The organism is Conexibacter sp. CPCC 206217 (assembly GCF_030646165.1).
Classification (GTDB): Bacteria; Actinomycetota; Thermoleophilia; order Solirubrobacterales; family Solirubrobacteraceae; genus Conexibacter.
This window is the reverse complement of sequence record NZ_JAUTDO010000002.1, coordinates 168,658-225,374: the sequence shown is the minus strand read 5'-3', so window position 1 is coordinate 225,374 and position 56,717 is coordinate 168,658. Positions and strand designations below refer to the sequence as shown.

Genomic DNA, 56,717 nt, shown 5'->3' with positions numbered 1-56,717 from the left:
CGCGCTCGCCGCGCGCGGTGCGCTCGATGACCATCGGGACGAGGGGCATGTGCGGATCGGACCTCCTTGGTGGCGCGGCGGGTTTCAGTGCTGCGGTGCGGCGTCGTCCACTCTGGCAGATCGGCCGCTCACGCGATCTGCAGCACCGCGGCGCCCTCGAACGCGCCTGCCCGCAGATCGGCGAGCGCTTGCTCGGCTGCGTCGAGCGGGTAGCTCGTGACCTGCGTTCTGAGCGGCACGCGCGGGGCGAGCGCGAGGAACGCCTCGCCGTCCTGGCGCGTCAGGTTCGCGACCGATCTGAGCGTCCGCTCGCCCCACAGGTCCGCGTAGGGGAAGGAGGGGATGTCGCTCATGTGGATGCCGGCGCAGATCACGCTGCCGCCGCGCGCGACCGCGCGCAGCGCGAGCGGCACGAGCGCGCCGACGGGGGCGAAGATCAGCGCCGCGTCCAGCTCCTCGGGCGGCCGCTGCGTGCTGGTCCCGGCCCAGGTCGCGCCGAGCCCGCGCGCGAACCGCTGCCCGGCGCGATCGCCCTCGCGCGTGAACGCGAACACCTCCCGCCCCTCGTGCACGGCAACCTGGCAGATCAGGTGCGCGGCCGAGCCGAAGCCGTAGAGGCCGAGCCGCTGCGCGTCGCCGGTCATCTGCAGCGCGCGGTAGCCGATCAGGCCGGCGCAGAGGAGCGGGGCGAGCTGCTCGTCGGAGAGGGGACCCGGCAGCGGAAAGCAGAAGCGCGCGTCGGCGACGGTCAGCTCGGCGTAGCCGCCGTCGCGGTCGCAGCCGGTGAACTGGGCTCGCGCGCAGAGGTTCTCGCGGCCGCTTGTGCAGTAGCGGCACTCGCCGCAGGTCCAGCCCAGCCACGGCACGCCGACGCGCGCGCCAAGCTGCACGCCGCGGGTGCCCGCGACCTCGGCGCCGGCTGCCAGCACCTCGCCGACGATCTGGTGGCCGAGCACGAGCGGCGTGTGACCGGCCGGCAGCTCGCCGTCGCGCAGGTGCAGGTCGGTGCGGCAGACGCCGCACGCGCGCACGCGCAGGAGCAGGTCGCCCGGACCGGGGACCGGGTCGGGCAGCTCGGCCGCGCGCAGCGGCTGGCCGGGTGAGTCGAGCACGATCGCGCGCACGCTCCGAATGATCCCCGACCGTGCAAGCGGCTACGCCCGCGTTTCCCCACCAATCCACTGAGGAATCGGCTCGCGAGCGATCGTCTAGCCTCGAAGGTGATGCAGCACGCAACTACCTCCGTCCCCGCGCTCGAGCTGCGCGGCCTGACGAAGCGCTACGACGACGGCTTCCTCGCGCTCGACGGCTTCGACATGTCTGTCCCGGCCGGCGAGTTCTTCGGGCTGCTCGGCCCCAACGGCGCCGGCAAGACGACGCTGATCAGCGCCGTCTGCAACCTGATCCGCACGACCGGCGGCGAGATCCGCATCTTCGGCGTCGACCACCGCGTCGCCGAGGCGCGCCGCATGATCGGCCTCGCCGAGCAGGACATCAACCTCGACCGCTTCCTCGACGTCGAGGAGACGCTGCTCTACCACGGCGGCTACTACGGCATGAGCCGCGAGCACGCGAAGCGCCGTGCGCGCGAGATGATGGACATCTTCGACCTCAGCGGCAAGGCGAAGACGCGCGCGCCGAAGCTGTCGGGCGGCATGCGCCGCCGGCTGCTGATCGCCCGCGCGCTGATGCACGAGCCGCCGATGCTGATCCTCGACGAGCCGACCGCCGGCGTCGACTTCGAGCTGCGGCTGGACCTGTGGCAGTACATCCGCCGCCTGCACGGCGAGGGCACGACCGTGCTGCTGACGACGCACTACCTCGAAGAGGCCGAGGAGCTGTGCAACGAGATCGCGCTGATCAGAGGCGGGCAACTGCTCGCGCGCGACTCGGCCGACGGGCTGCGCGCGCACTACGGCGTCGACACGCTCGCCGACGTGTACGTCAAGGCGATGTCCGGCGCGGCCGCGCCCACCGCCGGCGCCGGCGCGGAGGCGACGGCATGAGCATGCTCGACTCCGCCTCGGCCCCGCGCGCCCCGCGTCACGGCGGCGAGCTCGAAGGCGCCACCGGCTCGCTCGCCGAGCGCCACCGCGGCCTGATCGCGCTCGGCGGCCGCGAGGTCAACCGCGTGCTGAAGCTGTGGCAGCAGACGATCGCCGCGCCGGTCGTCTCGTCGTTCCTCTTCATCCTCGTCTTCGGCCTCTCGCTCGGCAGCCGCATCAGCGGCGTCGACGGGATCCCCTACGACGTCTTCATCGTCCCCGGCCTGGTGACGATGGCGATGGTCCAGGCGGCCTACTCCAACAACAGCTCGTCGGTCTTCCAGGCGCGCTTCGACCGCTACATCAACGACGTGCTCGCCTCGCCGATGAAGAGCTGGGAGGTCAACCTCGGCCTCAGCCTCGGCGGCGCCGTGCGCGCACTGATCATCGCGATCGTGCTCGTGCTGATGGCGCTGCCGGTCACGAGCGTGCCGGTCCACGACCCGCTCGTGCTGATCGTCGCGGTGCTGCTGTCGCTGATCCTGTTCTCGTCGCTCGGCGTGATCGTCGGCGTCTACGCGCAGTCGTGGGACCACGCGAGCTTCGTGCAGAACATCGTGATCGTGCCGCTGTCGTTCCTCGGCGGGACCTTCTACTCCGTCGACACGCTGCCGGAGCCGTGGCGCGAGATCTCGCACGTGAACCCGCTCTTCTACGTGATCCAGGCGGTCCGCGAAGGGTTCCTCGGCGTCAGCGACGTGCCGGTCTGGCTGTCGCTCGGCGTGATGGCGGTGCTGTCGGCCGTGATGATCGCCTGGAGCAGCTGGCTGTTCAGCACGGGGCGCAAGCTGAAGGCTTGAGCTTCGCCCCGGGCGCAGTAGCCTCCGGTGCTGATGTTCCCGGTCAACGTCCCCAACGTCCTGACGGTGCTGCGCATCCTGCTGGTGCCGGTGCTTGTCGTCGCGCTGCTGGGCGAGACGCCCAACGGCGACCTGTGGGCCGCGATCGTCTTCGCGCTCGCCTCGCTGACGGACATGCTCGACGGCTACCTCGCCCGCTCGCGCAACGCGATCACGACGTTCGGGAAGCTGATGGACCCGATCGCCGACAAGCTGCTGATCATCGCGGCGCTGGTCGCGCTCGTCTCGCTCGGGCGCGTCGAGGCGTGGGTCGCGATGGTGATCATCGCGCGCGAGTTCGCCGTCACCGCGCTGCGGATGGCGGCGACCTCGCAGGGCGTCGTGATCTCCGCGAGCTTCTTCGGGAAGCTGAAGACCTGCTTCCAGATCGCGATGGTGATGGCGCTGATCCTGGTCGACCACGCGCTCTGGGTCGACCTGCTCGTCTACGCGACCGTCGCGGTCACGGTCGCCTCCGGCGCCGACTACTTCTTCGGGCTGCGCAAGACGCTCGGCGCGCGCGATCGCGCGGCGGCGCAGGCCGCGCGCGAAGAGCGCGCCGCCGCCCGCAGCGGCGCCGAACGCGCCAGCTAGCGCAGCTCGGCGCAACGGCGCTCAGGTCGCGACGGCGCTCGGGTACGAGGGAGAACGAGCCGCCAGGCGAGTTCTCCCGGCGGGATCAGGAGCCGCTAGGCGAGCGGTCCCGCGCCGTCGAGCCAGGCGCGGCGCGTCGTGTGCGTCGGCGAGTGCTCGCCGCTGCTCAACTCGTGGCGGATCTCGCCGAGCAGGCCGAAGCGCTCGGCTTCGACGTTGTGCTGGTGGATCGTCTCGAGGTTCTTCTGGTGCGCGGAGAAGAACGCGCCGTCGGGCAGTTGCGGGAAGTCGTCGATCACGCCGCGCACCATCTCGCGGACGCAGTCCTCGACGAAGCGCGGGCGGCGGTGCGCCTTCTCGACGACGGAGCCCTCGTCGCTGCGCTTCATCAGCTCGTAGATCTCCGACGACATCGAGCTCTCGACGATGTCGAGCAGCGCGCGCGCTGCGATGTCCTCGTCGCAGTCCTCGGGCAGCCCGATGTGGAGCGTGCCGAGGCCGCGCTGGTTGTGCGTCGCGACGGGCACGTGCTCGAAGATCCGCTCGATCTCGTCGTGGCTGAAGCCGTCCGCGAGCAGGCGCTCGCGCGAGGACTCCTGCACAAGGCCCTGCGCGCACGGGCAGGCGGTCATGCCGGCGGCGGCGACGCCGATCAGCCGGCGCGTGCCGCGCTCGGACGCGACGGCGGAGCCGAACAGCGTGTAGATCTCCTGCGTCTGGATGCCGGAGACGGGCGCCGGCTTGTGCTCCGGGTAGCGCGCCGCGATCGTGACCTCCGCGAGGCGCGCGCCCTGACGCTCGCGCACGCGCTCGGCGACACGCTGCGCGAGCGTCTCGGCGCGGAACGTCGCCTCGCCGAGGATCACCTCGCCGATCGCCTCGTTGACGACCTCCTCGAAGCGCGACATGTGCGCGCCCTTCTGACGCGGCCCGAGGTCGACGAAGCACTCGAGTCTGGCGGAGAAGAGTTGCTCCGTGCCATCTTGCTTGATGCGGATGACTTTCTCGACGCCGGTCACGCCCACGCGCGAGAGGCTGACTTCGAGCGAGGGGAGCTGCGCCTGGACGTCAGGCGCCTGGATGCTGGCGGTACTGGAGTCGGACATCGTCCTCGAAAGGGTAGCGATGGCGGTTCTTCGCCCCCCTCGATCGGGTGGCAAGGTGGGCAGATCGCGGATCATGTGGTATCAATCCGCACCTGGCTGGAAGCCTGCCTCCACGCTTGTGGGCGGGAGAGCGAAACATGGCTCAGCCACATCGCGACTGTCGTCGCGGACGTAGCGTTCAGTTACGAGGTGCATTGAGGAGAGGGGGACCTGCTTCGCGGCGGGTCCGAATCGCGTCTCGAAGAGGAACGAGCTCATCGTGAGGGAGAAGGCTGCAGTTCTGTTGGCGGACGAGGCTCCGATCGCGGAGATGGAAGAGTTCCGTCAGCTGATTGCCGAAGGTCAGGAACGCGGATACCTGACGTTCGAGGAGATCGCCTCCACCTTGGAGGAGGTGGAGGTCACGAAGGAGCAGGTGCAGGAGCTGCATGCGCACCTGGACGAGCACGGCATCGACGTCGTCGAGGCCGACGGGAAGCCCGCCGTCTCTACAGCTGGCGCTGCGGAGGGGGAACGGCCGGACACCCGTCGCGGCGGCGCATCGGCGAAGCGGCCGGAGATCGACCTGACGGTCGAGCCGAGCCTCGACTCGCTGCGGCTGTACCTGCGCTCGATCGGCAGAGTCAACCTGTTGACGGCCGAGCAGGAGGTATCGCTGGCGCAGCGCATCGAGCGCGGCGACATGCGTGCCAAGCAGCAGATGATCGAGGCCAACCTGCGCCTCGTCGTCTCGATCGCGAAGGGCTACCTGGGCCGGGGCCTGACGTTTCTCGACCTGATCCAGGAGGGCTCGCTCGGGCTGATCCGGGCGGTCGAGAAGTTCGACCACCGCCGCGGCTTCAAGTTCTCGACGTATGCGACCTGGTGGATCCGTCAGGCCGTCACGCGCGCGATCGCCGACAAGGGCCGGACCATACGGATCCCGGTCCACATGGTGGAGAAGCTCAACAAGGTCGTGCACGTCGAGCGTCAGCTCGTGCAGTCGCTCGGCCGTGAGCCCTCGCCGGAGGAGATCGCAGCGGAGCTCGAGTGCACCGTGAGAGAGGTTCGGGACATCCTGCGGATGGCCCAGCAGCCGGTCTCGCTCGAGAAGCCGATCGGCGAGGAGGAGGAGTCCGAGCTCGGCGACTTCGTCGAGGACCAGACGGCGGAGTCCCCGTTCGAGCTGGCATCGGAGAACCTCCGTCGTGACAACGTGAGGCGAGCGCTGGCCGCGCTGCCGCAGCGTGAGCGCGAGGTGATCGAGATGCGCTTCGGCCTCGGGGGAGGTCGTCCGCGCACGCTGGAGGAGGTCGGTCGCGCGTTCAACGTGACGCGCGAGCGGATCCGCCAGATCGAGAACCACACGCTGAAGAAGCTCGAGGCGCTGCCCGAGGCACAGCGCCTGCGCGACGCGTCCTAGACGCGTCGATCCGCCGCCGCCTGCCGCCGCCTCGCTCGAGGCGGCGGCGCCGCGCGCACCTCGCTACACTTCGCCGGCCTAATCGCTCCCGGGGCGGATGTCCGAGTGGTTAAAGGAGACGGGCTGTAAACCCGTTGGCTCTGCCTACGCAGGTTCGAATCCTGCTCCGCCCATGCTTCTTCGACCAGCGCCCCGCTCACCGCGGGGCGCTCGTCGTTTCAGGGCTCAGGCGGGCTGCGCGGGCTGCAGCGGGCGGGCCCAGGCGATCGCCGACCAGCCGTGGGGGACGAGGCAGCGGTCGAGGCCGTACTCCATCGCGTGGACGGCGGTGGCGGCGGTCAGCTCGAAGTCGAGCCGGTAGGTGGTCGCGTCGAAGGGGCCGTCGTCGGCGCCGTCCGCGTCCGCGTCCGCGTCGGGGATCAGCATCGCCCTGTCGGAGACGTCCTCGGCACCGCCGAACCAGGCGCCGTCGCCGGAGTTGCCGTCGTCGACCGTGCCGGCCCCGGCCGGCCCCAGCTCGCGCGCCCTCCAGCCGCTCGCGCCGCCGCGCGCCGCCATGTGCGCGACCTCGGCGTCCCAGTCCGGGCGCGGCTCCACGTAGGGCGGCGAGAGGTCGACCTGGACCGACCAGGCGATCCTGTCGGCGTCCTCCGGGCGGTCGCGCCACTGCTCGCCCGGCGGCCGCCGTCGCACCGGCGCCGGCGCGCTCGCGTCCCACGGCGTCGCCCACGGCTCGTGGTCGGTGCCGGCGGCGAAGTAGTCGCTGTCGGCCAGCCGGATCCAGACCAGCGGCGCGCGGGCGCGGCCCCAGGCGATCGCTTCGTCGGCGCCGGCATCGAGCAACTCCTCGCCCATGCCTCTGCCGGTGTCGTGGTGCGCTTCGAAGCGCGCGGTCCAGATCGTCCCGCCGTTGGGGTCGTCGAACGCGTCCTGCTCGGCGATCCAGACAGTTCCCCGCAGTCTGCTCATCGCCCCATTCTCCCACCCCCGCCGTCGGCCTGACACAATCCGCGCATGACGCAACTCGCGCGTATCGCCATCGGAGAGTCGCAGTACGACGATCGCCTCTGGGCCCTGTTGGAAGAGACGGGACTCGACCGCGACGACTTCGAAGGGCTCGACTACTTCAGCCTCCTGCCGTTCTTCGTGCTCGCGGGCGCGTCGGTCAGATCGCACGTGCGCGTGCACGACGACCACAGCCACTTCGAGTCGGTCACCGTCGAGCTGCCCGAGGAGCTGGAGGAGTCGTTCTTCGGCGTCCTCCCGGACCTGCTCGCGCAGCTCTTCGAGGAAGAAGAGGACTGAGCCGCGACGTCCCCAGCCCGACCGGAATCGATGCAGATGCGCTCGCGGGCGGGGATGGATTGCGGCGCGGGACGACGCGCGTGAACGACGAGACGAGGGGACCCGGCGTGCGCGCCGGCGTCGACGCGGCCGCGACGATGCCGGCGACGTTCCCACTCCAGCTGCTGTTGGTGGAGGACGACCTCGGCGACGCCGTGCTCGTGCAGGAGCTGCTCGCGGACGCGGCGCCGCACCTGCAGGTCGTCCACGTCGGCACCGTGCGGGAGGCGGAGGAGCTGCTGCCCGGTGGCCTGGACTGCCTGCTGCTGGACCTCGGGCTGCCGGACGCGATCGGGCTGGAGCCCGTCGAGCGGCTGCGGCGCGCCGCGCCCGACGCCGCGATCGTCGTGCTGACCGGCCACGACGACGAGCACCGCGGCATCGAGGCGCTCTCGACGGGCGCGCAGGACTACCTCTCCAAGAGCGGCGTCGACGGCTCGATGCTCGCGCGCGCGATCCGCTATGCGATCGAGCGGCGCAGGCTCGAACGCTCGCAGCAGGAGCTGCTGGAGGCGCGGCTGGAGGCACGCGAGAACGCGCGCCTGGAGCGCGGCTTGCTGCCGACCGCGATCCTCAGCGACAAGCGGATCGCGCTCTCGACCGGCTACCGCCCCGGCCGCCGCCGCGCGCTGCTGGGCGGCGACTTCTACGACGCGATCGAGCTCGACGACGGCACGCTGCACGTGCTGATCGGCGACGTCAGCGGCCACGGTCCCGACGAGGCGGCGCTCGGCGCCTGCCTGCGGATCGCGTGGCGCACGCTGACGCTCGCGCGCCAGTCGCCGGAGGTCGCGCTGGCGCGGCTGCAGGAGATGCTCGTGCACGAGCGCCATGCGCCCGACATGTTCGCGACGCTGTGCGTGCTGGTCGCGGCGCCGGACCGCGCCAGCGGCCGGATCTTCCTCGCCGGTCACCCGCCGCCGGTGCTCGCCGACGCACGCGGCGTGCGCCTGCTCGACGTCGAGCAGGTCAGCCCGCCGCTGGGCTTCGTCGACCCGGGTGGCTGGCTCGGCAACGCGGTCGAGTTCAGCGGCGACTGGACGCTGCTGCTCTACACCGACGGGCTGATCGAGGGCCGAATCGGCCGCGGCGCGGAGCGGCTGGGGCCGGAGCGGCTGGTCGAGCTGCTGGAGCGCGGCGGCCTCTCACGCGTGCCAGGGGGCGAGGATCCCGCGCCGATGCTCGACGAGCTGGTCGCGGAGGTGGAGACACTGCACGGTGGCGAGTTGACCGACGATCTCGCGATGGTGCTGGTGACAGCCCGCCGCTCGGCGACGTGAGCGCCGGCGAGCAAGCGCGCCGCGCCGAGCGCGAGTGGGAGCGCACGCAACCGCGCCCGCCGCTCGTCAGCCGTCTGACCGTCAGCCAGTGGTTCACCTGGGCGGCGATCGCGATGGCGTTCGTGACCGCCGTCGGGCTCGCGCTCGGCGTGCTCGCGATCGTCCGGCTCAACGACGCGCGCGACCTCGTCGTCGCGCGCAACGGCCCGGCGCTGACCGCCTCGCTGCAGCTGTCCAACGCGCTGATCAACCAGGAGACGGGCGTGCGCGGCTATGCGCTCGCCGGGCAGGACACGTTCCTCGGCCCGTACGCGACCGGCCGCCAGCAGGCGACGACGGCGCTGAGACAGCTGCACGCGGTCACGACGATCGAGGAGCACGAGGGGATCCGCTCCGACATCGCCGAGATCGAGCGGCGCGTCGACCGCTGGCAGCGCGAGTACGCGCAGCCGACGATCAGAGCGGTCGCCGCCGACGGACCGGGCGCCGCGGGCAAGCCCGATCCGGAGCTGGGCCGCAACCTCTTCGACGACGTCCGCAACGCGCTCGACGTCGAGCAGGCGGAGATGATCGAGGTGCGCGACGCGGGCCGCACCGACCTCGCCGACGCAGCCCGCTTCCTCACGTTCACGTTCGCCGCGGTCGCGCTGCTGATCGTGATCGGGATCATCGGCGTCGTGCTGGCGCTGCGCCGGACCGTCAGCCGGCCGCTGCGCGGCGTCGGGCGGCGCGTGCGGCGGACCGCGCGCGGCGACTTCGACCACGCGATCGTCGGCGAGGGACCGCGCGACGTCGTCGAGCTGGCCGACGACGTCGACGTGATGCGCCGCCGGATCGTCGCGGAGCTGTCGGCGATCAAGGAGGCGCACGAGCAGCTCGACGACCAGGCGCGCGAATTGCAGCGCTCCAACGCCGAGCTGGAGCAGTTCGCCTACGTCGCCTCGCACGACCTGCAGGAGCCGCTGCGCAAGGTCGCCAGCTTCTGCCAGCTGCTGGAGAAGCGCTACAGAGGCCAGCTCGACGAGCGCGCCGACCAGTACATCGACTTCGCCGTCGACGGCGCGAAGCGGATGCAGCAGCTGATCAACGACCTGCTCGCGTTCTCACGCGTCGGGCGCTTCGGCGCCGAGCAATCGGTCGTCGAGACCGACGCGGTGCTGCAGCAGGCGCTCACGGCCCTTGGCGCGTCGATCGAGGAGAGCGGCGCGCGGATCGCGGTGCACGGCGACCTGCCGCGCGTTCGCGGCGAGGCGTCGCTGCTGGCCGGCGTCTTCCAGAACCTGATCGGCAACGCGCTGAAGTTCCACGGCGAGGGGCCGCCGCAGATAGACGTCGCGGTCGAGCGCGTCGGCGACGAGTGGCAGTTCACCGTCACCGACGACGGGATCGGGATCGAGCCCGACTACGCGGAGCGCATCTTCATGATCTTCCAGCGGCTGCACGCGAAGGACGTCTACGCCGGCACCGGCATCGGCCTCGCGATGTGCCGCAAGATCGTCGAGTACCACGGCGGGAGGATATGGCTCGACACCGAGTCGAGACAGGGCACCACCTTCCGCTTCACCCTGCCCGTCCTTCAGGAGCGTGAATGAGCACACCACAGATCATGGAACCGATCGACGTCCTGCTGGTCGAGGACGATCCCGGCGACACGCTGATGATCCGCGAGGCGTTCGAGGACAACAAGGTCCGCAACACGCTCGCGTGCGTGAAGGACGGCGTCGAGGCGATGCAGTACCTGCGCAGGGAGGGCGAGTACGCCGACGCGCCGCGGCCCGACCTCGTGCTGCTTGACCTGAACCTGCCGCGCAAGGACGGGCGCGAGGTGCTGGCCGAGATCAAGGGCGACGACAGGCTGTCGACGATCCCCGTCGTCGTGCTGACGACTTCGCAGGCGGAGGAGGACGTGCTGCGCAGCTACAGGCTGCACGCCAACGCGTACGTCACGAAGCCGGTCGACTTCGACCGCTTCATCGAGGTCGTGCGCCAGATCGACGAGTTCTTCGTGACGGTGGTGAAGCTGCCGCGACCATAGGTGGCGCAACGTAGTTAGACGCATTACGAACATCTAAGCGGAATGCGTTCCGCTCGTGCTAGCCTGCTGAAGCGGAATCCACTCCGCTTCTCTTTCTCCTTCACGAGGTGTTCGAAATGGCCACTGCAGTCCAACCCCTGAACGGCGTCTACACCGTCGACACGACCCACTCGACGTTCGGCTTCGCCGTCAAGTACATGGGCGTCACGACCTTCAAGGGCACCCTCGACGACGTCGATGCGACGCTGACGGTCGACGGCGGCACGGCGCGCCTCGACGGCACGGCGCAGATCGAGTCGATCTCGATCCGCACGCCGGAGCAGTTCCGCCAGCACGTGCTTGCAGAGGACTTCTTCGACGCTGCGACGTACCCGACGGTCACGTACCGCTCTGAGGACGTTGCGCTCGCCGACGACGGCACCGCCACGGTCACGGGCGAGCTGACGATCAAGGGCGTCACGAAGACCGTCACCGCGACCGGTAGCTGGTCGCCGGAGGCCGAGCTGTTCGGCACCCGCAAGGCGGCGCTGCAACTGGAGGCGACGATCGACCGCACCGAGTACGGCATCAACTGGAACGCCGACCTTCCGACCGGCGGCAAGGCGCTCGCCAACGACGTCAAGCTGACGATCGAGCTCGGCCTGATCGCCCCGAGCGCTCCCGCGGAGGCCTGACGATGCGAGTCCTTGGCATCGCAGGCAGCGTGCGCCGGGACTCCCACAACCGCAAGCTGCTCCGGGCGGCGGCCGCGACGCTGCCGTCCGGGGTCGAGCTCGAGCTGTGGGACCGGCTGTCCGAGCTGCCCCACTTCGACGAGGACCTCGAGGCGGGGCCCGTGCCCGCCGCCGTGCAGGAGCTGCGCGACGCGATCGCCGACGCCGACGCGGTCCTGATCTCGACGCCGGAGTACAACGCCGGGATGCCGGGCGTGCTGAAGAACGCGCTCGACTGGATCTCGCGCCCGTTCGAGACGCATCCGCTGCGCGGCAAGCCGGTCGCGGTCGTCGGTGCCTCGACGGGGCTGTTCGGCGCCGTCTGGGCGCAGGCCGAGGTGCGCAGAGTGACGGCTCACATCGGCGCCAGAGTGCTCGACCGCGAGCTGCCGATCGGGCTCGCTCACGACGCGTTCGGTGAGGACGGCACGCTCTCCGACGCGGATCAGATCGCCGCATTGGCGGGTGTCGTGCGCGAACTGGTCGACGACGTGCAGGTCCTGCAGAAGGCATGATGGGAGCTGCATGCAAGAGCTCCCTCTCGTCGAGCGGCCGACGGCCGCCACCGAGCGCGCCGACGCGGCCTCGAACCGCCGCAGAATCCTGACGGTTGCCGCGCGCCTGTTCCAGGAGCGCGGCGCCGACCACGTCTCGATGCAGGACGTCGCGAGAGAGGCGTGCGTCGGGATGGGGACGATGTACCGCCGCTTCGGCGACCGCGCCGGGCTGACGGAGGAGCTGCTGAGCGAGGAGACGCGCGGCTTCCAGGACGAGATGCTGCGCGGCGCGCCGCCCCTGGGCCCGGGCGCGCCGCCGCGCGAGCGGCTGCATGCGTGGGGGCGCGGTCAGCTGCAGCTGCTGGAAGGGCACGCCGTCTGGCTCGCGGCCGCCGGCAAGGGGCCGGGAATGGGCGGCCCCGACGGCTTCTACCGCATGCACCTGGGGATCCTGCTGCGCGAGGCCGCGCCGCAGATCGACGTCGAGTACGCGGTGCTGTCGCTGATGGCGGCGCTCGACGCGCGGCTGTACCTGCACCTGCGCGAGGATCTGGGCTGGTCGCTCGAGCGTGTGCAGGACGGTTGGTGCGCGCAGGTCGACGGCTGGCTCGGCGTCGACCGATAGGCTGCAGCGATGTCGCCGACGTGGATCTGGATGCAGATCGGGATCGTGATCCTCGTGATCGCCGGAATCGTGATCGCGATCACCAGACTGATCTGAGGGCCGTTGCGGCGGCCCGCCGCGACGGGGCTGCCCCGCCGCAGCGGGGAGCCGGCTCGGAGCGCCTCCCCGCAGGGCTATGATGCGCCGCGTCCGCTGATCGGAAAGGGAGAAAGGCGCGTGTTCGGCTCGATCGTCGTGGGAACCGATGGCTCTGAAACGGCCCAGGAGGCCGTCAGACAGGCGATCGAACTGGCTCGCATCGCCGGTGCTGCGCTCGAGATAGTGAGCGCGTACGAGCCGGTCTCCGCCCAGCGCCTGCGCGACGAGGCGAACGAGGCGCCGAAGGACATGCAGTGGTCGATCAGCCCGCGCGAGGACGTCGACGCGACGCTGCAGGAGGCTGCCGAGCAGGCCTCCGAGGCGGGCGTGACGACTGTCCGCACGTTCGCCCGCCAGGGCGACCCGGCGGACTCGATCCTCGACGTCGCCGAGGAACAGGGCAGCGACCTGATCGTGGTCGGCAACAAGGGCATGACCGGCGCCAAGCGCTTCCTGCTCGGCTCGGTGCCGAACAAGATCTCGCACAACGCGCCCTGCTCCGTGCTGATCATTCGCACGACGTAGGAGGGGCGGGGTCGCGGACGCGACGGGTCGAGCCGCGCGGCGGCGGGCAGGTCGTGTCGGCCGAGGCCACGCACGGCAGGGGCCGGGCCGCGCGGTCGGCCGTTGCGTACGGCAGATGCCAGGGCGGTGGACGGCGCACTACGATGCCCCCTCGCATCGACCCCCTGTGCACCGCCCACTGCCCGGCATCCCGGCGCGCCTTCCCCCTCGGACACGCGGCCGTACCCAGAACCTATTCAGTCGCTGACCCGCGAGTCAACCCCGATGGAGCATCGATGTTCCGATGCTGACGATTGGAGCGGTCCGATCGGCAGACTTTGCAGCGATCGGGGGTGTGGGGGCTGGCGACGAGCTGGCGCGTGGGCGCTGCGGCTGCGCTCAGCCCGCGGCGGGAGGCGTGGTCCCGGTGGGCCCGGAGGGGTTCACGCTGGAGCTGCGCGAGAGGCAGCTCGGCGATGCGATCGCCGGTGATGTCGCGGCGCCGGCGTTGACGAGCCCCCAGCCGTAGATGCGGTTGGGGCTGGCGATCCCGAGCTGCGTGGCGGTCGCCTTCAGGCGGCATTCGACCTGCGCGGGCGTCGGGTTCGGCCCGATCACCTTCGTGGCGATCACGAGCGCCGCGGCGGCCGAGACGTGCGGGGCGGCCATCGAGGTGCCGTCGTAGCCGGAGGGGAGCCCGAAGCGTCCCACGGAGCCGGCGTAGGTCATCTGGAAGATGTCGTGCCCGGCGCGGTTGGGCTGGCAGTTCGGGTCCTCGCTGAGCGTGGCGTTGTCGCCGCCGCCCGGGGCGACGATGTCGAGCCCGATGCCGTCGTTGGAGAAGCTCGCCAGGCAGCCCTGGTCGGTCGTCGCGCCGACGGAGACGACGAGTGCCGCGCGGGCGGGGTAGGCGACCTGCGCCTCGCCCTCGTTGCCGGTGCTGCCGACGACGACGGCGCCGAGCTCGTTCGCGTAGCGGATCGCCGACATGATGTCCGGTATCTCGGAGGAGCGCACGCTCGTGGAGAACTCGAGGCTCATGTTGATGACCTTGGCGTTGTGCCGCGCGGCGTAGCGGATCCCCTTCGCGATCGTCGCCGCGTCGCCGTAGCCCTGCGAGTCGAGCACGCGCACGGGCATCACGGTCGCGCCGTACGCGAGTCCGGAGACGCCGATGCGGTTGTTGGTTGCCTCGGCGATCGTGCCGGCGACGTGCGTGCCGTGCCCGTTGCGGTCGACGGCCTCTCTCCGGTTCTCGACGAAGTCGTACGGGGCGACGAACTTCGTGTTGGCGAAGTCGGGCGACTTCTTGAAGCGCCCGAGGTCGCGGTAGGCGACGCCGGTGTCGAGCACTGCGATGCGGACGCCGCGCCCGCCCTCGGCGCCGGCGACGATCGCGTTCGTCCACGCCTCCAGCGCGCCGACGCCTCTGGGTCCGAAGAAGTTCCACTGCACCGCGGCGAGACCGCCGGGGTAGTTCTTGATGCCGGGGTCATCGGGGAGCGGGAGGATGCTCGTGCGGGCTTCCTTGCTCCAGGCGCTGCCGGTGGGAGAGCCGGACGGGGCGCTGGCGCTCGTCTTGGTCGCCCCGGCTCCGGCGGTCGCGCCGCCGCTCGGTCCGCCGCTGATGTGGGCGATCGGGTTGGGCGCGGCGTAGGCGACCCCTGGCTGGCGGCGCAGCTTCGCGATCGTCGCGCGGACTCTTCCGACGGGGACGTGGAGGACGCGTGTGTTCGCCCCTGGCGCAGCGGCGCCGACCGCGCGAGCGGTGGACGCCTGAGCTTCGGCGTCGACGTGGGCGTGGTAGCCGACGACGACCTCGCCGGGGACGTAGGCCGGGGCGCCTCCGTTGGAGGCGGCGGCCATGGGTGCAGCGACGCCGACGCCAGCCAGCGCGCACGCCCCGGCGGCGAGCAGCGCGGCGATCCGGCGATGACCGGGGAGGGGGAGGCCGCGCTTGCGGGCGGAAACGGTGACGGGGATCAAAGGGAAGCCAGGCCGGAGCTGCTGCGGAAAGCTTCCCGCACGTTCCTTAAGACATCATCGGTAGCGGAAAGTTTCCCCATAACGCCCGATTCCTGCGCCGTGGTCGGCGCACCGACCGCCATGACCGACCGCTTCTTCCCCCGCGACGAGTTCTTCATGCGCCTCGCCATGCGCGAGGCCGACCGTGCCGTGGAGCACGACGACGTCCCCGTGGGCGCGATCGTGGTCCACGACGGCGAGGTGATCGGCACCGGCCACAACGAGCGCGAGCTGCGCCAGGACCCCACGGCGCACGCCGAGGCGATCGCGTTGCGTGAGGCGGCTGCCCGCCTTGGCAGTTGGCGCGTTCTCGATGCCGTCCTCTACGTGACGTTGGAGCCGTGTGCGATGTGCGCCGGCGCGATCGTGTTGTCGCGCGTGCCGCGCGTGGTGTTCGGGACGTGGGACCCGAAGGCGGGTGCGGCGGGCAGCGTGCTGGACGTGCTGGCCGAGCCGCGGCTGAACCATCGGCCTGAGGTTGCGGGCGGGCTGCTGGCGGATGAGTGCGCCGCGCAACTGCGGGCGTTCTTCGCGAGGCGGCGGTAGCGGGGGCTTGAAGCGGCGGCGCGTCGGCGTTGCCGACGGGGCTGCTCGTGGGAACGACGACCGCCGGGGCGCTGCCCGCCAGCGGTGCACGCGACGCGCCACCTCGCGCACGATTTCGCTACCCTTTCCGCTCCACCCGGAGAGGTGGCAGAGCGGTTGAATGCGGCGGTCTCGAAAACCGTTTCGGGCGTTATGCGTCCGACGAGGGTTCGAATCCCTCCCTCTCCTTCGAGCAGACAATGGTGGTCCATGAGCCACAGCTAGGCGCTTGAGACACGGCTGTATCGCTGGCCCATGCGGCGGGCGCGAGCGCGCTCCGCTGCATCGGCGAACACCTGCTCCCAGAGACCTACGTGGCGCTGGATCGTCTGCGCTCGCGCCCACTTCAGCGCGCGCTTAGCGAGCTTGCGTCGGTCCCGGGAGTCGACAATGAGTCGGTTGAGCGCCCGATACCAGTCGTCGTCAGCGACGAGCCGGCCGCCCTCACCCTCCCCCAACGGGGGATATGCGCCGATCGGCGACGCGAGCCATGCGAGGCCCGCCGCACCATACTCCTTCAGCTTCACGTTGGAGCGCGCTTGGTTCCATGGGATGTCGATGTTAGGGGCGATGCCGATATCGGCGCGCACCATGTTGGGAACCAGGTCCAAGAATCCCAACAGCGGGCGATGCACGCTGCGGTTGCTCGGCAGTCCGAGCCCAAGCCCGAGATTCAACACACCCAGATCCGAGTGTTCGTCGAGCAGGCGTTGGAGCACTTCGCGGAGCCTCAACGTCTGATAGTCGATCTGGTGTTCAAGACCCGCGAGGCAGACAACCACTATGCCCTCGTGGCGAATAGGCCCTAAACGCGCGAACTCTGCCGGAATGTAGTTCTCGATCACACGGACCTCAACTGCGCCGATGGCGCGGTACTGCGACGCGAGGACCTCGCTGGGCGTCGTCACGATGTCGGCGAAGCTCACGGTCCTTGCAAGCTCGGCGACGATGCGCTGTCTATTCAGACCGCCGAAAAGGCCATAGTGCGGATGGCTCTTAGGAACATTTGTGAGGTCGTCGTCGTTGTCCCACACGAGGCCCACGCCTGCCCTGCGCAACTGCTGGATCGCTCTTTGCGTGACCTGATCGGTGTACCGATGGATAAGAACGACGTCGCACTGTCGCAGTGCTGAAATATCGTATCGGAGTGTATCCGAGCGATTGTGATAAACGGAGTGCCCGCGGCGCTCAAGTTCGTCCATCGGCTGGTACGCACGATAGTTCGAATTAACCGCATGCGGATTGGTGACGAAACCGATACGCATCGAGGTAGATCCCCTCTCGTCCGTGTCAATAGATGGCAGCCGCAACCTCGCCGCTCTCCGACAGCTTCGATGCAGTCGCAGTTTACAGACTCGCCAATGGAAATGCGAACAGAAGCGCATCCGCTGCATGTTATGCTGGGGATGGTCGATAGGGTGCCCAAGGGTAAGCCGGTCGGGTGCGTTCACCGGCATTAGCGCCCCGTCGCGCCACTGAGCGTGAACGCGCACGGCAGAAGCCTTGCCTCCCCGGTCAGACCACCCACCGGAATCGTGACACTGAGTAGGAATCCTGTATAGAGTCTACTGTCAGTGGATAGTAGTGAAGAGATGAATCCAGATCAAGCTGCGGCCTGGGTGACTGTCGCAACGACACCGTTTAAGAGGCGGTTGGTGAAGAAAATGTTTCCTCTAGGTGTCGCGACGGCGCCGGCGGCACCTATCCCTGCGGTGATGGTGAGCGATCTATAGGTGAGAACCGCCCGTTTATCATCTGCTCTTAGGATGAAGAATGAGGGATTCGTTTGTCTCGCGACAGTTGAGATCGTGTTAATGCAGACTCCGCTACTGGCGACGCAGCTTTCGACCCGACTGACAGCAGGAGCAGTCCAGCGATCGTCAGCCAAGGCCTTCGCGCGAATCGTGCCACTTGAATCTCCAAAGGTGACGTGAGGCATGCGGGTTTGTGCATGGTGGACCCTCGTGGGGATCTCCACTCCTAGATCGATAACCAAGATCCAACGTGACCATATTCTAGCAAAACAGTGTCGACCCGCTCTGCTGCTTGGACCGATGGCTTCGAATCACGTGGTCGCATTCGCAAAGTATTGAATTATACCGACGGTACGTGGTACGATGTTCTAGTTCTGCGACTGCTACGCCCAGGGGCAACCGGAAGACAATGAATATCGCGTTCCTTGCCGACGATGCAAGCGCCAACGGTTGGTATCGCGCGATCTATCCGATGCAAGCGCTGGCTGCACTCGGCCATAACGTGCGGCTTGTGGCTGCAGGTGATCCCGCCTCGCGTGTCGCAGCGGTCCACGGTTGTGACATCGTCCACATTCATCGCCAGCATGATGAACGGGCGAGGGCGATCATGCAGTACGCGAGACGAACCGGGATGCCGGTGATATGGGACAACGACGACGACCTCGGCTCGTTGCCCGAGACGAACGTTGGGTCTCGACGTTTTCGAGGTCTCACCGGCAGACGCGTGATCGCCGCCCAACGTAAAATGGCTCTGGAGGCGGATGTAGTTACCACTCCTAGTTCTCGACTCGCTGACATGTTCCGGCACTCCGGCGTGCGCGATGTCCGTGTCATCGAGAACTATCTGCGTGATGACGTCATGTTCCTGCGCCGAGGAGAGCGGCACGATCGATTGGTGATCGGCTGGGTTGCCGGTCTCGAGCACCATCTGGACTCTGACCAGATCCCCATCGCGGCCGCTCTGGGCAGCCTCTTAGTGGCCCATCGACACGTTGAGGTGCGGACAGTTGGTGTGCGTCTTCCAATCCGCCACGAGCGGTACACGCACACAGTCGGGTACGTGGTCGGCGATCTGGCTCCAGCAGTGGCCGAGTTTGACGTGGGCTTGGCCCCGCTCATCGACATACCGTTCAATCTGGCACGATCGAATCTTAAGCTCAAAGAGTACGCGGGGCTCGGGATTCCATGGCTCGCGTCGCCGATAGGTCCCTATGCTGCGATGGGCCGGCGGGAGGGAGGGCGTCTGGTGCCTGACAGTATGTGGCCCGGAGCGCTGGAGCGGATCGTGCGCAGGCGCGGTGAACGCCGGAGGATGGCTCGTCGTGCCGGGAGATGGGGTGCCACTCAGACGATCGGCCAGAACGTCACACAGTGGGAGCAACTGATGCTCGAACTGATCAATCGCAAGCGTTGAGGACACAGAGTCGGGGCTTGAACGCCGAGTGGCCGCGAGATCTATTCTCTCGCGGCCACCGTGCCGTCCTCATCGAAGCGGAGCGAACATGCCGCCAGACATATGGGACGTCTGAGCAGTCGACCCTCCGAGGCGGACGCGGCGATCGGCTAGTTGGTGAGACCGCCGATCCCGATGTTATTGGTCACGATGATCGTGTTGTTGCCACCGGCGGATGGGAGTCTGAGCTTCGCGTTCACCAGCGCGTTGATGAGGCCAAGCCCAATGCCGCATCCAGATGCGCCCGGCACCGAGAATGAGTTGTCCACACTGGTGTTGTCGAGAACTGCAACGTAGCTGGGGTTGCTGAAGTCGAACGTCCCCGGTCTACCGGAGATCGGTCTGTTCGGAAGCGGCGGTCTCGTAGTGCCGACGATGAGCGTCAATGTCACGGGGCTGCTATTTGAGCCGATCTGGCAGCCGGGGCCGATAATAGGATTCGTCAACGCAAGCTTCAGCGGGACTCTGACCGTAAGGGTGCCTGGGTCGACCAGGATGGACGAAGGCGAACCGGCAAGCTGGGCCGTCGCGGTCACCTTGTTTCCTGGGATCGGGAAGTCGATTCCCAGCAGCCCCCCGGGCACTTCGACGGGCTTGGCGAAGACACCGGTCTTTCCGACCGGCGGGACGAAACGGTTGCCGGTCGGCGACGTCGCATCGAGGACCAGCCCGCCACGGATCTCGAATGACGTCCCGAGCGGAACGGTGAATCCCTTGATCGTAAGGCTGCCCGTCGTCGATTGGGCGTCAAAGCACGCTTGAATATCAGGCGCCGATCTCGGGCAATCCGAGAAGTTGGGAAACGCCGCGCCAGCGGAGCTGGCGAACGCAAAGGCGCAACTGAAGCTCGCGGCTACTGCAAGGACTCCGATGCCTCTTCCGAGTTTCATCGATGCCACTCCTCTCTCCGGCCCCCAAGGCGCCGAAATCGCTTTGTCGCGAACGCAAAGAACCGCCTTGGCGCTGCCAAGCAGCCGAGGTTGCAACCCGCCCCACGTCTCGATCTTCAAGGCACCCCGAACTAGCCAACCCTCACGCAGGCATTGGATCCCCGCATTTGCAAATCAAACACTAGAAAGGTGGAGCGACGTTTGTCAAGCGCCAGACCGCTGCGGATGTGCGAGCGCACCGGATAGAGGCAAGCCACAGCCATCTCCTGGACTGGCTGTGGCGGCTTCCGGCTGTCGAGGAGGTCAGCCGATCGGTGGTACGTGCTCAACGACAGATCAGCTCTGGTACAGTGCCAACTACTGGTGCGTCGGTCGTCGAGGAAAGGGGTAAATCGAGACGCCACCAGCACGATCGTACACCGTATTGCAAACGAAACGTTTGGAGTTTCACGTGTCACGGCTTACACGGAGTGCCTGCTTGGCGCTCGCTGGATTGCTGTTGCTGGTGATCGGCTCTGGTACTGCGCTCGCTAACGGCGGAGTTAGAATCAACACGACCAGAACGGTTGCAACATCGACGAATTCGTCGCTCTTCGTCCTAAGAACGGATGGTAGACAGGCGATCGCGACGTGCAGATCGTTCACCATCACCGCAAACATAACGTCGGCGGGGGTTGTCTCGATTCCGAGAGGCAATGTTGTGTTCACGAACTGTCTCGTGAACGGGATTGCAGCGACGATCACACAGACTAGAGATTGGTCAGGCTCGATCATCTCGCTACTAACGACTGATAGAAGAAGCTTCACCGGGATCCTATTGGGTGTGGTGATTCCGACAGGTGGCGTCACGTTTAGCGCGCCGCTCATCGGGTGCAACTTCACACTCGGCGGTGCTGCCGGCGCGCTAGCTTCTGTGGGTACGGTTGCGCTCGGAACGCTAGTGACTGTTCCGAGCATAACGTTCACCACCCCGGGGCTACCGGCGCTAGGTCTGAGAGTTGATACAGGCGCGTCGTGCGCGGCTGCCGGGATCGTCGCCGGCAACACCGGAGGGTTCTCCGGGCTGTTCAACTTCGCGCCCGGGGTCAACGGCACCGGCGTGTGAGACACTGCAGACGCTCGCTGTGGCCTTAGGGTCGATCGAAGTAGGACGACTCGGCTGGCGGGAGTGATGTTCGAAGGTCCGGGCAGCGCGCATCTCGCGTTGCCCGGACCGCGCTAACGAATTGTTGGATAAGCTACCAGCGGCCGAATCAGCGCATGTCAAACGAACGTTTGTCACAAATAGTATGAAGTGCCTGCTTGGCGCTCGCTGGAACGCTGTTGCTGGTGATCGGCTCTGGTACTACGCTCGTTGACGGCGGAGGATCCTATTGGGTGTGGTGATTCCGACAGGTGGCGTCACGTTTAGCGCGCCGCTCATCGGGTGCAACTTCACACTCGGCGGTGCTGCCGGCGCGCTAGCTTCTGTGGGTACGGTTGCGCTCGGAACGCTAGTGACTGTTCCGAGCATAACGTTCACCACCCCGGGGCTACCGGCGCTAGGTCTGAGAGTTGATACAGGCGCGTCGTGCGCGGCTGCCGGGATCGTCGCCGGCAACACCGGAGGGTTCTCCGGGCTGTTCAACTTCGCGCCCGGGGTCAACGGCACCGGCGTGACATAGCGATGCTCGGAATGCATTACGAAGGGCCCCCGGCCGCCATGGGTGACCGAGCTCCGGGCAGGGCACGAGGCCTTCAGGTCACGATGCCTTGTCTGGTCCTGGCCAGACGCAGATTGCTCGCAGGCGTTGGGCGCAGTCCGCAAAGCGGCTTGACCTCGCAAACGTACCTGTTTATAGTACGTCCTTGGTGCAATCGGAGGAGAGACGATGGACTTGCGAAGGAGCACGCCGATGTCGTTCGCGGCGTGCGCGGTCTCGTTGGCTGTGGTCGCGTCGGCGGTGGGCGGTGTGCCCGCCGTCGCCGCAGAAGGGCGCGCTTACGAGATGGTGTCGCCACCGGACAAGAGCGGCAACACAATCGATCCGCGTCTCACGATCCAGAGCACAGAAGGGGGCGACGCAGTCGCCTATTCCGCTTCGGGTGCCTTCGCCGGGGCTGCCACCAGCATCAATGGCGGGTACTACATTGCTCGTCGGTCTGATCAAGGGTGGTCGGTCGATCCCATCGACGCGCCTCAGGGAAATCGCGACGTCCAGATAGCGACCCCGAGTCTGTTCCTCTCAGATGACCTCTCGTGGACCGTCCAGTTCAGTACGCGAGCGCTCTTGCCAGGAGCGGTCGAGGGTGGCGGGAATCTGTACAGACGAGATAATCTGACGGGAGCGCGTCAACTGATCGCTTCTGCTGGCGACAAGACACTCGCGTCCGAGCTCGTGCCCGTGTCGACGCGGCGACTTCTTGGCGCGACTGGCGACCTTTCGCATTTCGCCTTCATGACGACCCAGCAGTTGCACCCAGACGCGACTCCGGTCACGCTGAACGCATACGAGGTCGTCGACGGATCGCTGCGGCTGATCAACCGTGCCGACGATGGATCGGTAGACCCTGGTGGGGGCGAGCTGGGCAGCTACTCGACCGATACGCGTGATTCTCGACCGATCTCGGCTGATGGTCGGAGAGTCTTCTTCGGCGCTCCATACTCTGCCGGAGACGCGGCGCCTCTGTATATGCGGCTGGACGGGGCGAGAACCATCCCACTCTCTTTGTCGCAGCGCAGAGGCGACGATCCAGCGATTCCGCATCAGGCGACGTTCAACGGTGCCAGCGCGGACGGATCGGTCGTCTACTTCACCAGCAGCGACTTCCTGACGGATGATGACTCGGGTGGTCTCTATCGGCTCGACATCGAGACGGGCCAGCTGACGCACGTCACGCCGCTCCGTGGCGATCCCGGCGATTTCAGCGCGGTGATCTACAAGGTGCTGTACGTGACCAGAGATGGATCGACCGTCTTCTTCGTGTCGCCAAACAACCTTGCCGGGGCTGCGACCTCCGGACCGCCTAATCTCTATGCCTATCGCGACGGCGAACTGGACTATGTCGGCGCATTCGCTGGAGGGCCGGAGGCTGGTGGCGGTCCGACGATAGCCCTCAGTCCGAATGGTCGTTTCCTGGTCTTTGGCTCCGCAGGAAGCTTCACTGGGTACGACAATACTCATCCGGAATGTAGAGCCAATTTGTACTTCGGCAATCCAGACGGCACCTGCACTGAAGTGTTCCTCTATGACGCGTGGAGAAAGGTTGTCACATGTCCAAGCTGCGCGGTTGAGAACCCTGCAGAGAATCGCAACTCTGACCTTCTTCCTCAGCTGAGCTCTATCAGCGGACACGTGAGCCGAGCGGTACTGGACGACGGCCGCGTATTTTACACGAGTGGTGAGAAGCTGGTACCTGACGATGTCAACGGCAGACGCGACGTGTACCAGTGGCAGGACGGCACCAACACGTTGATTTCGACCGGGCGAAGTCGTGAAGATTCGCTCTTTGCGGAAGCGTCGGCCGACGGTCGCGACGTGTTCTTCTTGACGTCGGAAAGACTTGTCGGGCAGGACGTGGATGACGAGGCTGACCTTTACGACGCCCGCCAGGGTGGTGGGCTGCTCAGTCAGAATCCGGTGGTGCCCGCCGCGAGAGGGTGTGAGGGAGACGGGTGTCAAGGAACGGCTTTGCCAGCCCCGGTCCTGCCGACCGTCGGCTCGCTCGGCCTCTCGGGCAGTGGCAATGAGACGAGCTCGACGTTGCCCAGAGCGAGACGAAGAGGAAGAGTGCGTGCATCCGCGAAGCGAGCGGTCAGAGGCACTGTATTCACGTTGACAGTCAAGACGACCAGCAAAGGTCGCATCGCGGTCTCCGGGAAGTATTTGCGCAGCGCGCGGAAAGTTGCATCGAAGTCCTCGGCGTATCGCCTCCGTGTGCGGCTCAATGACGAGGGCATCGGCACGCTCCGACGAAGAGGGAGACTCACCGTAAACGCGAAGGTCAGATTTACATCTGACGTGAGCCAGGCGTCGACGGTGGTCGTCCGGGTTACGATGGCGAGGCGGAGATGACCTTGATGTGGCAGCAATTCATGAGGGCCAGCGGGATTGCACGTTGTGTTGTGCTGATGGTCAGATCCAGTCTCATCCTGGTCGTGGTCGCCTCAGTTCCCGCATCGGCCGCGGTTCCGCCCCCGCTTTGGAACATCAGCCAGACGAGTCAGCCGACCCAGTTCGCTCCGGGCGGGACAGGGCAGTACCGGATCCTGGTCGAGAATCTGGGCTCTGGTGCGGGTCTGACAGACGCTGCGGTTGTCGATACCTTGCCTGCGGGCGTGACGGTTACCTCTGCCGGAAATGGCGGGTTCCCGTGGGATTGTCCTGGAGCGGTGGGTGCGAACACGGTGATCTGCACTCTGCAGGTGGCCAATCTCGCTGGCGGTTCATTCGGTGCGCGGACCACTGCGCCCCCACTCGAGATCAATGTCGATATCGATCCTTCCGCAAGCGGGACCGCTGAGAATCTTGTCGCTATCTCGGGAGGTGGAGCAGCGAGGGACGACAGTTCAGTCGCGACTACCACGTTCAGCAGTGAACCGATCCCGTTCGGTATCGAGAGCATGTCAGGCGGCGCATTCAATGCGGACGGCACGACGGCTGACCAGGCAGGCAGCCACCCCGACGTGACGACGAGCATCAACTTCAACACAGATATCACGAGCACTAGTGGTCCGGGCCCAGTCGCCAACGTCAAGGACATCACCGTGGACTTGCCGCGAGGTTTGGTCGGCGATCCTACTGCGGTGCCGACCTGCAGTGCAACGCTTCTCGCGGACCCTGCGGGGGGTGCGCTCTGTCCGTCCGAGACACAGGTTGGAACGACGGACGTCACGCTCTCCTATGGGTTCCCGTTTCTCCTGATCTTCGAGAACATTGGAGTGTACAACGTCACCCCTCCGGCCGGAACGCCTGGACGATTCGCGTTCAACGTCGCTGGAGTTGTCGTCAACCTCGACCCGAAGGTTCGCACGGGCGGCGACTATGGAATCACAGCAAGGATCGCCAACATCAACCAGACGCTTGCGGTCACGGCGACGAAGTTGACGCTGTGGGGTGTTCCGGCCGATGCGTCACACACGCCGAAGCGGCTGTTCCCAGGTGGAGGGCTGGGTGCCTCGAGCTCGGAGACTCGGCGGCCGTTCATGACAGCGCCGACAGAATGCTCTGGGCAGCCGTTGTCCACTCGGATGACTGCTGTGTCGTGGCAGAATCCCGAGCTGACAAGAACCGCGTCTTTCGATACCGACCACTTCGGTGACCCACTGGTGGTCAAGGGGTGCGACAGACTCGACTTCAGACCCGACTTCGTGGTTCGGCCGGGATCGGCCGCAGTGCGAGGAGCGCCAGTCGGAATTGGGATCGATCTCTCGGTGCCCCAGAACGATAATCCAGATGGCTTGGCGGCGGCCAACTTGAAGAGGGCTGTCGTGACACTGCCCGAGGGAATGACCGTGAATCCATCGTCGGCCCAGGGCCTTGAGTCATGCACGCCCAGCCAGGTGGACATCAACGCCCCCACGACTCCTACATGCCCAACCGGCTCGAAGATTGGATCGATCAGCATCCAAACTCCGTTGCTCAGAGACTCCCTGAGTGGCGGGATCTATCTTGCGTCGCAGCGAAACAATCCTTTCGGCACGACGCTGGCGCTGTATCTGGTCGCGGAGGGCTCTGGTGTCACGATCAAGCTGCCCGGCCGCATCGATCCCGATCCGGTCACCGGTCGTGTCACCGCTACTTTCGACGAAAATCCGCAGCTGCCGTTCTCTAAGCTGTCATTGCAGTTCAAGACCGGGCCGCGAGCGCCACTCTCGCTGCCCACGACGTGCGGCCCGGCGACAACGACGGCGGTGCTGACACCGTGGAGCGGGACGGCGCCGGTGACGATCAACACGTCGTTCGACGTGTCGTTCGACGGCAATGGGGCGCCGTGCCCGCCGCGGGGGTTCGCGCCCAGTTTCGTCGCGGGAATGGTCAACCCCGTGGGTGGCAAGAACTCGACGTTCACGCTCGGGTTCTCGCGCACGGACGACGATCAGGAGCTCGGCGGCGTGACCGTCGACATGCCGAGAGGGCTGTTGGCTCACATCGCGAGCACGACTCTGTGCAGCGAGGCACAGGCGAATGCGGGCACCTGCGGCGACGCATCGAAGATCGGCGCGGTCACGACGGCAGCCGGAGCAGGATCGAACCCGTTCGTGCTGCCCGGCCGCGTCTACATCACCGGTCCGTACAAGGGTGGCCCGTTCGGCCTCTCGATCGTGGTGCCAGCGGTCGCAGGACCGTTCGATCTCGGGACGGTCGTGGTGCGCGCGGCGATATACGTCGACCGCAACACGGCTGAGCTGAGAGTCGTCTCGGATCCGCTGCCGACGATCCTCGAGGGCATCCCGCTGCAGATCCGCTTGGTCGAGGTCAGGATCGATCGACCGGCGTTCACGATCAATCCCACCAACTGCACCGCGAGCAGAGTCGGCGGTCAGCTCAGCTCGACGGCTGGGGCCGTCGCCAACGTGAGCAGCCGTTTCCAGGTCGGTGACTGTGCGTCGCTTCCGTTTGTGCCGAGGATGTCGTTGAAGGTGGGTGCGAGAGGGAAGTTGACGAGAGGGCGGCGGACGCCGCTCGACGTGACCTTGACGATGCCGGGTGGGAATGCGAACAACAGATCTGTGCAGGTGACGTTGCCGAAGACGCTCAATGCGCGGCTTGATGTCGTGAATCGCAGAGTGGCGTGTTCGATCGATCAGTTCCGGGCGGACAGGTGTCCGCAGGTGGTAGGGACGGGGACGGCGGTGACGCCATTGTTGCGGGATCCGTTGACGGGGCCTGCGTACTTCGTCTTCAACCCTGCGCGCAGACTGCCGGATCTGGTCGTGCGGTTGAAGGGGCAGGTCGATATCGATCTGGTCGGCAAGGTGACGATCACGAGAGATCTGCGGTTGCAGACGACGTTTGATGCGGTGCCGGATGCGCCGATCTCGAAGTTCCGGTTGGTGCTGAGATCGGGTGCGAGAGATGGGCCGATCGGGATCACGCGCAATCTCTGTCTCGCGAGAACGAGAAGAACGCTGAAGGCCGAGCTCGCGTTCACCGCGCAGAGCAACCGCAAGCTCACGCGCTCGCAGCAGATCAGCGTCGCCGGCTGTGGCAGAGCGGCTGGGAGACCGAGAGCGAGAGGCAGAGCGAGAAGAGCTGGCAGATCCACCAGAAGAGTGTCGAGAGCCAGAAGAGCTGGGGGCAGATCGCGCAGGTAAGACGGGGCGCGGATCGGTCAGAGGGGACGGGGCGGCACCACACGGTGCCGCCCCGCTGACGTCAAAGACAAGAACGACCACACCCAACCGCCGACCCTTGTCCGATCCCCGTCCGAACTACGTTTGCATTTCGTGAAGGTTCCGCCTGACTCTTGACAAACCCCACCCGGTTTGCGTTAGATTGCTCTCATGAGGAGAGAGCCCAGCGGGTCGCTGGCGTCGTTGCGCGATCGCAATCGTCGGCTTGTGGTGGACGAGTTGCGGCGTGCGGGGCTGGTCAGCCGCGCGGAGCTTGCGCGGCGGACGGGGCTGTCGCGGTCGACGGTCTCCACGCTCGTGTCCGATCTTCAGCAGCAGGGGCTCGTCGCCGAGCGTGAGGTAGACGGGGCGGGGCCTCAGGGCGGTAGGCCGCCGGTGCTGCTCAGCCTCGAGCGGGCCGCCGGCGTCGCGCTCGGGATCGACTTCGGCAAGAGCCACGTGCGCGTGATCGTGTCCGACCTCGCACACACAGTTCTCGCGGATCTGGAGCGGCCGATGGCGACGGAGCAGTCCGCGCACGAGGGATTCGACGCCGCAGCTGATCTGACAACCCAGGCGCTCAGACAGGCAGGTGTCGAACAAACCGACATCATCGGTGCCGGCATGGGCGTGCCCGGGCCGATCGACGTCGCGACCGGGGAGGTCGGGTCGTTCGCGATCCTCCCCGGGTGGGTCGGGGTGCGTCCTGAGAAGGACGTCTCGGCGCAGCTCGGGATACCCGTGAAGGTCGAGAACGACGCCAACCTCGGAGCGCTCGCGGAGCTGACCTGGGGCGCCGGTCGTGGCACGAGGGACTTCGTCTACATCAAGGTCTCCAGCGGCATCGGCGGCGGGCTCGTGCTCAACGGGCAGCTCTACACCGGCGCCGCCGGCATCGCCGGCGAGATGGGGCACTCGATGGTCGACGAGAACGGGCCGGTCTGCCGCTGCGGCAACCGCGGCTGCCTCGAGACGATCGCCTCCACACGCCAGATCGTCGACCTGCTGCGCGACGCGCGCGACGGCGGCGGCAGCGGCAGCGACCTCACGATCGAGGAGGTCATCGCGCACGCGCGCGAGGGAGACCGCGCCTCGCGCCGCGTCATAGGCGACGCCGGCCGCGCGATCGGTGTGGTGATCGCACAAGTTTGCAATGTGCTGAATCCGGCGAAGGTGATCGTCGGCGGCGATCTCAGCGCGGCAGGGGACGTGTTGCTCGATCCCCTGCGCGACGAGGTCTCCCGCCATGCGGTGCCGGCTGCCGGCGGCAACGTCGAGATCGTTCCCGGGGTGCTGGGGCGCCGCGCCGAGGTACTCGGCGCGGCGGCCCTGGTGTTGCGGGACGTCGACGGCTTCGCTCTTCACTCATCACGGGACGTACAGCAGCAAGCCGGGTAGTCAACCCTTCTAGGAGGAGCAACGCATGGACAAGAGGTACGCTCGCATCCTCGCTCTCGCCGCCTCCGCGGCTCTGAGCGTGGGCACGCTCGCCGCCTGCGGCAGCGATGACGACAGCAGTACGACCAGCACCGGTGGCGGCGCCGCCGCCACGACCACGACCGGTGGCGGCGGCAGCGCGACGAGCGGCACGATCGCGCTCCTCCTGCCGGAGAACAGAACGGCGCGTTATGAGTCCCAGGATCGTCCGCTGTTCGAGGCGAAGGCCAGAGAGCTCTGCCCCGACTGCAGAGTGATCTACTCCAACGCGGAGCAGGACGCCTCGCAGCAGCAGCAGCAGGCTGAGGCCGCGATCACCAACGGCGCCAGAGTGCTCGTGCTCGATCCGGTCGACGGCAGAGCCGCCGCCTCGATCGTCGCGCGCGCCAAGCAGTCCGACATCGGCGTGATCGCGTACGACCGCGCGATCGAGAACGCCGACGTCGATTACTACATCTCGTTCGACAACGCGAGAGTCGGGGAGCTGCAGGGCAGAGCGCTCGTCGACAAGCTCAGAAGAGACGGCAGAAGCGGTTCGATCGTCATGATCAACGGCTCGCCGACCGACCCCAACGCCGCCCTCTTCAAGAGAGGCGCGCACAGCGTCATCGACTCCAGCGGCTTCAGAATCGCCAAGGAGTACGACACGCCCGACTGGGATCCGGCCAGAGCCCAGACGGAGATGGAGCAGGCGATCGCCGCAGTCGGCAGAGACGGCTTCGTCGGCGTCTACGCCGCCAACGACGGCACCGCCGGCGGCGCGATCGCCGCGATGAGATCCAACGGCGTCAACCCCGCCACGCGCCCGACGACGGGCCAGGACGCCGAGCTCGCCGGCATCCAGCGCATCGTCGCCGGCGACCAGTACATGACGATCTACAAGGCGATCAAGCCGGAGGCCGAGAACGCTGCCCAGCTCGCCGTCGACCTGCTCGGTGGCAACACCGAGAGCTCGATCGTCAACCAGAGAGTGAACAACGGCACGAAGGACGTTCCGTCGGTGATCCTGCCGCCGGTGGCTGTCACGGCCGACAACATCAGAGACACCGTCGTCAGAGACGGCTTCTGGAGAGTGGACCAGATCTGCACCTCGGCGTACGCTGCGGGCTGCAGAAGACTGGGCCTCAACTAGAGGGAACAGGAGCAACCGATGACTGGATGCTTGACATGACAGCAACCGCCACATCGACACCATTGCTCGAGCTGCAAGGCGTCAGCAAGAGCTTCGGCGCGGTGCAGGCGCTCTCCGGCGTGGACTTCGACGTCCACGCCGGGGAGGTCGTCGGCCTCGTCGGCGACAACGGCGCCGGCAAGTCGACGCTCGTCAAGGTCATGTCGGGCATCCACGTGCCCGACGGCGGCGAGTACCGATTCGAGGGCCAGGCACGCAACGTGTCGGGACCGAACGACCCCGCCAGCTTCGGCGTCGCGACCGTTTACCAGGACCTCGCGCTGTGCGACAACCTGGACGTCGTCGCCAACCTCTTCATCGGCCACGAGCTCGTCTCGGGCGGACCCGCCGGGCTCGTGCGCGAGCTCGACGAGCCCGCGATGGAGCAGCGCTCGGCCGACCTGTTAAGAACATTCTCGATCAACATCCCGTCGGTGCGTGCCGAGGTCGGCATGATGTCCGGCGGCCAGCGGCAGTCGATCGCGATCGCACGCGCCCTCGTCGGCGACGCGAAGGTCGTCCTGCTCGACGAGCCGACCGCCGCGCTCGGCGTCGCGCAGACCGCGCAGGTGCTCGCGCTCGTCAGACGCCTGCGCGAGAGAGGGCTCGGCGTCGTGATCATCTCCCACAACCTCGCCGACGTGTTCGAGGTCTGCGACCGCGTCTTCGTGATGCGGCTCGGCAGAATCGGCGGCACCTACAAGATCGCCGACACGACACCGGAGGAGATCGTCGGCGCGATCACCGGCGGCCAGGGAACCGTCAGAACGCGCGCGGCGGCCGACGCGGCCGCGGGACGGTCCGCGGCACCCGACCAGCCAGCATCGTCGTCGCAGGAGGGGATCGCATGAGCGTCACCGCCACGCCCGACACGGCGCCGCCGCCCTCCGGGCCGGACGCCGCGGACCCGACCGCGAGACACAGAAGCTTCTTTGCCAGATTCGCCCAGGGCGAGCTCGGCTCGATCCAGGTGCTGCTGGCGCTCGTGGTCATCTGGGCGGTCTTCACGATCGCCAACGACCGCTTCCTCACCGCCACCAACCTCGTCAACCTCGCGCTGCAGATCGCCGGCATCGGCCTGATCTCGGTCGGCATCGTGCTGGTGCTCCTGCTCGGCGAGATCGACCTCTCGGTCGGCATCGTCTCGGGCCTCTGTTCCGCGATCATGGCGGTGCTGAACGTCCAGCACGGTTGGAACCCCTACCTCGCGATCATCGCGGGCATCGTCGCGGGTGCGGCGATCGGGATCTTCCAGGGCACGGTCGTGACCGCGTTCGGAATCCCATCGTTCGTCGTCACGCTCGCAGGCCTGATCGGCTGGCAGGGCGTGCAGTTGTGGGTGCTCGGCGAGACCGGCACCGTCAACATCACCGACCCGGTCATCACCGGACTCGCCGGCACGTTCTACAGCGGCGCGACCGCGTGGATCCTCGGCGCGATCGTCGTCGGATTGTTCGCCTTGGCGTGCATCAACGCGCGACGACGACGCGTCAAGGCCGGCGTGCCGGCGGCGTCGCCGGCGCTCGTGGCGGCGCGCGTCATCGGCCTCGCCGTGATTGTCTTCGTCGTCATCTACGTGCTGACGCAGGACCGCGGCGTCCCGCTCGCGATCCTCATACTCGTCGGCGCCTGCGTGCTGTTTGACTACATCGTGCGGCGCACTAGATTCGGCCGCTACGTGCTGGCGCTCGGCGGCAACGAGGAGGCCGCGCGCCGCGCCGGCATCCGCGTCAGACAGATCCGCGTCGCCGTCTTCATGATCGCCGGCATCATGGCGGCGGCCGGCGGCATCGTGCTCGCCTCGCGCCTGTTGGCGGTCAACCAGGGCTCGGGCGGCAGCGACCTGCTCCTGCTCGCGATCGCCGGCCCGGTGATCGCCGGCACCTCGCTGTTCGGCGGCCGCGGCACCGTCTGGTCAGCCCTGCTTGGCGCGTTGGTGATCGGCTCGATCTCCAACGGCATGGACCTGCTCGCGTTCCAGTCCTCGACGAAGAACATGGTCACGGGCGCTGTGTTGCTCGCGGCTGTGATCGCCGACGCGATCGCCCGGCAGCGACGGCGAGCTGCGGGGCGGTTGTAGACGCGGTTTCCCGGAGCGGTTTCTGCCGCTCCGGGCCGCCCGCGATGCCGGAGAGGACGCCGCGGCGCAGATTGCGGCAAAGAACTTCGCTAATCCACTAAGGAACTGGTGGACGAGGGAGGATGCGTCTGGCATGCTGCCGGCCGTGGTACAAGACATGCTTGAAGCTGGCGCACCGATCCTCGCCGACGCTGCGATCGAGACGCGGATCATGTTCGAGACGAGCGTCAGACTCGACCCGCACGTGCAGGTCGCTGCGCTGCTCGAGAGACCCCGCGGCCGCCTCGTCCTGCGCGACATCTACGCGACCTATCTCGACGTCGCCTGGGCGCATAGGCTGCCGATCGTGATGGGCACGCCGACGTTCCGCGCGAGCCGCCGCTACGCGGACCGCGCCAGACGCTCCGGCGGCGCCGAGATGGTCCACCGCCTCAACGTCGAGGCGGTCGCGTTCCTGAACGAGATCCGCGACGACGGCGAGCACGATCCCGTCTTCATCGCGGGTGTGATCGGGCCCTACGGCGACGCCTACACGCCGGATGACTGCCTCAACCACCTCGACGGCGCCGACTACCACCGCGAGCAGGTCGGGGCGCTGGTGGAGGCGGGCGTCGACCTGCTCTACGCGCCGACCTTTCCGTCGGTCGAGGAGGCGCACGGCGTCGCTATGGCGATGGCGACGACCGGCCTCCCCTACGCGATCGGCTTCGTCCTGGACCAGCGCGGCAGAATGCTCGACGGCACCTACCTGCACGACGCGATCGAGCGACTCGACGACGCGGTCGAGCCGGCGCCGACCTACTACTCGATCTCGTGCGTGCACCCGACGGTCGCACGCGCAGCGCTCGAGAACCTTGCGACGGTCTCGTCGAGCGGTCTCTCGCGCGTACGCGAGGTGAAGGCGAACGGCTCGCGCCTGTCGCCCGACCAGTTGGTCTCGCTCGACCACGCCGACAGCGAAGACCCGGACGTCTTCGGCGAGGCGATGAACCAGCTCGCGATCGACTTCGACATCCAGATCCTCGGTGGCTGCTGCGGCACCGACTCCAGACACCTTGCCGCCGTTGCGCGACGGTTGGAGGCGCGGGCGAAGTAGACGAGCGTGCGCGCGGCTCGTGCGCGCTGGTGCGGCGGAGGCCGGCGCTGCGACGGGGGTACACTGCGGGAGTGCGCGACGAGCTGATCGAGACGGTCCGCAGCGAGTTCGCGGAGCTGGCCGCCAAGCGGCCGAAGCTGCGCGGGGTTTCGCATCAGTGGGCCACGCTCGCGGCGATCGTGGCGGGTGGACTGCTCGTGTGGAAGGCACCGGACGGGCGCGCGACGGTTGTTGCTGTCATCTATGCGGTCTCACTCGTCGGGCTGTTCGCGGTCAGCGCCGTGTACCACCGCATCACCTGGCGGCCGAACGTGCGCCGCTGGATGCGCCGGCTGGACCACTCGATGATCTACGTCTTCATGGCTGGCAGTGCGACGCCCATCGCGCTGCTCGTCGTCGGCGGCACGCTCGGAACGGTCCTGCTTTGCATCGCGTGGGGCGGCGCCGTGCTCGGCGTCGTGCTCAACCTCGCCTGGATCGACGCGCCGAGAATGCTGAAGGCGATGGGCTACGTCGCGCTCGGCTGGGTCGGCATCATCGCCCTGCCGAAGATCATCTCGGTGCTTGGCCTCGTGCCGACGCTGCTGTTCCTGATCGGCGGCCTCTTCTACACCGTCGGCGCCGTCATCTACGCCAAGCGCCGTCCGGATCCGGTGCCGAGAATCTTCGGCTACCACGAGGTCTTCCACGCGCTCGTGATCCTGGCTGCAGCTGTTCACTTCGCGGCGGTAGCGGGCTACGTCGTGCCGCTGGGCTGAGCGCTAACCGCCGTCCAACCCCAACCGATGCGCCACCGCCGCGGCCTGCGTGCGGGAGCGGACGTCGAGCTTGGCGAGGATGCGGGAGACGTGGACGCTGGCGGTCTTCTCGGCCATGAAGAGCGAGGTGCCGATCTCGCGGTTGGTGGAGCCGGCGGCGACGAGGGCGAGGACCTGGCGTTCGCGGGGGGTGAGGCCGAAGGGGTCTTCGGGGACCGCTGCGGCGTGAGCGTCGCCGTTGCCGTCGCCGGCTGCGGCGGGCGTGCCGTCGGCAGCCACGCCCGCGGCGATGCCGGCCGCGCTGGTGCCCGGCACGCCCGTGCCCGGATCCGGATCCAACGTCAGTCGCGCCCGCGCCGCCAGCGCCTCGACCTCGCCGTGCAGCCACGCGGCGCCGAGCGCGCGGGTGATCTCGCAGGCGGCTCTCACGGCGATTCCGGCATCCTCGCGCGCGCCCAGTGCCGCGAACGCTTCGGCCTGGCGCCAGCGGCAGTAGGCGACGGAGTACGGGCGCTCCAGCTCCGACCACGCGAGCGCCGCCTCGTCCCACAACGCCGGGTCGTCCTCGTCACGGGCGCGGGCCTCCTCGGCACGGGCCACCGCCAGCTCCGCCACCAGCGGCGCTCGCTCCAGCTCCGCGCCGGCCTCGACGCGCGCGAGCAGCAGCTCGCTGCGCAGCCGGGCCTCGCGCTCGGCGACGACGTCATCACGGTCGCGGGCGCGCTGGGCGGCGTCGGCCTCCACGCGCATGCCGACGCTCGAGACGCCCGTCACCTGCGTGATGTCGTCGGAGCAGAACTCGATCCGGTCGAGCGCGTCGTCGACGGCGGCGCGGGCGGCGACGAGGTCTCCGGTGCGGCGCTCCAGTTCGGCCCTCAGGCCGCCGAGCGGGCCGAGGAACTGTGGCTCGGTCGAGTCGCGCGCGTGGCGCGCGGTCGCCTCCAGTTCCACGCGCGCGACCGCGTGATCGCCGCGGCCCAGCGCCAGCTCCGCCCGGCGCAGGTGCTTGTGCATCAGCTCGGTGCCGTAGTGGCGGCGGTTGAGGCTGTCGAGGTCGCGCTGTGCGCCATCCCAGTCGCCGATCGCGACCGCGTACTGGACCGAGTCGAGCACGAGCCATTCCGTCTGGCGGTCGAGGTTGGCCATCTCCGCGCGCCCGCGCTGCGCCGTCTCCAGCGCCTCCCGCGTGCGGCCGGTCACGTGCAGGACGTCGGCCAGGTTGCCGTAGGAGGTCGCGATCTCGTCCAGCAGGCCGTGGGATCTTGCGGTCGCGAGCGCCTCGCGCAGCGTCGCCTCGCCTGCCTCGGCGTCGCCGAGCCCGACCAGCGAGATCCCGAGCGCGTTGCCGACGCGGCAGGCGACCGCGTGGTCGCCGATCTCGTCCGCCAGCGCCTGCGCCTGCTCGGCCAGCTCGATCGCCTCGCGGTAGCGCGACTGCAGCATCCGCACGCGCGCCTTCGCGGCCAGCAGCGCGACGCGCTCGCGCGTGCGCTCGTCCGGCTCCAGCAGCCCGAGCGCGCGGTCGATCGTCGCGATCGCCTCTTCCGGCCGGTTCAGATGCCACTGCGCCCGCTGCAACCGCTCCAGCAGCGCCGCCACCAGGCGCGGGTCGTCGCCCTCGTCGACCAGCGACAACGCCCGCCGCAGCAGCGCTTCCTGGCGCTGATAGTCACCCTCGCAGTCGGCCGCGTGCTGTGCCGCACGGCGCAGCAGGTCGATCCGGTCGACGCCCGGCGGGCGCTTCTCCTCCGGCACCTGTTCCCAGAACTCCAGCGCCCGCTCCAGCAGCGTCTCAGCCTCGCCGATCGCGTTCACACGCTCGGCCGCGTCGGCCGCTCGCACGGTGGCGGCGAGCGCGGCGGCGTGGTCGCCGGTGTGGTGCCAGTGGTACGCGACCTGCGCCGTCAGGTGCGCATCCGGGCAGCTCTCGCCCGCGACCCGCTGCTCCAGCGCGTGTGCGAGCGTGCGGTGCATCTCCGTCCGCTCGCCCGGCAGCAGGTCGTCGAGCAGCACCTCGCGCAGCAGCGCGTGACGGAAGCGGTATTGGTCGTCGGAGTCGGCGATCACGATGTTGCTCGCGACCGCCTCGCGCAGCGCCTCGCGCAGCTCGCGCCCGTCGAGCGTGCTCGTCGCGACCAGCAGCTCGTGGTCCATCGGCATGCCGACCAGCAGCCGCAGCAGCTCCTGCGCCGGCGTCGACAGCCGCTCGATCCGCAGCATCAGCGCGTCGCGCAGGGTCGGCGGCAGGCTGCCGCGGCCGTCGAGCCCGGCGGCGAGGATCTCCTCCGTGAAGAGCGGGTTGCCCTCGCTGCGCACGAGCACGCGATCGACCAGGCCCGCATCCGGCGTCGAGCCGAGGATCTCGGCGAGCTGCTCAGACAGCTCCTCGCGCGTGAACGGCGTCAGCGCGATCCGGCGCGTGCGCGGGTCGCGCTCCAGTTCGGCCAGCAGCGGGCGCAGCGGATGGCGCCGGTGCAGCTCGTCGGACCGGTACGTCGCGACGACCGCGAGCCGTTCGGAGCAGACGGCTCGCGCCAGGAACGTGAGGAAGCCGCGCGTCGAGCGATCGGCCCAGTGCAGGTCCTCGATCACGAGCAGCACCGGCGTCTCGTCCCCGAGCCGGTCCAGCAGCTCCAGCAGCGCCTCGAACAGGCGGCCCTGCACGGCGGTGTCGGTGGCGGAGGCGGCGGCGCGCGGACCGCCGAGCGTCGGCAGGATCGACGTCAGCTCGGCGCGCAGCGTCGCCGGCAGCGCGTCGACGGCGGGATCGGCGTCGCGCACGAGCGGGCGCAGCGCGCCGACCAGCGGCGCGTACGGCAGCTCGCCCTCGCCCAGCTCGACGCAGTCGCCGCTCAACACCCGCATGCCGCTCGCGCGCGCGTGACGTGCCAGTTCGCTCGTCAGGCGCGACTTGCCGACGCCGGACTCGCCCGCCACGAACGCCAGCGACGGCCGGCCCTCGCCAGCGTCGCGCAGCACAGCCTCCAGCTCGGCGAGCTGCGCCGAACGTCCCACGAGCCGGGCGCTGGTCATGCGTGTCGTCGTGGTTGCCGCCATAGCTCCAACCTCCATGGTGGCACGCGTGGGGGCCAGCGTCTGCGGGTAGGTGGTCGGGCATGCCAGATGTCGTTGCGCTGACATTCGACGACGGGCCCGACCCCGCCGGAACGCCGGACGTGCTCGCCGCGCTCGCCGCCGCGCAGGCGCGTGCCACCTTCTTCGTGCTCGGGGAGCGGGCGATCGAGCATCCGCGCTCGATCGCGGCGATTCGCGCGGCCGGTCACGAGGTCGAACTGCACGGTCACCGGCATCTGCGCCACACCGAGGTGACGCGCGCCGAGCTGGCGCACGACACCGAGCAGGCGCTGGAAGCGCTCCGCCGGCTCGGGGTCACGCCGCGCCGCTGGCGCACCCCGTGGGGCGTGCGCGCGCCGTGGACCGTGGAAGTTGCCGTCGCGCATGCGCTGGAGCTGACGGACTGGGACCTTGACCCCGAGGATTGGGCCGGGCCGTCCGCAGAGGAGATGCTGGGCGGACTGGCGCCGCGGCTGGCGCGCGGCGCGATCGTGCTGCTGCACGATGGCGTCGGACCCGGCGCTCGCCGTTCCAGCTGCATCCAGACCGCCCGCCTCGTCGGGCCGCTCGTGGCGGAGATCCGCGCGCGTGGCTGGGAACCGGGCCCGCTTGGCGCGTTGCCGGCGGCCGTCGCCATCTCTACGGCCGCGGCGGTGTAGCGATGGCGTTGCAGGCAGCGGAGTCCCCCACCGGCGTCCTCTCCCCGCTGTGGTCGCAGATCGCGGCCGGGGCGGTCGAGCGCGATCGCAGCGCGCGCTTTCCGACGGAGGCGTTCGAGGCGCTCGGCGCGGCCGGCGTGCTGGGAGCGCGCGGGCGCGTGGCGGAGTGGGCACTGGTGCGCGCGGCCGCGCGTGTCGACGGCTCCGTCGCGCGGATTCTCGACGGGCATTTCAACGCCGCCGAGCGGCTCGACCTGCTCGCCCCGCCGGCGCTGCGGATGCGGGACCTCGCCGACGTCGCCGCCGGGCGCCTGTGGCTCGGTGTCTGGGGCGCGGACCCGGCCCAGCCGCACGAGGGCGAGCCGGCGCGGCTGGGACCCGACGGCCGTGTGCGCGGCACGAAGCTGTTCTGCTCCGGCGCCGGCGGAGTCCAGCGCGCACTCGTGACGGTGCGCGGCGGCGCGGACGCCGACACGCCGCCGCTGCTCGTCTACCTCGACGTGCGCGAGCGTCCCGGCGACGGCGTCACGATCGACCGCAGCTGGTTCCACGGCGCCGGCATGCGCGCGTCGGAGAGCCACCGCGTCGTCTTCGACGGCGTCGAGCCGCTCGCGGTCCTCGGTGAGCCGGGCGAGCTGGGGCGCGAACCGTGGTTCTCGCGCGACGCGATGCGCACCGCCGCGACCTGGGTCGGGCTCGCCGACGCGATCGTCGACGCGGCGCTCGGCGCGCTTGCGCAGCGGCCCGTGATCGGTGAGCTGGAGGCGCACGCCGCCGGGCGCCTGCAGACAGCGCGCGGCACCTGCGACGCGTGGATCGCGCTCGCGGCGCGGCGCGCGGATGCCGGCGACGACCTGCGCGAGACCTCGATCGCCTACCGCGCCGCGATCGCCGGCGCGGTCCGCACGATCCTCGACACCGCCGCTGCCGCCTGCGGCACGCGCCCGTTCGCCGAGGGCGAGCTGCTCGACCGCGCCCGCCGCGACCTCGAGCTGTTCCTTCACCAGCACAGGCTCGACCCGCTGCTCGCGCGGCTCGGCCGCGCCCGGCTGGAGCAGCTGCGGTGAGCGCGCGCGAGAGCCGCGACGAGCGACCCGGACCTGGTCGCCGGCAGTCGCTCGCCGCCAGTGACCGTAGGCCGCTTGGGACGCCGCGCCCGACGCAGCCGTTCGCGGACCGCGATCGCGCGGGCCGCACCGACCCCGGCCACTTCGAGCGCAAGTACCGCGCCGACGGCGATCCGTGGGGGTACGAGACGAAGCCGTACGAGCGCGAGAAGTACCTCCGTACGTTGGCGGCGATCGGTCCCGGGCCGTTCGACCGGGCGCTGGAGCTGGGCTGCTCGATCGGCGTCTTCACGGAGCTGCTCGCGCGCCGCTGCCACGACCTGCTCGCGCTCGACGCGGCGCCGACCGCGCTGACCCGCGCGCGCACCCGCCTCAGCCACGCCCCGCACGTGCGCTTCGAGCTGCGCGACCTGCCGTGGGAGCTGCCGCAGGGACCGTTCGACCTGATCGTCGCCTCAGAGCTTCTCTACTACTGGGACGCGCCGCTGCTCGGCGCCGCGCTGCCGCGGCTGGAGTCGATGCTCGCGCCCGGCGGCCGGTTCGTCGCGGTCCACTGGCGCGGCGACGTCGGCGACGGTCCGCTCGACGGCGACAAGGTCCACGTGCTGCTGCGCGAGCGCACGACGCTGCGCCACCGCGTCAACGACGACACCGCCGCGTATCGGCTCGACTGCTGGGAGCTTCGATGAGGGAGCGCATCGTGATCGTCGGTGGCGGCCCCGCCGGATTCGCTACCGCCGCCGCCTACCGCAGAGCCGGCGGACGCGGGGACGTGACGCTGCTGGCGAGCGAGCCGCACCTCCCGTACAGACGGCCGCCGCTGACGAAGCAGTACCTGCGCGGCGAGCTCGACGCCGCGCAGCTGACGCTGAGACCGCCGGAGTGGTTCGCCGCCGAGCGGATCCTCGTGCGGCACGAGACGGCGCAGCGGCTCGACTCGGCGGCGCGCGTCGTCGTCGGCGAGGTCGGCGAGGAGCTGCCGTACGACGCCTGCGTGCTCGCGACCGGCGCGACCCCGGCCCGGCTGCCGATCCCCGGCGCCGACGATCCGGGGATCCTGACGCTCCGCACGCGCGAGGACTCCGAGCGGCTGCGGCGGGTGACCGGACCCGGTGTCCACGTCGCCGTGCTCGGCTCCGGTTTCATCGGCTGCGAGGCCGCCGCCTCGCTGCGCCGCCGTGGCGCCGACGTGACGCTGATCTCCGACGAGACGGCTCCGCAACTGGAGCGGCTCGGCCCGGACGCCGCCGCGCGGATCGCCGACTGGCTCGACGAGGAGGGCGTCGTCCTGCAGCTCGGCAGCGCGGTCCGCGAGATCTCGCCGGACGGCGCCGAGTGGGTCGTGCAGGCGGGCGACGACGACAGCGTCAGCGCGCTGCACGTCGACGTCGTGCTGATGGCCGCGGGCATCCAGCGCAACAGCGGCCTCGCTGCGGCGGCGGGGTTGGAGCTGGCCGACGCGGGCGCGATCGCGACCGACGCGGAGATGCGCACGAGCGACCCGTCGATCCGCGCCGTCGGCGACGTCGCCGCGGCGCTGCATCCGCGCGCCGACCGCCCCATCGTCGTGCAGCACTGGGGCGAGGCGCTCAACCATGGCGAGGTCGCCGGGCGCCGGCTCGCGGGCCACGCGGCGCAGTGGGACGTCGCGCCCGGCTTCTGGTCGCAGATCGGTGAGCGCACGCTGAAGCAGGCGGCGTGGGGCGACGGCTTCGACGAGGCGCGCTTCGTCGCCGGCGACAACGGCGCGTTCACAGTCTGGTACGGCAGAGCCGGCGTGACCGTCGGCGTGCTCGCGCACGAGCGCGACGACGACTACGAACACGGGCGCGAGCTGGTAGAGAAGGGGGCATCGCTCCCGTGACCCGCACCCCCATCGACGCGCCTGTCATCGCGCCGCACGGCCCGTTGCCCGCGCCCCCGGCGCAACTGCGCGCGTGCGTCGTCGTCCCCGCGCAGGACGAGCAGGAGCGGATCGCCGCCTGCTTGGAGGCGCTCGCAGCGCAGGAGGGCGTCGCGCCCGAGGAGTTCGAGCTGATGCTGGTGCTGGACGCCTGCACCGACGCGACCGAGGCGCGCGCGCTGGCGACCGCGCACGAGCTGCCGCAGCTGCGCGTCCACATCATCAGCGGGCCGGGCGAGGGCGCCGGTGCCGCCCGCCGCGCCGGCATGGACCTCGCCTGCCGCCGCTTCGTCGCGGTCGGGCGCGACGACGGGCTGATCGTCTGCAGCGACGCCGACTCGCGGGTCGCACCCGACTGGCTGCGCACGCAGCTCGATGCGGTCGCGGCGGGCGCGCGTGCGATTGGCGGGCGCGTCTCGCTCGATCCGGTCGAGGCGCGAGAGCTGCCGCCGCTGGTGCTGGCGCGCCGCGAGCAGCTCGCCGCCGAGCGTTACACGCGCGTGCGCGCGGAGTCCGCGAAGGCCGGAGATTCGCCCCCCGAGCACTGGCAGTTCAGCGGCGCGTCGATGGCCGTCACGGCGGAGGCATATCGCGCGATCGGCGGGATCGACCCCTCCTTCCCGGCGCTGGAGGACGAGGCGTTCGAGCGTCGGCTGCGCGAGCACGGGATCCCGATCGAGCGGCCGCTGGCCGTCCGCGTGACGACCTCGGCACGTCGTCACGGCCGCGCGCGCCGCGGCCTCGCACTCGACCTCGAGGTCAACGACTGGCTCGCGCGCCGCAGCTACCGCGCCGACAGCTTCCCGCGCGAGCGGCTCGTCGAGCTGCGTCGCGGCGCCCACGCCGGTGGGGCGCTCGCGCGCGTGGCGGCCGGCGACGGCAGCGACGCGATCGTTGACGGTGACGGCAGCCCGCCGACCGTCAGCGTCGTGCTGCCGGCGCGCGAGGTCGTTGCGACGATCGGGCCGATCATCGACGCGATCCTGCCGCTGCGCGACGCGGGCGTGATCGACGAGCTGGTCGTGATCGACGCCGCCTCCGCCGACGGGACCGCCGCGATCGCGCAGGCGCACGGCGCGCGCGTCGTGCAGGAGTCCACGGTCCTCGCCGACCACGGGCCCGCGCGCGGCAAGGGCGACGCGCTGTGGCGCTCGCTCGCCGTCACCAGCGGCGACGTCGTCGTCTTCCTCGACTCCGACACGGAGAACTTCGACGACCGCTTCCTGCGCGGGCTGCTCGGCCCGCTGCTGGAGGATCCGGCGGTCGCGTTCGTGAAGGGCGCTTTCCGGCGGCCGTTCAAGCTCGGCGAGACGACCGTGCCCGACGGCGGCGGTCGCGTCACCGAGCTGGTCGCACGCCCGCTGCTGAACCTGCACGTGCCGGAGCTGGCGGGCTTCGTGCAGCCGCTCGCGGGCGAGTTCGCGGCGCGCCGCTCGCTGCTGGAGCAGCTGCCGTTCCCGGTCGGCTACGGCGTCGAGATCGCGACGCTGATCGACGCGCTGCGGATCGTCGGCCTCGACGCGCTCGCGCAGGTCGACCTCGGCGAGCGCCAGAACCGCCACCAGTCGCTGCGCGCGCTCAGCGCGATGGCCTATGCCGTGATGGTCGCGGCCGAGCGGCGCGTGCACGGCGAGCAGGCGCTCGCCCGCTCCGCACCCGGTCCGATCGTCTTCCCGCACGGCGACGAGCTGGAGGTCCGCCAGGTCGCCGTCGACGAGCGCCCGCCGCTGATAAGCCTGCGACGCGCGGCGTAGGCGCCGCGCGGCGCGCCTACGCGCCGAGAGAACGGCCGCGAGGCGCCCGGGTGGTGCGTCCCCGCAGGTGCGCATGCCGACATCCGAGGGCGAAGTCGTGAAGATCCTGTGAACAAGCTTCAAGCGAACGCCCGCGAAGCCCGATCCTCCCGTGTGTGATCGTCCTGCTCGCGCTAGCGATCGCCACGCTCGCGGGCCTGCTCGGCGCTGGCGTGGCGGTGCGTCTGTCGGCCCGCCGGGTTGCGCGCCGCTACGAGAGCGCGCTCGCCGTCGCGCGTCACGAGGCCGAGCACGACGGGCTGACCGGTGCGCTCTCGCGGGCCGCGTTTGCGCGTGAGCTGGCGGCGCGGATCGCGCTCGCAGACGCCGAGCGGCCGCTGACGCTGCTGGCGATCGACATCGACGGCTTCGGCCACGTCAACAAGATTCGCGGCCACGCCGTCGGCGATCGGCTGCTCGTCCACCTCGTCAGCACGACCGCGCGCGTGATCCGCCACGAGGACGTGATCGGCCGACTCGGCGGCGACGAGTTCGCCGTGCTCGTGCCCGGCGAGAACCCGCACCTGGTGGCCGAACGGATCCTCGTCGCGCTGCGCGAGGCGACCAACGGCGTCGAGCGCGTCGACGTCTCGATCGGCATCGCGCGCGCCCCGCAGGACGGCACCACCGACGCCGAGCTGCTGCGCGCCGCCGACGTCGCGATGCGCCGCGCCAAGCGCGCCGGCAAGGGCCGGATCGTCGCGTACGCGGGGGAGACGCTGGCCGACCGCGACGAGGCGCAGGCGCGGCGCGCGCTCGCCGACGCGATCGCCCGCGGCGGGATCGCGATGGTCGTCCAGCCGGTCGTCGACCTGCGCAGCGGCAACGTCCACGCGTATGAGGCGCTCGCCCGCTTCACGCTGCCCGGCGGCCTCTCGACCGGCGAGACGTTCGCGCTCGCGGAGCGCGTCGGGATGCGCGAGGAGCTCGACCTCGCCTGCCTGGAGCAGGCGCTCGTGCTGCTGCGGCGGCGCCCGCCCGGCACGCGCCTGGCGATCAACGTCGCCGGCGCGCTGCTGTCGCAGCCGCGCGCGCTGCAACAGCTCGCCGCGCTGCCCGACGAGCACGCGCGCGACGTGGTGCTGGAGATCACCGAGGACGCGCTCGTGCGCGACTACGGCGCGCTGCGCAACGCGGTCAGGCCGCTGTTGGACCGCGGCATGCGGATCGCCGTCGACGACATGGGCGCCGGCTACGCCGGCCTGCGCCACGCGATCGACCTGCATCCGGCGTACCTGAAGCTCGACCGCGCGCTCGTGCACGGCGTCGACCGCGATCCCAAGCGCGCCGCGCTCGTCGACGCGCTGCTGCGCTACGCCGAGCACGCCGGTTCGCACATCGTCGCCGAGGGCGTCGAGACGGAGGGCGAGCTGGGCGCGCTGCGCCGGCTCGGCGTGCCGTTCGCGCAGGGCTTCCTGCTCGCGCGGCCCGCGACGCCGTGGCCGCGGCTGGCGCTGGTGCTGGCGCCCGCTCGCGACACGGGCGCCGCCGCCGGAGCGCCCGGCGCCGCCCTCGCCAGCGAGCGCGAGGTGCAGACGACCGCGCCGGCCGAGACCGCCGAGCAGGCGCACGCCCGCTTCGCCGCCGACGCGGCGTTGGAGGCGCTCGTCGTGCTCGACGACTGCGAACGCGTGCTCGGTCTCGTCACGCGCCACCGCCTGCTCTCCCGCCTCGGCCACCGCTTCGGCTTCGCGCTCTACGGCCAGCGCGCGCTGCTCAGCGTCGCTGACCGCCAGTGCCTCGCGCTGAGCGAGGCGACGCCGTGGCGCGAGCTGGCCGCCCGCGCGATGGCGCGCCCTGCCGAGACCCGCCACGACCCGATCCTGCTGCTGCACGGCGACGGCCGCTACGCGCGCCACCTGACGATTCGCGCCCTGCTCGAGAGCGCAGCCGTCGCCGACGAGCAATCCGCCCCGCTGGCGCTGGGTCAGCCGGTCGTGTCCGTCGTGTCGCTCGGATCGAGCGTCGTCGACGCCGCCAGCGTCTCCGGCGTGACGCCCGCGTCGAGCGCTTCGTAGAAGTCGTTGGCGATCGGGGCGGCGACCTCGCCGCCTGCGCTGCCGCCCTCGACCAGCACCGCGACCGCGACGTCGTCGCGGTAGGCGACGAACCAGGCGTGCGTCGGCAGCGGGTCGCCTCTGCCGTACTCGGCCGTCCCGCTCTTGCCGTGCGCTTCGCCGGACAGGTAGGCGAGCGCCGTGCCGGTGCCGGACGTGACGACCTGTCGCGTCAGGTCGCGCAGCTGGTCGGTGATCGCGGGGTCCAGCGGCACGCCGTCGGATCTCGGGTCGTCGGCCAGCAACCGCGGCGTGCGCCAGCTGCCGTCGGCGACGGTCGCGATCACACCCGCCATCCCGAGCGGGCTGGCGAGGATCCGGTCCTGGCCGATCATCGCCGCGCCGGTCGCGGCGAGGTCTCTCGGATCCGGCACCTGGCCGCCGTAGGCCGGCACCGGCAGGTCGAATCTCGCGCCGAGGCCGAACTGTCTTCCGGCCTGCGGCAGCGCGCCGGCCGGCAGTCTTCTGGCCAGCCCGACGAACGCGGTGTTGCACGATTCGGCGAAGGCGTCGGCGAACGGCTCCTCGCCACCGCCGCCGCCCTCGAAGTTCTTGAACTCGCGCCCGCCGACGTTGATCGTCGTCGGGCAGTCGACGGTCGTGGCGGGCGTGACCGCTCTGGCGCTCAGGAGCGCGTCGGTCGTGACGATCTTGAATGTCGAACCGGGCGGGTATTGGCCGTCGAGCGCGCGGTCGAAGCTGTCGTCGACGGGCCGGTTGGCGACCGCGAGGATGTCGCCGCTGGACGGCTGCACCGCCACCAGCGCCGCTCTGGTCTCCGGATCGAGCGTCCCGAGCGCCTGCTCCGCCGCCGCCTGCGTGTCGCCGTCGAGCGTCGTTCTCACGTCGGTCGCGGGCGTGCCTCTGGCTCTCAGCAGCGTTCTCGCCGGCGTCCCGTCGGCGCTGCGGATCACGATCGCGCGGCTGGGCGTGCCCGCCAGCTCTCTCTCCAGCGCCGCCTCCAGGCCCCACTGGCCGCCGACGTCGCCGACCGTGTACGCAGGCCCGAGTCTTCTGAGCTGGTCGGCCGACAGCTCGCGCACGTCGCCCAGCAGCGCGCGGCCGAACCCGCGCGCCGGCGTCAGCTGCGCGGTCGCGTCGATCGCTCTCGCGCCCGGGATCGCGACGATCGTCGACTCCAGCGCCGCGTAGTCCTCCGGTCGCAGCGTGATCGCCTCGACGAACTGCTCTCTGCCGCCGTTTCTGATCGCGCGCTCGAACGGCGCCGGATCGATCCCGACCGCGTCGGCGATCGCCTGCGCGGTCGCGGCCGGATCGTCGATCTCACCGGCGACGACGCCGACGCGCTTGACCGGCCGCTCCTCGACGAGCGCGGCGCCCTCGCGGTCGAGCACGCGCCCGCGTCTCTGCGGCGTGCGCACGGTGCCGAGGCGCTGACCCGGACGCAGCTGCGGATTGACGACCGTCGGCGCCCAGCGCACGAGCCAGCCGTCGTCGCCGGCGTCGCGCAGGCGCACGTTCGTCGTGTAGCTGAACGGGCCGATCTCCGGCACGTCCCACGTCAGTCTCACGCGCCCGGTCGCGCCGTCGCCCTGCTCGGTGACGTCGCCGACGCGCTCGGCGACCAGCCTCGCGCCGTCGAGCCCGGCGCGGTTGGCCTCCAGCGCCGCGGATGCGCGCACGGGCGAGTCGGTCAGTCTCGCGGCGCCGCCGTCGGCGCCCAATCTCCACTCGGTCAGGAACGCGTCGAGCCGCTTCGAGGGCGGATCCCGGCGACCGCTCAGCAGCACGACGGCGGTCAGCGCGAGGATCAGCACGACGCCGAGGCCGAGCGCGGACAGCGCGATGATCCGCGCGCGCGGGGAGACCGGTTGCGGCGCTCTGCGCGGGCGCACGGGCGCCCGCGCCGCATGCGAGGCGCGCGGCGGACTGTGCGGCAGCGCTCGCCGCGGTGGACGGGCGGGGCGCGGTCTTCTTGCTGGGCGGTCGTCGTCGGCCACGCCAGCAGGCTAGCGATCGGGTCGGCCCGGGGCCGGTGGGCGCACGGGCGCGCCCGGTGAGCAGCGGTCGATCGCTGGTCTGCACGACCAGCAGACGACTGCGCCTACTCGCCCAGCGCCGCCCGCAACGTCGCCAGCTGCTCGCGCAGCTCGGCCAGTTCGCGTTCGAGCTGCGCGATCCGCTCGCCGCCGCCGCGCAGTTCGGCGACGTCGCGCTCGAGCCGCGCGAGCCGATCGCCGCTGACGAGCAGGTCCGCGACCTCGCGTTCCAGTCTGATCAGCCGGCTGGCCGCGTCGGGGACCGGGATCGACGGGGCCGCGGCCGGTCGCGGAGCGGGTGCGCCGGCGCCGGCCGCGGCGGGGACGGGCGCACCGCTGTGCGTCGCAGCGGCGGACGCCGGCGCCGCCGCCACCGGCCGCACCGCTGCCGGCCCGGTCGCGATCGTCTCGTCCTGATCGCCCCCGAGCAGCTGCATGTAGCGCTCCTCCTTCTGTCCCGGGCGCCGCTCCAGCCGCGCGACGTGGCCGCGCTCGATCAGCTGCTCGAGCGTCGCCTGCACGGCTCCGAGGTCGTCGAAGTGGTGCATCCGCTCGGCCCGCTGCTTCAGCTCGCCGGGCGTCTGCGGCCCGCGCAGCATCAGCACCGCGAGGACCGAGATCTCGTTGCCTCTGAGATGGAGCGTCTCGTCCAGCAGGTGGCGGTACTTCGCCGCGCGGCTGCCGTGACCGGTCGTCAGGCGCGTCCAGCCGCGGCGATAGAGGTGCTGCAGCGCGTCGCGGATGACTCCTTCGTCGTACTGCACGACGGGGTCGCGGTTGGTCGACTGGTTGCAGGCGAGGCGCAGCGCGTTGAGCGAGAGGGGATAGGCGTCCGGCGTGGTCCGCTGCTTCTCGATGAGGCAGCCGAGCACGCGGATCTCGACGGCATCCGGATCCATGCGCGGGAGACTAAGGCCTCGCGGGGGCGCACGTGAGCGCCGCGACCGCGCGGGATCGGTAGCGTTCCCCGCGATGGCTCGACGCGTCCTCCCTCTCGCACTGCTCGCGACGCTCGCGATCGGCGGTTGCACGTACGGCACAGAAGCCGAACTCACCTCCGAGCAGCGCGACGCGCGCGTGCAGCTGATCAGAGCTGCCGGAGACTACGACGACCACGAGCTGGCGCGCCTCTGCAGCGGCCTCTACCCGAGTGACTTCCTCACCAACGAGGACGACTACCCGAAAGAGGACAAGGACCACAGAGACCCGAGACTCACCCAGCAGGTCAGAGATCTCGTGAGCGCCGCCGGCTGCGACGTGCCCGAGTCCAGATAGCCGTCCGGAGGTAGTTCGCCGATGTCCGACGCAACGACGCTTCAGCGCCTCGCCGACCTGCTCGTCGGCTTCGGCGCGAACGTGCAGCCGGGCCAGCTGGTCGCGGTCAGCTCCGAGATCGGCAAGGAGCCGTTGACGCGCGCCGTCGCGGCGAGCGCCTACAGACACGGCGCGACCTACGTCGAGGTCACCTACGCCGACATGCACGTGCGCCGCGCGCGGCTCGAGTTCGGCAGCGACGAGGCGCTGGAGACGGTCCCGTCGTGGTTCGGCGAGCGGATCCTCAGACTCGGCGACGCGCGCGCCGCGCGGATCGCGCTGACCGGCCCGGTCGAGCCCGGCCTGCTGGAGGACCTCGACCCCGCGCGCGTCGGCAGAGACAAGTCGCAGGCGCTGCGCGAGGCCGGCAAGGTCGTCAACGACCGCACGACCAATTGGACGATCGGCCCCTGCCCGACGCCCGGCTGGGCCGCGCTGGTGCACCCGCAGTTGGAGCCGGAGGCGGCGCTGGCGAAGCTGTGGGAGGAGATCGTCCACGTCTGCCGCCTCGACGAGGACGACCCGGTCGTCGCCTGGAGGGAGCGGATGGCGACGCTCGTCGGCGTCACCGAGCGGCTCACGGCGGCGCGCTTCGACGCGATCCACTTCGAGGGACCGGGGACGGACCTGACGATCGGCCTGCTGCCCAGCAGCAGATGGATCAGCGCCGCGTTCGAGACCGTCGACGGGATCCCTCACGCGCCCAATCTGCCGTCCGAAGAGGTCTTCACGACGCCGGACCCGCTGCGTGCGGACGGGGTCGTGCGCTCGACCAAGCCGCTGCTGATCGGCGGCGCGACGGTGCGCGGGCTGACCGTGCGCTTCGAGGGCGGCCGCGCGGTCGAGATCGACGCCGAGCAGGGCGCCGAGACGCTGCGCGAGATGACCTCCCACGACGACGGCGGCACGCGCCTGGGCGAGCTGGCGCTGGTCGACCGCGACGGTCGCATCGGCCCGCTCGGGACGGTCTTCTACGACACGCTGCTGGACGAGAACGCCGCCAGCCACATCGCGCTCGGCCGCGGTTTCGACTTCGCCGTCGACGAGCCCGACGTCGTGCGCGTCAACAACAGCCTGATCCACATCGACTTCATGATCGGCGGCGACGACGTCGACGTGACGGGCGTCACCGCCGCCGGCGAGCGCGTCCCGGTTCTGCGCGGCGGCGCCTGGCAGCTGTGATCCCCGGTCCCCGCTGACCGGGGCCACACCGCCGGCGACGTCCCTGTACCCTTCACCGTCGCCGTACGACTTGCCTGGAGAGGTGCCGGAGCGGCTGAACGGGCACGACTGGAAATCGTGTGACGGGGGTAACTTCGTCCGAGGGTTCGAATCCCTCCCTCTCCGTACTGTAATGCTGCTCGGACCGCGGACTCGGATGAGAAAGTCCGGAAACAGCGGCCGTCGGCTGATGGTGCGGCACGCAGCAGGCGGGAGCACGAGTACGCTTCTCAGGCCCGGTGCTAGCGCCGGACTTGGCGTTGGAACGGCTCTCGACAGGGTACCTAGTAGCTATATGCACAAAGTAGCGTCGGGATATCACGACGCGATGGCCAATGGGGCGCTGTCGCGGCCGGCGGGGAGAGGGGACCATCGGTCATCTGGGCCTGCGCCGCGTCGGAGCGGCTCGATCACGCTCGGTTTGTTGCAGTTCGCTCCGCAGACACGGAAACCGGCGCAGAACCTCAAGTTCATCGTCCAGTCGCTGGCCGGCGTGAGCGACGCCCTGATCGTGTTACCGGAGCTGTTTCTCGGCAGCTACAGCAACCATCCGCTTTTCTTTCGAACCGAGCAAGAGTTGGAGCGGTTTCTCGGTCCTCTCTGCGACCTGTCACGGCGGAACCGACTTAGCTTGGTGGGGAGTCTTCCGATTCGGAACGAAAGGGAGACACACAACAGTGCGGTTCTGATCGACGGCGGGTGTTTCTCGACCGTGTACGACAAGGTCAAACTTTTTCAATGGGAGAACGACAAGTTTCACGTTGGTGTCGATGCTCACAATCTCATTGAGCTTCAAGGACTGAAATGCAGCGTGCAGATCTGCATGGACATCATCGATCCTGAGCCGGTGCACTCGGCTGCGCGCGACGGGGCGCAGTTCATCTTGGGGCCATCGACAGTCAGTGTCGACTTCCTGCCTGCGATCCATAAGGCGCGAGCACTGGAGAACCAAGCGGTCAGCGTGTTCTGTAATCGCAGTGGATCTGAACCGACCGACCACACGCAGTACCTGGGGCAGAGCGGTATCTTCTTTCCAGATGGTTCCAGCACGGTGCTTGACAGCAACGCCGAAGCGCTGACTACAATCCAGATCAAGCAATCGGATCTTGACGTGATTTCTAGGCTGCGCAAGCGAATCCGCTGACAAACGAGGAAACGAGGGGCAGGGGTTGGGGGCAATCGTGGAAGGGCATGCCTCGACATGGCACGACGGAGGCGTCGCGTTGCGAACTTTGGCAGGAGAAATTGTCGCTCTTGCTGCCGAACGAGTCGGGGATCGGTACAAGCACAGTTGGAACTCTCGCCTCGCGTATGACTGGATTGCGCAGAACCCGCTTTACGCATCGTCGCTCGGAGGTGCTGGGGACCACTTCGTGGACGCGGCAAATGGTCTTGTACATCAGGACCATCACCTGTTTCATGCGGCAAGTGCCTACTTCTCGTCTGGGTGGGACAGTACAGCCGTGCTTGTGATGGATGGACAAGGCCATCGAGATGGCCATCTGAGTTCGACATCCATCTGGGCCGGTGCGGGCGGGGCGGTCGCCTTCATCGAGGAACACCACCCGACAAGCGAGACGTTCGCAGGGCAGTCGCTGGGACACTTCTACTCATCGATTGGTGCGCTGGCAGGGATGAAGGGGCTCTACGACGAGGGCAAGACGATGGCTCTGGCCGCGTATGGTCGCCCCTCTGACTTCTTGGAGTGGTTACGCGAACGGGTGTACGCCGCCGACGATGGCACCTATGTGATCGACCCCGCGTTCGTGCTGGCTGTCCTCGGGCACACGTTCGGTCCGGAGTACTTCGAATGGCCGCCTCAGCCGGACGACGTCTGTGATTTGTGGGAAGAGGTGATCAAGATTCGGGGTCAGCCCCTGCGCCCTGCTGATGCTCCGGTTTCCCAGATTGACATGGACACCGCGTTCGCAGGGCAGGTGCTGCTCGAGGAGATGATCTGCGGGCTCGCGTGTCGTGCGCAGAAGCTCACCGGTGCGTCGCGATTGTGTCTCTCAGGCGGCGTTGCGCTCAACTGCGTCGCCAACCAGCGAATCGCATCTACCGGGATATTCGAGGATGTGCATATAGGGCCGGTGCCGGCGGACGATGGGCAGGCGCTCGGGAAGCTCCTCCTGCGGATTGCACAGGAGGGGGGAGGGGCGAGACGCCGCGCCCTCAGTCCTTACCTCGGTCCGAGATATCAACCGGCAGAGATCGACAGAGCATTGGGGCGCCATGCCGGGCAGGTCCGTCACGAGCGACTGATAGTCCCGATCCTCGTCGAGACCATTGTGGACGCGCTCGAGGCAGGGAGAGTCGTCGCCCTCTGGCAGGGACAATCGGAGATCGGGCCCCGAGCGCTCGGCCATCGAAGCATCATCGCGGATGCGCGGTTCGAATGGATGAGAGCGCACCTGAACTCACGCGTGAAAGACCGTGAGTGGTACAGGCCGATCGCACCGATCGTGATGGAAGAACATGCAGCTCGCTATTTTATGCTCGATAAACCGAGTCCATACATGGCGAGGGCCGTCCCGGTCCGCGGTGAGATGCAACCGGCGATACCGTCAGGCGTACATGTCGACGGATCGGCGCGGGTTCAGACAGTCAATCGCGCGCAGGAGCCGTTTTGCTACGAGATTCTGTGCAGATACCTGGGACGGACTGGCATCCCGCTGTTGTTGAACACATCGTTTAATCGCAGGAATGAGCCGCTTGTCGAGACGCCGGATGATGCCCTCGCGGACTTCATCGAGATGGAGATCGACTTGCTGGTGCTTGACGATCGCGTGGTGCTCAAGACGTAGAATCTAGTGAGCTCGCATGCCGGTCAAGTCCGACGGCATTGGGCAGATACGCCCGCCAGCCCCCATGGGCCGTGATGTCCGGCGCGTCGGGGAGGGCGTGGGGGGAGCAGAGGAAGCCGGTGACGAGGCGACCGTCGTCGAGTTCGACGGGGCCGAGCGAGAGCGGGAACGCGAGCAGCGTCAGCAGGCGGCCGAGGCCGGCTGGCGGCAGCGCCCACAGCTCGCCGGCGAGGCCGCCCGCACCGGACGGGTCGGCGACCAGGCCCGGGCGCGGCGGCGTGAGATGAGCGAGCGCGAGCATGCGGTAGCCGGCAGCTGTCCGGGCCGCGCCGAGCGGGCGGCCGCCGAGGTCGCGCAGCTGCGGCTCCAGCGGCATGCCGGACATGTGCGCGCCGACGACGAGCAGTTCGATTGTGGTGGCGGTGTGCGAAGCCGCTGCTGACGGCGCCGAAGCGGTCTCGGCCGCGGCCTGCGCGGCTGTGTCCGAGATGGCCGCAGTCGGAGCCGCGGACATGTCGGCGGGCCGTGGCTGCTCGCCCGCGAAGCGAGAGCCGATCCCCAGCAGCACCCGATCTGAGAACGCCTCGCCGAGCAGCATCAGGCTCGACGGGCCGCCGTCGGCACGTGCCGGGGCGGGGAGGGCGAGCGCGGAGAGGTCGAGCAGGTTGCCGCAGTGGGTGAAGCGGCCGAGCAGGGCGTTGCGGCCGATCGGGTCGGCGGCGTCCTGCTCCAGCGTCACGAGCGTCGGGATCGTCGGGAGGGCGATCGCGTCGAGCCAGTTCGCGGCGAACGTCGCACGCGTGCGCGCGCGCAGCCGCTCCAGTTCGTAACGGCCCTCGAAGGCCGCGACCGCGCTCGGGCCGAAGCCGCGCAGGATCAGTTCGCGCGTCACCGGCAGCACGGCGTCCGACTGCTCGCGCACGAACGCGCCGACGCCCGCGGCCCGCTCCGCGACCCACGGGCCGTCGTAGAGCAGCTCACCGGCGCGCAGGAACGGCGCGGCGTCGACCGGAACCAGGATCGCGCCGCGCGCGGCGAGCAGGTCGCACGCGGCGTCGAACGCGGCCTGCGCCTCGCGGTCGCCGGCGAATGCGTCGGGTGTGAGACCGGGGACGCCGACGCGCGGATGATCGACAGAGCCGAAGGCTTCAACCGGTCCCTCCCGACTGAACGGATCCTCCGCGTCGAAGCCTTCGATCACCGCCAGCACCCGCGCGGCGTCGCGCACGTCGCGCGCGAAGACGGAGACGCAGTCGAGCGAGCGGCAGGCGGGGACGACGCCGCTGGTGGAGACGAGGCCGGCGGTCGGCTTCAGGCCGACGATGCCGTTCAGCGCGGCCGGTACGCGGCCGGAGCCGGCCGTGTCGGTGCCGAGCGCGACGTCGACCGCGCCGCCAGCGACCGCGATTCCCGAGCCGGAGCTGGAGCCGCCCGGGACCAGCCGGGGATCGATCACGTTGCGCGGCGTTCCGTACGGGGAGCGGGTGCCGACGAGGCCGGTCGCGAACTGGTCGAGGTTCGTCTTGCCGATCAGGATCGCGCCCGCGTCGAGCATCCGCTGCACCGCCGGCGCCGTACGCGCGGCGAGGTATGCGTAGTCCGGGCAGGCCGCCGTCGTCGTCCAGCCGGCGACGTCGATGTTGTCCTTGACGCCGAACGTCACGCCCAGCAGCGGCAGATCGGCCGGGGTGGCTGGGGCGACCGAGCCGGCCAGGGCGGCCGAGCCCGCTGGGGCGACAGAGCCGCGCGCGGCGGCCGCAGTCAGCTCTGCCACGCGGGCGCGCAGCTGATCAGGCGTCGCGAGCGTGATCCAGGCGCCGGCCTGCGCGGGCGCCTCGGCGCGCTCCAGCGCCGCGAGCGCCTGCGAGAGGAGGTCCGTCGGTCGCCCGGGCATTGGTATAAGGTATGACCAATGGCGGATCGTGTCCAGCGACTTGCGAACCGTCCGCTCTCCGAGCGCGCCCGCGACGCGCTGCTGGAGGCGATCCAGTCGGACGCGTTCCCGGGCGGCCGGCTGCCGCCGGAGGCGGAGCTGTCGGAGCAGGTCGGCGTCAGCCGCACGACGCTGCGCGCGGCGCTGACGAGCCTCGAGGCCGACGGCGTCGTCTCGCGCCGCCGCGGCCGCGGCACGTTCGTCAACGCGCACCTGCTGCGGTCGACGATGCGCCTGAACCGCCTGATCCCGTTCACAGCGCTGATCGCGCAGTGCGGGCACGAGCCGTCGGTCGACCCGCAGGAGCAGCGCTTCGCGACCGTTCCCGCTGCCGCCGTCGAACCGCTCGGGGTCGAGCCCGACACCGCCTGCCTGCTGGTGCGGCGGCTGTTGCGCGCTGGCGGCGAGCCGGTCATCCGCGTCAGCGACGCGATCCCGCTGGAGTGCCTCAGAGTCGTTCCGGCCGAGATCCGCGAGGCCGACTCGACCTTCACGTTCGTCGCGCTCAACTGCATCGCCCCCGTCGACTACGCGACCGCGGAGCTGGTCCCGCGCGTCGCCGGCGAGACCGATCCGACCGGTCTCGGGCTGGCGCCGGGCGAGGCCTACGTGGAACTCGTCGAGACGCACTTCTCACGCGACCACGAGCCGCTCGCGTTCTCGCGCGTGAGCGTCAACGACCGCTACGTGCGGCTGTCGTTCCTGCGGCGGGACGCGTGATCCAAGAGCAGCTTGGTCATACCTGAGCCAGCCTCCATCCGGAGCCAAGCCGTGCCGCCGGCACTCCGGCTCCTCATAGGGGAGATCGGAGCCGGAGTGCCACAGCATGGCGGTCGCTGCGCTCGGTCGGCACCCGCCGTGGGGGAGACGGCGGGCAGTGGCTTCGCGTCGCCGCGAGCCACGGCCGAGCGCCACGACGACCGCGAAGCTACTTCACTTCCGGAGCGTCGCCAACGGCGATGGCGCACGTCGTACGACCGACGCCATCGATCAACGAGGGATGCGGCGCTGGAGCGCGCGCTCGATCCGCTCGACGCGTCCTCGCAGCTCGTCCAGTTCGCGGTCCTGACGCTCGACCTGGGGCAGCCTCGCGCTCTGCGCGAGTCGCGCGATCGTCGCCTCGCGGATGTACTGAGCGGTGGCGATGCCATCCCGCTCGCACACCTCCTTCAGCTGGGTCCAGGTCTCGCCCGAGAAACGGACGGTCGTCGTGTGCACGCGCCCACGCTAGACCGTGAACCGGAAAAAGAAAGGGGCGATGGCGCCTGTCGTACGACAGGCGCTATCACTTTGTTGGAATCCGCCGTGAAGCTCCGGTAGCGGTGCCGAAAACGTGGTCCCAGAACGGCGCGCTGACGCCGTAGCCCTTGTCGTGCTCCTTGAAGTGATGACGCATGTGCGCCTCGTGCAGCTTGCGTGGCAGCCACGCCGTCGGCTTGCGGCCGCCGGGCAGGTGATGGAGGTAGTAATGCGTCAGGTCGTAGAAGAGGTAGCCGCTCCAGAAGCCGGCCGACGCGGCGTACGCGTCGGGCTGGCCGAGCACGACCACGAACAGCGCGAAGAAGAGCGCGGCGAGCGGCACGCTGACCGACGGCGGCATCACGAGCCGCAGCGGATCGTTGGGGTGGTCGTGGTGGACGCCGTGGATGATCCAGTGCAGCCGCGCCCCGACGCCCTCCTCGGGCTCGAAGTGGAAGACGATCCGGTGCAGCCAGTACTCGGTCAGCGTCCAGAAGACGTAGCCGCCGACGGCGAACAGCGGGACCTGCCACACGGCCATCTGCTGGAACGACAGCACGAGCGCGATCGCGATCGCGGGACCGAAGATGAAGGCCGGCACGCTCCAGTGCACGCGCGACAGCCTGTCGAGCAGGTTCGACTCGAACATGCGCGGCGAGGCCTTCAGCACCTCGGACCGTCTCAGGCCGGTCAGCTCTTCGCGTCGCGGGTAGGTCGCCATCGTCGGTCACGCTCCTTTCATCGCCCGTCCACCACTCCATGAGGGCACCCTTACGATACTCCTCGTCGGGACGCATTCGGCCGCGGGTGGTGTTCGATCGCCGGCACCGCGAGCGTAGCGAATTGCCGGGAGCTATCGATGCTTCTCACACTGGCTTGCGGTGCGACGTTAGGATCGGTACATGCGCGTTTTCCATTCCGGCCGCGTCGTCGTCCTCCTGGTGCCGGTGCTGACGTGCGCGGCAGTCGCAGCCGTCTCCGCGCCCGCGCACGCGAGAACGTCGGTCGCGCTGAGCGGCGTCGTGACGCCGGCGATCACAGGTTTCCCGACGACCCCGCAGAACGTGCGGCTGACGATGGAGGGTCGCGTCGTCGGCGACGACATCGACGACCAGTACCCGGCCACGACGAGAAGAATCGTGCTGTGGTTCACGCACGGCGCGCGCGTGAACGGCAGTTGGTTCCCGAGTTGCAGAGCAAGACTGCTGGCGGCGCTGCGCGGCGCGCCGCGCGCCTGCCCGCGCGGCTCGAAGATCGGCAGCGGGTGGGCGTTCGGCACCGCGATCAGCGTCACCGCGAGACTCAGAATGGACGTCTACAACAGCCGCGGCGGCCACTCGATGCTGTTCTACTTCAGCGCTGACAACCCCGTCCTGATCCGCGAGTTGATCGACGCGCCGTTCGACCAGTTGCGCGGCGGCAGATACGGCTTCCGTCTCACGTTGCCGGTCCCGGACGGGCTGCAGGAGTTGACCGACGGCATGGTCACCTCGCTGAGACAGTTTCGCGCGACCGTCGGTGGCATGACGGCGACCAGACGCGTGCATGGACGTGCCGAGAGACGCGGCTTCATCGAGGCGATGACCTGTCCGCCGGGCGCGCTCGTGGTCGTGCGCGGCGAGTTCAGCTTCCGCACGATCGCGCCGGTCACCAGCGACGCGTTCCTCGGCTGCGGTCAGGCGCCGCCGTTCCCGCCCGGCTTCCCGCCCTCGGTGACCGGGTCGGCCTGAGCGCGAGCGACGAGCGGGGTCAGGCCCCGGAACCTGACCCCGCCGCGCCTCACGCATCCCTCCGACTTCCCGCAACGGACCACACCGCAAGATGGGCGAAGGGCCGGATCCTGTTGCCTGGACCCGACCCTTCAGAGGAGGAGATGAAAAGCATGATGCGGGAGTGCGCGGCAGGTCACCTTGGCCCGATGGCGAAGCTTTCGCGAACGTGCCAGTCCATCTGGAAACCGGCT

The 56,717-nt window shown here is 69.3% G+C and carries 48 protein-coding genes and 3 tRNA genes (1 of these 51 running past the window's edge); 38 read left to right on the top strand and 13 right to left on the bottom strand.

What is annotated here, in order from left to right:
- Both Q7L65_RS05815 and Q7L65_RS05810 read right to left on the bottom strand, forming a co-directional pair.
- Positions 1–49 carry the 5' portion of an ATP-dependent Clp protease proteolytic subunit gene (locus tag Q7L65_RS05815; RefSeq protein ID WP_304719351.1) on the bottom strand. The gene continues 533 nt to the left of window position 1, outside the view, so the window shows 49 of its 582 coding nt (coding positions 1–49); it begins with the start codon at positions 47–49; its stop codon lies off the left edge, out of view.
- 79 nt (positions 50–128) lie between these two features.
- Positions 129–1,124 (bottom strand): zinc-dependent alcohol dehydrogenase family protein, encoded by a 996-nt coding sequence (locus Q7L65_RS05810; RefSeq protein ID WP_304719350.1) that lies wholly within the window; start codon positions 1,122–1,124, stop codon positions 129–131.
- A 99-nt stretch (positions 1,125–1,223) separates the two neighbouring features.
- Between Q7L65_RS05810 and Q7L65_RS05805 the strand changes: the two genes are divergently transcribed.
- The 3 genes from Q7L65_RS05805 to pgsA are packed head-to-tail and all read left to right on the top strand — an operon-like array spanning position 1,224 to position 3,478.
- Positions 1,224–2,006 (top strand): ABC transporter ATP-binding protein, encoded by a 783-nt coding sequence (locus Q7L65_RS05805; protein WP_304719349.1) that lies wholly within the window; start codon positions 1,224–1,226, stop codon positions 2,004–2,006.
- Complete coding sequence (locus Q7L65_RS05800) at positions 2,003–2,845, top strand: ABC transporter permease (protein ID WP_304719348.1); 843 nt, start codon at positions 2,003–2,005, stop codon at positions 2,843–2,845. Before Q7L65_RS05805 ends, Q7L65_RS05800 begins: the two co-directional genes overlap by 4 nt.
- A gap of 33 nt (positions 2,846–2,878) precedes the next feature.
- Positions 2,879–3,478 carry a CDP-diacylglycerol--glycerol-3-phosphate 3-phosphatidyltransferase gene (gene pgsA / locus Q7L65_RS05795; protein ID WP_304719347.1) on the top strand — a complete coding sequence of 200 codons (600 nt, stop codon included), beginning with the start codon at positions 2,879–2,881 and terminating at the stop codon, positions 3,476–3,478.
- 95 nt (positions 3,479–3,573) lie between these two features.
- Here pgsA and mptA read toward each other — a convergent pair whose 3' ends face one another.
- On the bottom strand, positions 3,574–4,584 hold the full coding sequence (gene mptA, locus Q7L65_RS05790; RefSeq protein WP_304719346.1) for a GTP cyclohydrolase MptA: 1,011 nt from the start codon (positions 4,582–4,584) through the stop codon (positions 3,574–3,576).
- Positions 4,585–4,894: 310 nt separating this feature from the next.
- Here mptA and Q7L65_RS05785 point away from each other — a divergent pair, with 310 nt between their 5' ends.
- Positions 4,895–5,986, top strand: coding sequence for a sigma-70 family RNA polymerase sigma factor (locus tag Q7L65_RS05785; RefSeq protein WP_304719345.1), 1,092 nt, complete (start codon positions 4,895–4,897; stop codon positions 5,984–5,986).
- A gap of 91 nt (positions 5,987–6,077) precedes the next feature.
- Positions 6,078–6,159, top strand: a tRNA-Tyr gene (locus tag Q7L65_RS05780).
- Positions 6,160–6,211: 52 nt separating this feature from the next.
- Here Q7L65_RS05780 and Q7L65_RS05775 read toward each other — a convergent pair.
- Positions 6,212–6,955 carry a hypothetical protein gene (locus tag Q7L65_RS05775; RefSeq protein WP_304719344.1) on the bottom strand — a complete coding sequence of 248 codons (744 nt, stop codon included), beginning with the start codon at positions 6,953–6,955 and terminating at the stop codon, positions 6,212–6,214.
- 45 nt (positions 6,956–7,000) lie between these two features.
- On the opposite strand from Q7L65_RS05775, the gene Q7L65_RS05770 reads away from it, so the two are divergent.
- The 8 genes from Q7L65_RS05770 to Q7L65_RS05735 all read left to right on the top strand — a co-directional run bounded on the left by Q7L65_RS05770 (position 7,001) and on the right by Q7L65_RS05735 (position 13,143).
- Positions 7,001–7,291 carry a hypothetical protein gene (locus Q7L65_RS05770; RefSeq protein ID WP_304719343.1) on the top strand — a complete coding sequence of 97 codons (291 nt, stop codon included), beginning with the start codon at positions 7,001–7,003 and terminating at the stop codon, positions 7,289–7,291.
- Between the two features lie 80 nt (positions 7,292–7,371).
- Entirely contained in the window at positions 7,372–8,610 is a 1,239-nt protein-coding gene (locus tag Q7L65_RS05765) for a PP2C family protein-serine/threonine phosphatase (protein WP_304719342.1), read from the top strand.
- Entirely contained in the window at positions 8,607–10,202 is a 1,596-nt protein-coding gene (locus Q7L65_RS05760) for an ATP-binding protein (protein WP_304719341.1), read from the top strand. The genes Q7L65_RS05765 and Q7L65_RS05760 overlap by 4 nt, the downstream gene beginning before the upstream one ends.
- Entirely contained in the window at positions 10,199–10,645 is a 447-nt protein-coding gene (locus Q7L65_RS05755; protein WP_304719340.1) for a response regulator, read from the top strand. The genes Q7L65_RS05760 and Q7L65_RS05755 overlap by 4 nt, the downstream gene beginning before the upstream one ends.
- 116 nt (positions 10,646–10,761) lie before the next feature.
- Entirely contained in the window at positions 10,762–11,319 is a 558-nt protein-coding gene (locus tag Q7L65_RS05750) for a YceI family protein (RefSeq protein WP_304719339.1), read from the top strand.
- Positions 11,320–11,321: 2 nt separating this feature from the next.
- Positions 11,322–11,873: an NADPH-dependent FMN reductase gene (locus Q7L65_RS05745; RefSeq protein ID WP_304719338.1), complete on the top strand. Its 552-nt coding sequence runs from the start codon at positions 11,322–11,324 to the stop codon at positions 11,871–11,873.
- Positions 11,874–11,883: 10 nt separating this feature from the next.
- Entirely contained in the window at positions 11,884–12,480 is a 597-nt protein-coding gene (locus Q7L65_RS05740; RefSeq protein ID WP_304719337.1) for a TetR/AcrR family transcriptional regulator, read from the top strand.
- A 216-nt stretch (positions 12,481–12,696) separates the two neighbouring features.
- Positions 12,697–13,143, top strand: coding sequence for a universal stress protein (locus Q7L65_RS05735; protein ID WP_304719336.1), 447 nt, complete (start codon positions 12,697–12,699; stop codon positions 13,141–13,143).
- 378 nt (positions 13,144–13,521) lie between these two features.
- Here the strand turns inward: Q7L65_RS05735 and Q7L65_RS05730 are convergent, their stop codons facing one another.
- A complete protein-coding gene (locus Q7L65_RS05730; RefSeq protein ID WP_304719335.1) occupies positions 13,522–14,988 on the bottom strand; it encodes a S8 family serine peptidase in 1,467 nt (488 codons plus the stop codon).
- Positions 14,989–15,228: 240 nt separating this feature from the next.
- On the opposite strand from Q7L65_RS05730, the gene tadA reads away from it, so the two are divergent.
- Together tadA and Q7L65_RS05720 are read left to right on the top strand one after the other, a co-directional pair.
- The gene (tadA, locus tag Q7L65_RS05725) at positions 15,229–15,693 is read left to right on the top strand and encodes a tRNA adenosine(34) deaminase TadA (RefSeq protein WP_304719334.1); all 465 of its coding nucleotides are present in this window, start codon (positions 15,229–15,231) and stop codon (positions 15,691–15,693) included.
- Between the two features lie 138 nt (positions 15,694–15,831).
- A tRNA-Ser gene (locus tag Q7L65_RS05720) sits at positions 15,832–15,921 on the top strand.
- 32 nt (positions 15,922–15,953) lie between these two features.
- Here Q7L65_RS05720 and Q7L65_RS05715 read toward each other — a convergent pair.
- On the bottom strand, positions 15,954–16,997 hold the full coding sequence (locus Q7L65_RS05715) for a hypothetical protein (protein WP_304719333.1): 1,044 nt from the start codon (positions 16,995–16,997) through the stop codon (positions 15,954–15,956).
- 898 nt (positions 16,998–17,895) lie between these two features.
- On the opposite strand from Q7L65_RS05715, the gene Q7L65_RS05710 reads away from it, so the two are divergent.
- Positions 17,896–18,900: a hypothetical protein gene (locus Q7L65_RS05710; protein WP_304719332.1), complete on the top strand. Its 1,005-nt coding sequence runs from the start codon at positions 17,896–17,898 to the stop codon at positions 18,898–18,900.
- A gap of 149 nt (positions 18,901–19,049) precedes the next feature.
- Here the strand turns inward: Q7L65_RS05710 and Q7L65_RS05705 are convergent, their stop codons facing one another.
- On the bottom strand, positions 19,050–19,829 hold the full coding sequence (locus Q7L65_RS05705; RefSeq protein ID WP_304719331.1) for a hypothetical protein: 780 nt from the start codon (positions 19,827–19,829) through the stop codon (positions 19,050–19,052).
- A gap of 478 nt (positions 19,830–20,307) precedes the next feature.
- Between Q7L65_RS05705 and Q7L65_RS05700 the strand changes: the two genes are divergently transcribed.
- The 9 genes from Q7L65_RS05700 to Q7L65_RS05660 all read left to right on the top strand — a co-directional run bounded on the left by Q7L65_RS05700 (position 20,308) and on the right by Q7L65_RS05660 (position 33,686).
- Positions 20,308–20,934, top strand: coding sequence for a hypothetical protein (locus tag Q7L65_RS05700; RefSeq protein ID WP_304719330.1), 627 nt, complete (start codon positions 20,308–20,310; stop codon positions 20,932–20,934).
- Between the two features lie 790 nt (positions 20,935–21,724).
- On the top strand, positions 21,725–23,884 hold the full coding sequence (locus Q7L65_RS05695) for a hypothetical protein (protein WP_304719329.1): 2,160 nt from the start codon (positions 21,725–21,727) through the stop codon (positions 23,882–23,884).
- Positions 23,881–27,126 (top strand): hypothetical protein, encoded by a 3,246-nt coding sequence (locus Q7L65_RS05690; protein ID WP_304719328.1) that lies wholly within the window; start codon positions 23,881–23,883, stop codon positions 27,124–27,126. Before Q7L65_RS05695 ends, Q7L65_RS05690 begins: the two co-directional genes overlap by 4 nt.
- A 189-nt stretch (positions 27,127–27,315) precedes the next feature.
- Positions 27,316–28,542 carry an ROK family transcriptional regulator gene (locus tag Q7L65_RS05685; RefSeq protein WP_304719327.1) on the top strand — a complete coding sequence of 409 codons (1,227 nt, stop codon included), beginning with the start codon at positions 27,316–27,318 and terminating at the stop codon, positions 28,540–28,542.
- 25 nt (positions 28,543–28,567) lie between these two features.
- On the top strand, positions 28,568–29,713 hold the full coding sequence (locus Q7L65_RS05680; RefSeq protein ID WP_304719326.1) for a sugar ABC transporter substrate-binding protein: 1,146 nt from the start codon (positions 28,568–28,570) through the stop codon (positions 29,711–29,713).
- A gap of 26 nt (positions 29,714–29,739) precedes the next feature.
- Complete coding sequence (locus Q7L65_RS05675; protein ID WP_370552522.1) at positions 29,740–30,603, top strand: ATP-binding cassette domain-containing protein; 864 nt, start codon at positions 29,740–29,742, stop codon at positions 30,601–30,603.
- Positions 30,600–31,832 (top strand): sugar ABC transporter permease, encoded by a 1,233-nt coding sequence (locus Q7L65_RS05670; protein ID WP_304719324.1) that lies wholly within the window; start codon positions 30,600–30,602, stop codon positions 31,830–31,832. The genes Q7L65_RS05675 and Q7L65_RS05670 overlap by 4 nt, the downstream gene beginning before the upstream one ends.
- Before the next feature lie 157 nt (positions 31,833–31,989).
- Positions 31,990–32,928, top strand: a complete 939-nt coding sequence (locus tag Q7L65_RS05665; protein WP_304719323.1) for a homocysteine S-methyltransferase family protein — start codon at positions 31,990–31,992, stop codon at positions 32,926–32,928.
- 71 nt (positions 32,929–32,999) lie between these two features.
- On the top strand, positions 33,000–33,686 hold the full coding sequence (locus tag Q7L65_RS05660; protein ID WP_304719322.1) for a hemolysin III family protein: 687 nt from the start codon (positions 33,000–33,002) through the stop codon (positions 33,684–33,686).
- Positions 33,687–33,689: 3 nt separating this feature from the next.
- Here Q7L65_RS05660 and Q7L65_RS05655 read toward each other — a convergent pair whose 3' ends face one another.
- Complete coding sequence (locus Q7L65_RS05655) at positions 33,690–36,743, bottom strand: LuxR family transcriptional regulator (protein WP_304719321.1); 3,054 nt, start codon at positions 36,741–36,743, stop codon at positions 33,690–33,692.
- A 59-nt stretch (positions 36,744–36,802) separates the two neighbouring features.
- On the opposite strand from Q7L65_RS05655, the gene Q7L65_RS05650 reads away from it, so the two are divergent.
- From Q7L65_RS05650 to Q7L65_RS05625, 6 genes are all read left to right on the top strand, one after another.
- A complete protein-coding gene (locus Q7L65_RS05650; RefSeq protein WP_304719320.1) occupies positions 36,803–37,420 on the top strand; it encodes a polysaccharide deacetylase family protein in 618 nt (205 codons plus the stop codon).
- A 2-nt stretch (positions 37,421–37,422) separates the two neighbouring features.
- Positions 37,423–38,487, top strand: coding sequence for a hypothetical protein (locus Q7L65_RS05645; protein ID WP_304719319.1), 1,065 nt, complete (start codon positions 37,423–37,425; stop codon positions 38,485–38,487).
- A complete protein-coding gene (locus Q7L65_RS05640; RefSeq protein ID WP_304719318.1) occupies positions 38,484–39,176 on the top strand; it encodes a trans-aconitate 2-methyltransferase in 693 nt (230 codons plus the stop codon). Before Q7L65_RS05645 ends, Q7L65_RS05640 begins: the two co-directional genes overlap by 4 nt.
- Positions 39,173–40,351, top strand: coding sequence for an NAD(P)/FAD-dependent oxidoreductase (locus Q7L65_RS05635; RefSeq protein WP_304719317.1), 1,179 nt, complete (start codon positions 39,173–39,175; stop codon positions 40,349–40,351). The genes Q7L65_RS05640 and Q7L65_RS05635 overlap by 4 nt, the downstream gene beginning before the upstream one ends.
- On the top strand, positions 40,348–42,144 hold the full coding sequence (locus Q7L65_RS05630; RefSeq protein WP_304719316.1) for a glucosyl-3-phosphoglycerate synthase: 1,797 nt from the start codon (positions 40,348–40,350) through the stop codon (positions 42,142–42,144). The genes Q7L65_RS05635 and Q7L65_RS05630 overlap by 4 nt, the downstream gene beginning before the upstream one ends.
- 155 nt (positions 42,145–42,299) lie before the next feature.
- Complete coding sequence (locus Q7L65_RS05625) at positions 42,300–44,201, top strand: EAL domain-containing protein (RefSeq protein WP_304719315.1); 1,902 nt, start codon at positions 42,300–42,302, stop codon at positions 44,199–44,201.
- Here the strand turns inward: Q7L65_RS05625 and Q7L65_RS05620 are convergent.
- Both Q7L65_RS05620 and Q7L65_RS05615 read right to left on the bottom strand, forming a co-directional pair.
- Positions 44,111–46,201 carry a penicillin-binding transpeptidase domain-containing protein gene (locus Q7L65_RS05620; protein WP_304719314.1) on the bottom strand — a complete coding sequence of 697 codons (2,091 nt, stop codon included), beginning with the start codon at positions 46,199–46,201 and terminating at the stop codon, positions 44,111–44,113. The genes Q7L65_RS05625 and Q7L65_RS05620 overlap by 91 nt on opposite strands.
- A gap of 104 nt (positions 46,202–46,305) precedes the next feature.
- Complete coding sequence (locus Q7L65_RS05615; protein ID WP_304719313.1) at positions 46,306–47,139, bottom strand: YceH family protein; 834 nt, start codon at positions 47,137–47,139, stop codon at positions 46,306–46,308.
- 73 nt (positions 47,140–47,212) lie between these two features.
- On the opposite strand from Q7L65_RS05615, the gene Q7L65_RS05610 reads away from it, so the two are divergent.
- From Q7L65_RS05610 to Q7L65_RS05590, 5 genes are all read left to right on the top strand, one after another.
- Complete coding sequence (locus Q7L65_RS05610) at positions 47,213–47,515, top strand: hypothetical protein (RefSeq protein ID WP_304719312.1); 303 nt, start codon at positions 47,213–47,215, stop codon at positions 47,513–47,515.
- Positions 47,516–47,536: 21 nt separating this feature from the next.
- Entirely contained in the window at positions 47,537–48,736 is a 1,200-nt protein-coding gene (locus tag Q7L65_RS05605) for an aminopeptidase (RefSeq protein ID WP_304719311.1), read from the top strand.
- 76 nt (positions 48,737–48,812) lie between these two features.
- Positions 48,813–48,901, top strand: a tRNA-Ser gene (locus Q7L65_RS05600).
- A gap of 202 nt (positions 48,902–49,103) precedes the next feature.
- A complete protein-coding gene (locus Q7L65_RS05595; RefSeq protein WP_304719310.1) occupies positions 49,104–49,919 on the top strand; it encodes a carbon-nitrogen hydrolase family protein in 816 nt (271 codons plus the stop codon).
- A 37-nt stretch (positions 49,920–49,956) separates the two neighbouring features.
- Entirely contained in the window at positions 49,957–51,582 is a 1,626-nt protein-coding gene (locus Q7L65_RS05590; RefSeq protein ID WP_304719309.1) for a carbamoyltransferase C-terminal domain-containing protein, read from the top strand.
- On the opposite strand, the gene atzF is transcribed toward Q7L65_RS05590, so the two are convergent.
- A complete protein-coding gene (gene atzF, locus Q7L65_RS05585; RefSeq protein ID WP_304719308.1) occupies positions 51,572–53,476 on the bottom strand; it encodes an allophanate hydrolase in 1,905 nt (634 codons plus the stop codon). The two genes, Q7L65_RS05590 and atzF, sit on opposite strands and share 11 nt — an antisense overlap.
- Before the next feature lie 18 nt (positions 53,477–53,494).
- Between atzF and Q7L65_RS05580 the strand changes: the two genes are divergently transcribed.
- Complete coding sequence (locus tag Q7L65_RS05580) at positions 53,495–54,235, top strand: GntR family transcriptional regulator (protein ID WP_304719307.1); 741 nt, start codon at positions 53,495–53,497, stop codon at positions 54,233–54,235.
- Between the two features lie 270 nt (positions 54,236–54,505).
- Here the strand turns inward: Q7L65_RS05580 and Q7L65_RS05575 are convergent, their stop codons facing one another.
- Both Q7L65_RS05575 and Q7L65_RS05570 read right to left on the bottom strand, forming a co-directional pair.
- Positions 54,506–54,733, bottom strand: a complete 228-nt coding sequence (locus tag Q7L65_RS05575) for a hypothetical protein (protein ID WP_304719306.1) — start codon at positions 54,731–54,733, stop codon at positions 54,506–54,508.
- A gap of 67 nt (positions 54,734–54,800) precedes the next feature.
- The gene (locus Q7L65_RS05570; protein ID WP_304719305.1) at positions 54,801–55,475 is read right to left on the bottom strand and encodes a sterol desaturase family protein; all 675 of its coding nucleotides are present in this window, start codon (positions 55,473–55,475) and stop codon (positions 54,801–54,803) included.
- A gap of 181 nt (positions 55,476–55,656) precedes the next feature.
- On the opposite strand from Q7L65_RS05570, the gene Q7L65_RS05565 reads away from it, so the two are divergent.
- Complete coding sequence (locus Q7L65_RS05565) at positions 55,657–56,484, top strand: hypothetical protein (protein WP_304719304.1); 828 nt, start codon at positions 55,657–55,659, stop codon at positions 56,482–56,484.
- The last annotated feature ends 233 nt before the right edge of the window (positions 56,485–56,717 follow it).

Excerpts from the sequence above, each read along its gene's own strand:
- Q7L65_RS05570 (WP_304719305.1), bottom strand. The coding sequence starts at position 55,475 with ATGGCGACCTACCCGCGACGCGAAGAGCTGACCGGCCTGAGACGGTCC.
- Q7L65_RS05710 (WP_304719332.1), top strand. The coding sequence starts at position 17,896 with ATGAATATCGCGTTCCTTGCCGACGATGCAAGCGCCAACGGTTGGTAT.
- Q7L65_RS05695 (WP_304719329.1), top strand. The coding sequence starts at position 21,725 with ATGTCGTTCGCGGCGTGCGCGGTCTCGTTGGCTGTGGTCGCGTCGGCG.
- Q7L65_RS05615 (WP_304719313.1), bottom strand. The coding sequence starts at position 47,139 with ATGGATCCGGATGCCGTCGAGATCCGCGTGCTCGGCTGCCTCATCGAG.
- Q7L65_RS05740 (WP_304719337.1), top strand. The coding sequence starts at position 11,884 with ATGCAAGAGCTCCCTCTCGTCGAGCGGCCGACGGCCGCCACCGAGCGC.
- Q7L65_RS05680 (WP_304719326.1), top strand. The coding sequence starts at position 28,568 with ATGGACAAGAGGTACGCTCGCATCCTCGCTCTCGCCGCCTCCGCGGCT.
- Q7L65_RS05685 (WP_304719327.1), top strand. The coding sequence starts at position 27,316 with ATGAGGAGAGAGCCCAGCGGGTCGCTGGCGTCGTTGCGCGATCGCAAT.
- Q7L65_RS05730 (WP_304719335.1), bottom strand. The coding sequence starts at position 14,988 with ATGGCCGCCGCCTCCAACGGAGGCGCCCCGGCCTACGTCCCCGGCGAG.
- Q7L65_RS05750 (WP_304719339.1), top strand. The coding sequence starts at position 10,762 with ATGGCCACTGCAGTCCAACCCCTGAACGGCGTCTACACCGTCGACACG.
- Q7L65_RS05670 (WP_304719324.1), top strand. The coding sequence starts at position 30,600 with ATGAGCGTCACCGCCACGCCCGACACGGCGCCGCCGCCCTCCGGGCCG.
- Q7L65_RS05565 (WP_304719304.1), top strand. The coding sequence starts at position 55,657 with ATGCGCGTTTTCCATTCCGGCCGCGTCGTCGTCCTCCTGGTGCCGGTG.
- Q7L65_RS05580 (WP_304719307.1), top strand. The coding sequence starts at position 53,495 with ATGGCGGATCGTGTCCAGCGACTTGCGAACCGTCCGCTCTCCGAGCGC.
- Q7L65_RS05610 (WP_304719312.1), top strand. The coding sequence starts at position 47,213 with ATGGCTCGACGCGTCCTCCCTCTCGCACTGCTCGCGACGCTCGCGATC.
- Q7L65_RS05805 (WP_304719349.1), top strand. The coding sequence starts at position 1,224 with ATGCAGCACGCAACTACCTCCGTCCCCGCGCTCGAGCTGCGCGGCCTG.
- Q7L65_RS05745 (WP_304719338.1), top strand. The coding sequence starts at position 11,322 with ATGCGAGTCCTTGGCATCGCAGGCAGCGTGCGCCGGGACTCCCACAAC.
- tadA (WP_304719334.1), top strand. The coding sequence starts at position 15,229 with ATGACCGACCGCTTCTTCCCCCGCGACGAGTTCTTCATGCGCCTCGCC.
- Q7L65_RS05785 (WP_304719345.1), top strand. The coding sequence starts at position 4,895 with ATGGAAGAGTTCCGTCAGCTGATTGCCGAAGGTCAGGAACGCGGATAC.
- Q7L65_RS05705 (WP_304719331.1), bottom strand. The coding sequence starts at position 19,829 with ATGAAACTCGGAAGAGGCATCGGAGTCCTTGCAGTAGCCGCGAGCTTC.
- Q7L65_RS05635 (WP_304719317.1), top strand. The coding sequence starts at position 39,173 with ATGAGGGAGCGCATCGTGATCGTCGGTGGCGGCCCCGCCGGATTCGCT.
- Q7L65_RS05650 (WP_304719320.1), top strand. The coding sequence starts at position 36,803 with ATGCCAGATGTCGTTGCGCTGACATTCGACGACGGGCCCGACCCCGCC.
- Q7L65_RS05605 (WP_304719311.1), top strand. The coding sequence starts at position 47,537 with ATGTCCGACGCAACGACGCTTCAGCGCCTCGCCGACCTGCTCGTCGGC.
- Q7L65_RS05715 (WP_304719333.1), bottom strand. The coding sequence starts at position 16,997 with ATGCGTATCGGTTTCGTCACCAATCCGCATGCGGTTAATTCGAACTAT.
- Q7L65_RS05775 (WP_304719344.1), bottom strand. The coding sequence starts at position 6,955 with ATGAGCAGACTGCGGGGAACTGTCTGGATCGCCGAGCAGGACGCGTTC.
- Q7L65_RS05645 (WP_304719319.1), top strand. The coding sequence starts at position 37,423 with ATGGCGTTGCAGGCAGCGGAGTCCCCCACCGGCGTCCTCTCCCCGCTG.
- Q7L65_RS05690 (WP_304719328.1), top strand. The coding sequence starts at position 23,881 with ATGACCTTGATGTGGCAGCAATTCATGAGGGCCAGCGGGATTGCACGT.
- atzF (WP_304719308.1), bottom strand. The coding sequence starts at position 53,476 with ATGCCCGGGCGACCGACGGACCTCCTCTCGCAGGCGCTCGCGGCGCTG.
- mptA (WP_304719346.1), bottom strand. The coding sequence starts at position 4,584 with ATGTCCGACTCCAGTACCGCCAGCATCCAGGCGCCTGACGTCCAGGCG.
- Q7L65_RS05595 (WP_304719310.1), top strand. The coding sequence starts at position 49,104 with ATGGCCAATGGGGCGCTGTCGCGGCCGGCGGGGAGAGGGGACCATCGG.
- Q7L65_RS05675 (WP_370552522.1), top strand. The coding sequence starts at position 29,740 with ATGCTTGACATGACAGCAACCGCCACATCGACACCATTGCTCGAGCTG.
- pgsA (WP_304719347.1), top strand. The coding sequence starts at position 2,879 with ATGTTCCCGGTCAACGTCCCCAACGTCCTGACGGTGCTGCGCATCCTG.
- Q7L65_RS05755 (WP_304719340.1), top strand. The coding sequence starts at position 10,199 with ATGAGCACACCACAGATCATGGAACCGATCGACGTCCTGCTGGTCGAG.
- Q7L65_RS05800 (WP_304719348.1), top strand. The coding sequence starts at position 2,003 with ATGAGCATGCTCGACTCCGCCTCGGCCCCGCGCGCCCCGCGTCACGGC.
- Q7L65_RS05770 (WP_304719343.1), top strand. The coding sequence starts at position 7,001 with ATGACGCAACTCGCGCGTATCGCCATCGGAGAGTCGCAGTACGACGAT.
- Q7L65_RS05655 (WP_304719321.1), bottom strand. The coding sequence starts at position 36,743 with ATGGCGGCAACCACGACGACACGCATGACCAGCGCCCGGCTCGTGGGA.
- Q7L65_RS05665 (WP_304719323.1), top strand. The coding sequence starts at position 31,990 with ATGCTTGAAGCTGGCGCACCGATCCTCGCCGACGCTGCGATCGAGACG.